52 protein-coding genes (2 of these 52 only partly in view) are annotated in these 57,671 nt (G+C 61.8%); 16 read left to right on the forward strand and 36 right to left on the reverse strand.

Translation table 11 applies throughout. The features are described from left to right. The 16 genes from ACK4FH_RS13810 to fabD all read right to left on the reverse strand — a co-directional run. Nucleotides 1-706: the 5' portion of a methyltransferase domain-containing protein gene (locus tag ACK4FH_RS13810; protein ID WP_409814719.1), read on the reverse strand. The gene continues 446 nt to the left of window position 1, outside the view; only the first 706 of its 1,152 coding nucleotides appear in the window; the start codon lies at nt 704-706; its stop codon lies beyond the left edge, outside the window. Nucleotides 707-712: 6 nt separating this feature from the next. Then, complete coding sequence (locus tag ACK4FH_RS13815; protein WP_409814722.1) at nt 713-1,546, reverse strand: phytanoyl-CoA dioxygenase family protein; 834 nt, start codon at nt 1,544-1,546, stop codon at nt 713-715. An 8-nt stretch (nt 1,547-1,554) separates the two neighbouring features. After that, entirely contained in the window at nt 1,555-2,268 is a 714-nt protein-coding gene (locus ACK4FH_RS13820) for a WbqC family protein (protein ID WP_409814725.1), read from the reverse strand. Next, nucleotides 2,265-2,798 carry a GNAT family N-acetyltransferase gene (locus tag ACK4FH_RS13825; RefSeq protein ID WP_409814728.1) on the reverse strand — a complete coding sequence of 178 codons (534 nt, stop codon included), beginning with the start codon at nt 2,796-2,798 and terminating at the stop codon, nt 2,265-2,267. Before ACK4FH_RS13825 ends, ACK4FH_RS13820 begins: the two co-directional genes overlap by 4 nt. After that, the gene (locus tag ACK4FH_RS13830; RefSeq protein WP_409814731.1) at nt 2,783-3,535 is read right to left on the reverse strand and encodes a cephalosporin hydroxylase family protein; all 753 of its coding nucleotides are present in this window, start codon (nt 3,533-3,535) and stop codon (nt 2,783-2,785) included. Before ACK4FH_RS13830 ends, ACK4FH_RS13825 begins: the two co-directional genes overlap by 16 nt. A gap of 62 nt (nt 3,536-3,597) precedes the next feature. Further along, complete coding sequence (locus ACK4FH_RS13835) at nt 3,598-4,824, reverse strand: methyltransferase domain-containing protein (protein WP_409814732.1); 1,227 nt, start codon at nt 4,822-4,824, stop codon at nt 3,598-3,600. After that, the gene (locus tag ACK4FH_RS13840; RefSeq protein WP_409814734.1) at nt 4,821-5,384 is read right to left on the reverse strand and encodes a dTDP-4-dehydrorhamnose 3,5-epimerase family protein; all 564 of its coding nucleotides are present in this window, start codon (nt 5,382-5,384) and stop codon (nt 4,821-4,823) included. Before ACK4FH_RS13840 ends, ACK4FH_RS13835 begins: the two co-directional genes overlap by 4 nt. Continuing rightward, complete coding sequence (gene rfbG / locus ACK4FH_RS13845; protein ID WP_409814737.1) at nt 5,384-6,463, reverse strand: CDP-glucose 4,6-dehydratase; 1,080 nt, start codon at nt 6,461-6,463, stop codon at nt 5,384-5,386. The genes ACK4FH_RS13840 and rfbG overlap by 1 nt, the downstream gene beginning before the upstream one ends. A 1-nt stretch (nt 6,464) precedes the next feature. Then, nucleotides 6,465-7,244, reverse strand: coding sequence for a glucose-1-phosphate cytidylyltransferase (gene rfbF / locus ACK4FH_RS13850; protein ID WP_409814739.1), 780 nt, complete (start codon nt 7,242-7,244; stop codon nt 6,465-6,467). Between the two features lie 22 nt (nt 7,245-7,266). Then, complete coding sequence (gmk, locus tag ACK4FH_RS13855; RefSeq protein WP_409814741.1) at nt 7,267-7,905, reverse strand: guanylate kinase; 639 nt, start codon at nt 7,903-7,905, stop codon at nt 7,267-7,269. Between the two features lie 4 nt (nt 7,906-7,909). Continuing rightward, nucleotides 7,910-8,800, reverse strand: coding sequence for a YicC/YloC family endoribonuclease (locus ACK4FH_RS13860; RefSeq protein WP_409814744.1), 891 nt, complete (start codon nt 8,798-8,800; stop codon nt 7,910-7,912). Between the two features lie 92 nt (nt 8,801-8,892). Further along, nucleotides 8,893-9,978, reverse strand: a complete 1,086-nt coding sequence (mltG, locus tag ACK4FH_RS13865; protein WP_409814745.1) for an endolytic transglycosylase MltG — start codon at nt 9,976-9,978, stop codon at nt 8,893-8,895. Continuing rightward, nucleotides 9,975-11,231, reverse strand: coding sequence for a beta-ketoacyl-ACP synthase II (fabF, locus tag ACK4FH_RS13870; protein ID WP_409814747.1), 1,257 nt, complete (start codon nt 11,229-11,231; stop codon nt 9,975-9,977). The genes mltG and fabF overlap by 4 nt, the downstream gene beginning before the upstream one ends. A 110-nt stretch (nt 11,232-11,341) precedes the next feature. Then, on the reverse strand, nt 11,342-11,581 hold the full coding sequence (locus ACK4FH_RS13875) for an acyl carrier protein (protein ID WP_012112293.1): 240 nt from the start codon (nt 11,579-11,581) through the stop codon (nt 11,342-11,344). 257 nt (nt 11,582-11,838) lie between these two features. Then, nucleotides 11,839-12,576, reverse strand: a complete 738-nt coding sequence (gene fabG, locus ACK4FH_RS13880) for a 3-oxoacyl-[acyl-carrier-protein] reductase (RefSeq protein WP_409814749.1) — start codon at nt 12,574-12,576, stop codon at nt 11,839-11,841. Between the two features lie 15 nt (nt 12,577-12,591). Beyond that, nucleotides 12,592-13,533, reverse strand: a complete 942-nt coding sequence (gene fabD, locus ACK4FH_RS13885) for an ACP S-malonyltransferase (RefSeq protein WP_409814752.1) — start codon at nt 13,531-13,533, stop codon at nt 12,592-12,594. A 345-nt stretch (nt 13,534-13,878) separates the two neighbouring features. Between fabD and rpsF the strand changes: the two genes are divergently transcribed. The 4 genes from rpsF (at nt 13,879) to ACK4FH_RS13905 (ending at nt 16,665) form a co-directional block, all read left to right on the forward strand. Then, nucleotides 13,879-14,337, forward strand: a complete 459-nt coding sequence (rpsF, locus tag ACK4FH_RS13890) for a 30S ribosomal protein S6 (RefSeq protein ID WP_409814753.1) — start codon at nt 13,879-13,881, stop codon at nt 14,335-14,337. Next, a complete protein-coding gene (gene rpsR / locus ACK4FH_RS13895) occupies nt 14,337-14,582 on the forward strand; it encodes a 30S ribosomal protein S18 (RefSeq protein ID WP_409668189.1) in 246 nt (81 codons plus the stop codon). The genes rpsF and rpsR overlap by 1 nt, the downstream gene beginning before the upstream one ends. 22 nt (nt 14,583-14,604) lie before the next feature. Further along, complete coding sequence (gene rplI, locus ACK4FH_RS13900; RefSeq protein WP_409814756.1) at nt 14,605-15,201, forward strand: 50S ribosomal protein L9; 597 nt, start codon at nt 14,605-14,607, stop codon at nt 15,199-15,201. Nucleotides 15,202-15,417: 216 nt separating this feature from the next. Then, entirely contained in the window at nt 15,418-16,665 is a 1,248-nt protein-coding gene (locus tag ACK4FH_RS13905) for a class I SAM-dependent methyltransferase (protein WP_409815326.1), read from the forward strand. 18 nt (nt 16,666-16,683) lie between these two features. Here ACK4FH_RS13905 and ACK4FH_RS13910 read toward each other — a convergent pair whose 3' ends face one another. Beyond that, on the reverse strand, nt 16,684-17,067 hold the full coding sequence (locus tag ACK4FH_RS13910; RefSeq protein WP_409814759.1) for a DoxX family protein: 384 nt from the start codon (nt 17,065-17,067) through the stop codon (nt 16,684-16,686). 303 nt (nt 17,068-17,370) lie between these two features. Between ACK4FH_RS13910 and ACK4FH_RS13915 the strand changes: the two genes are divergently transcribed. Beyond that, nucleotides 17,371-18,858: a replicative DNA helicase gene (locus ACK4FH_RS13915; protein ID WP_409814762.1), complete on the forward strand. Its 1,488-nt coding sequence runs from the start codon at nt 17,371-17,373 to the stop codon at nt 18,856-18,858. Nucleotides 18,859-19,016: 158 nt separating this feature from the next. Here the strand turns inward: ACK4FH_RS13915 and ACK4FH_RS13920 are convergent, their stop codons facing one another. After that, nucleotides 19,017-21,074 (reverse strand): sensor histidine kinase, encoded by a 2,058-nt coding sequence (locus ACK4FH_RS13920; protein ID WP_409814765.1) that lies wholly within the window; start codon nt 21,072-21,074, stop codon nt 19,017-19,019. 261 nt (nt 21,075-21,335) lie between these two features. Between ACK4FH_RS13920 and alr the strand changes: the two genes are divergently transcribed. From alr to ACK4FH_RS13960, 8 genes are all read left to right on the forward strand, one after another. After that, nucleotides 21,336-22,499 carry an alanine racemase gene (alr, locus tag ACK4FH_RS13925; RefSeq protein WP_409815328.1) on the forward strand — a complete coding sequence of 388 codons (1,164 nt, stop codon included), beginning with the start codon at nt 21,336-21,338 and terminating at the stop codon, nt 22,497-22,499. Next, nucleotides 22,496-23,269, forward strand: coding sequence for an MlaE family ABC transporter permease (locus ACK4FH_RS13930; protein WP_409814768.1), 774 nt, complete (start codon nt 22,496-22,498; stop codon nt 23,267-23,269). The genes alr and ACK4FH_RS13930 overlap by 4 nt, the downstream gene beginning before the upstream one ends. Before the next feature lie 8 nt (nt 23,270-23,277). Further along, on the forward strand, nt 23,278-24,051 hold the full coding sequence (locus ACK4FH_RS13935; protein WP_409814770.1) for an ABC transporter ATP-binding protein: 774 nt from the start codon (nt 23,278-23,280) through the stop codon (nt 24,049-24,051). 144 nt (nt 24,052-24,195) lie between these two features. Further along, on the forward strand, nt 24,196-25,614 hold the full coding sequence (gene radA, locus ACK4FH_RS13940; RefSeq protein ID WP_409814772.1) for a DNA repair protein RadA: 1,419 nt from the start codon (nt 24,196-24,198) through the stop codon (nt 25,612-25,614). Nucleotides 25,615-25,644: 30 nt separating this feature from the next. Then, complete coding sequence (locus ACK4FH_RS13945) at nt 25,645-26,316, forward strand: CvpA family protein (RefSeq protein WP_409814775.1); 672 nt, start codon at nt 25,645-25,647, stop codon at nt 26,314-26,316. A 27-nt stretch (nt 26,317-26,343) separates the two neighbouring features. Further along, complete coding sequence (gene purF / locus ACK4FH_RS13950) at nt 26,344-27,891, forward strand: amidophosphoribosyltransferase (RefSeq protein ID WP_409814778.1); 1,548 nt, start codon at nt 26,344-26,346, stop codon at nt 27,889-27,891. 24 nt (nt 27,892-27,915) lie between these two features. After that, nucleotides 27,916-28,644, forward strand: a complete 729-nt coding sequence (locus tag ACK4FH_RS13955) for an SDR family NAD(P)-dependent oxidoreductase (protein ID WP_409814781.1) — start codon at nt 27,916-27,918, stop codon at nt 28,642-28,644. Nucleotides 28,645-28,694: 50 nt separating this feature from the next. Then, nucleotides 28,695-29,834, forward strand: coding sequence for an HPP family protein (locus ACK4FH_RS13960; protein ID WP_409814784.1), 1,140 nt, complete (start codon nt 28,695-28,697; stop codon nt 29,832-29,834). Between the two features lie 12 nt (nt 29,835-29,846). Here the strand turns inward: ACK4FH_RS13960 and der are convergent, their stop codons facing one another. From der to ACK4FH_RS14005, 9 genes are all read right to left on the reverse strand, one after another. Beyond that, entirely contained in the window at nt 29,847-31,265 is a 1,419-nt protein-coding gene (der, locus tag ACK4FH_RS13965; RefSeq protein WP_409814787.1) for a ribosome biogenesis GTPase Der, read from the reverse strand. A 59-nt stretch (nt 31,266-31,324) separates the two neighbouring features. Further along, a complete protein-coding gene (locus tag ACK4FH_RS13970) occupies nt 31,325-32,659 on the reverse strand; it encodes a PQQ-binding-like beta-propeller repeat protein (protein ID WP_409814790.1) in 1,335 nt (444 codons plus the stop codon). 36 nt (nt 32,660-32,695) lie between these two features. Next, entirely contained in the window at nt 32,696-33,439 is a 744-nt protein-coding gene (locus tag ACK4FH_RS13975) for a tetratricopeptide repeat protein (protein WP_409814793.1), read from the reverse strand. Nucleotides 33,440-33,580: 141 nt separating this feature from the next. Continuing rightward, on the reverse strand, nt 33,581-34,405 hold the full coding sequence (gene panB / locus ACK4FH_RS13980; RefSeq protein WP_409814796.1) for a 3-methyl-2-oxobutanoate hydroxymethyltransferase: 825 nt from the start codon (nt 34,403-34,405) through the stop codon (nt 33,581-33,583). 183 nt (nt 34,406-34,588) lie between these two features. Further along, a complete protein-coding gene (locus tag ACK4FH_RS13985) occupies nt 34,589-35,491 on the reverse strand; it encodes a hypothetical protein (RefSeq protein ID WP_409814798.1) in 903 nt (300 codons plus the stop codon). A gap of 92 nt (nt 35,492-35,583) precedes the next feature. Beyond that, a complete protein-coding gene (locus ACK4FH_RS13990; RefSeq protein WP_409814801.1) occupies nt 35,584-36,351 on the reverse strand; it encodes a hypothetical protein in 768 nt (255 codons plus the stop codon). Then, the gene (locus ACK4FH_RS13995) at nt 36,348-36,881 is read right to left on the reverse strand and encodes a tetratricopeptide repeat protein (protein ID WP_409814804.1); all 534 of its coding nucleotides are present in this window, start codon (nt 36,879-36,881) and stop codon (nt 36,348-36,350) included. The genes ACK4FH_RS13990 and ACK4FH_RS13995 overlap by 4 nt, the downstream gene beginning before the upstream one ends. 21 nt (nt 36,882-36,902) lie before the next feature. Then, the gene (locus tag ACK4FH_RS14000) at nt 36,903-37,346 is read right to left on the reverse strand and encodes a nuclear transport factor 2 family protein (protein ID WP_409814807.1); all 444 of its coding nucleotides are present in this window, start codon (nt 37,344-37,346) and stop codon (nt 36,903-36,905) included. Further along, entirely contained in the window at nt 37,346-38,614 is a 1,269-nt protein-coding gene (locus ACK4FH_RS14005; protein ID WP_409814810.1) for a cytochrome P450, read from the reverse strand. The genes ACK4FH_RS14000 and ACK4FH_RS14005 overlap by 1 nt, the downstream gene beginning before the upstream one ends. Nucleotides 38,615-38,786: 172 nt before the next feature. On the opposite strand from ACK4FH_RS14005, the gene ACK4FH_RS14010 reads away from it, so the two are divergent. Together ACK4FH_RS14010 and ACK4FH_RS14015 are read left to right on the forward strand one after the other, a co-directional pair. Continuing rightward, nucleotides 38,787-39,302: a MarR family winged helix-turn-helix transcriptional regulator gene (locus ACK4FH_RS14010; protein WP_409814813.1), complete on the forward strand. Its 516-nt coding sequence runs from the start codon at nt 38,787-38,789 to the stop codon at nt 39,300-39,302. Between the two features lie 81 nt (nt 39,303-39,383). Continuing rightward, complete coding sequence (locus tag ACK4FH_RS14015; RefSeq protein ID WP_409814815.1) at nt 39,384-40,406, forward strand: aspartate-semialdehyde dehydrogenase; 1,023 nt, start codon at nt 39,384-39,386, stop codon at nt 40,404-40,406. On the opposite strand, the gene ACK4FH_RS14020 is transcribed toward ACK4FH_RS14015, so the two are convergent. The 3 genes from ACK4FH_RS14020 to ACK4FH_RS14030 are packed head-to-tail and all read right to left on the reverse strand — an operon-like array spanning nt 40,407 to nt 42,130. After that, on the reverse strand, nt 40,407-40,805 hold the full coding sequence (locus ACK4FH_RS14020) for a hypothetical protein (RefSeq protein ID WP_409814817.1): 399 nt from the start codon (nt 40,803-40,805) through the stop codon (nt 40,407-40,409). It lies immediately after the preceding gene. A 15-nt stretch (nt 40,806-40,820) separates the two neighbouring features. Then, nucleotides 40,821-41,585 (reverse strand): VOC family protein, encoded by a 765-nt coding sequence (locus ACK4FH_RS14025; protein ID WP_409814819.1) that lies wholly within the window; start codon nt 41,583-41,585, stop codon nt 40,821-40,823. Further along, nucleotides 41,582-42,130 (reverse strand): SRPBCC family protein, encoded by a 549-nt coding sequence (locus tag ACK4FH_RS14030; protein ID WP_409814821.1) that lies wholly within the window; start codon nt 42,128-42,130, stop codon nt 41,582-41,584. Before ACK4FH_RS14030 ends, ACK4FH_RS14025 begins: the two co-directional genes overlap by 4 nt. Nucleotides 42,131-42,375: 245 nt before the next feature. Here ACK4FH_RS14030 and ilvD point away from each other — a divergent pair, with 245 nt between their 5' ends. After that, nucleotides 42,376-44,238, forward strand: coding sequence for a dihydroxy-acid dehydratase (ilvD, locus tag ACK4FH_RS14035; protein WP_409815331.1), 1,863 nt, complete (start codon nt 42,376-42,378; stop codon nt 44,236-44,238). 80 nt (nt 44,239-44,318) lie between these two features. Here ilvD and ACK4FH_RS14040 read toward each other — a convergent pair whose 3' ends face one another. The 6 genes from ACK4FH_RS14040 to ACK4FH_RS14065 form a co-directional block, all read right to left on the reverse strand. Then, nucleotides 44,319-45,020 (reverse strand): VIT family protein, encoded by a 702-nt coding sequence (locus ACK4FH_RS14040; RefSeq protein ID WP_409814824.1) that lies wholly within the window; start codon nt 45,018-45,020, stop codon nt 44,319-44,321. Nucleotides 45,021-45,388: 368 nt separating this feature from the next. Further along, nucleotides 45,389-46,945, reverse strand: coding sequence for an argonaute/piwi family protein (locus tag ACK4FH_RS14045; protein WP_409814827.1), 1,557 nt, complete (start codon nt 46,943-46,945; stop codon nt 45,389-45,391). After that, nucleotides 46,942-48,321, reverse strand: a complete 1,380-nt coding sequence (locus ACK4FH_RS14050) for a toll/interleukin-1 receptor domain-containing protein (RefSeq protein WP_409814830.1) — start codon at nt 48,319-48,321, stop codon at nt 46,942-46,944. The genes ACK4FH_RS14045 and ACK4FH_RS14050 overlap by 4 nt, the downstream gene beginning before the upstream one ends. Next, the gene (locus tag ACK4FH_RS14055; RefSeq protein WP_409814833.1) at nt 48,322-51,618 is read right to left on the reverse strand and encodes a DUF499 domain-containing protein; all 3,297 of its coding nucleotides are present in this window, start codon (nt 51,616-51,618) and stop codon (nt 48,322-48,324) included. 14 nt (nt 51,619-51,632) lie between these two features. After that, nucleotides 51,633-54,500 (reverse strand): DUF1156 domain-containing protein, encoded by a 2,868-nt coding sequence (locus ACK4FH_RS14060; protein ID WP_409814835.1) that lies wholly within the window; start codon nt 54,498-54,500, stop codon nt 51,633-51,635. Beyond that, on the reverse strand, nt 54,484-57,671 hold the 3' portion of the coding sequence (locus tag ACK4FH_RS14065; protein WP_409814839.1) for a sacsin N-terminal ATP-binding-like domain-containing protein. 1,072 nt of this gene lie beyond the right edge of the window; the window shows 3,188 of its 4,260 coding nt (coding positions 1,073-4,260); its start codon lies beyond the right edge, outside the window; the stop codon is at nt 54,484-54,486. Before ACK4FH_RS14065 ends, ACK4FH_RS14060 begins: the two co-directional genes overlap by 17 nt.

The raw sequence follows: 57,671 nt of genomic DNA on the forward strand, positions 1-57,671 counted from the left end.
CGATCCGTTCGATTTTCATACCTGCCCGATCAAGCGCAACAGGGAGCGAAGTCTGGGTGAAGTGGTTCAGATGGTCGACAACAATCATGTCGGCCGGGTTCCCCAGCACATCGGGAACGGAAAAGAAGAAGCGGCCGGTCGGCGAGAGAAGTCGCGCAATGTCCGAGAAAATTTCTACCGGCTCGCGAACATGCTCGAGAACGAAATGGGCCGTTATGAGGTCGAAGCGGCCATTCCACCCCGCCGGAGCGGAATAGGTAGACTGTTGTTCCTTGGGGACCCATTCCTGCCAATAGGAACGGTAATCCTCGCTGACATCGAACACATGCGGCGAAATGTCGGGGCGCCGCTCGCGCAGACGGAAAAGCGATTTTGCCTTCGCCGCCCCATAGTCGAGCACGGCGGCCCCTTTGGGGAGATCGACGAAATCGAGGATCAGCCCCGCCTGATACTGCGTCCGGTAGACCGGCACGCCGTCCACAACATCGTAGAGCTGATCGGCATCCTCTGACGTCAGCGATATCTGATATTCGGTGTCATAGAATTTCTGCACGTCAGGAAGATCGGCGGACTGCATGTGCCCGCACGCGGAGCAGATGTAGACGCGCGTGTCGACCTCAAGAATGGTCGACAGCGATGTAATCGCGGGTGCCGGATAGTGGTAAACGAGGTCGCATTTTTCCGCCCCGCAAGCACAGCATTTCATCTAATTTCAATCCGACTTTTTCAATCCCGGCATAATATCCGAGAATTTCACGCCTGCAGCAAAAGATCCTCGCCAGGCGATGCGGATGCCCGTGGGTTCCGCGAAATTGAAATATCTGAACTGCATCGACCAGCGCGGCCGGTCCGAGCGGTTTTCCCCCGACTGGTGCAGGGTCAGAAAATCCATCAAAAGCAGATCGCCGGGCTTTGTAAGCGGTGCGCACCTGACATAGGGGGAAAGCCGTTTTTCTTCCTCGTCAAGCCGAAGCCCATAGGCGCCCTGCCGGGCGCCGTCGCCGCTTTCGTTGAAAACCGGGACGATGCCTTCCTTATGGGATCCGGCCGCAATCTCTACCGGTCCCATTTCCGGCTGAACAGGCAGAAGCGTGGACCAGAAGACGATGCCGTCCAGACTGCGCAGCTGAGCGGGAAATTCCTGGTGCCACGGTGCCCGGAAAGTATGCTCCCGGGGATTGTCGATCCTTATGCCGTAACCTCCCGCAGCGAGGCCGGGGACGGAGCCCGACCGCAACCTCTCGAATACCGCTTCATTGCGGCGATCGGCAACAAGCCTCATGAAGCCGGGGATTTGTTTGACGGCGTCGTAGACTTCGCCACCGATGCCGCGATCCTTACCGATCAGGGACATGTAGCCGCCGGTCATCGCCTCGAGCGGCGTCTCGCAGGCTACTTTCAGCCCATGCCTTCTGGCGGACAATTCCACGACCCGGCGGATTCCCTCCTGGATCGGAGCAATCTCGCTTTCGAAGTCGTAGAAATCCGGGAGAAGAACAAACCCGTCATTCTCAAAGGAGGCAACAGCGCCCGCGCTCAGTTCCATTTTGACGTCTAGCTCCTCGCTTCGAGAAACTGCCGCCACCCCACCGTGCGGGGGAGGAGACGGTCAGCCGCGCCTTTCCCTTCGGCGGCGATCAGGTCGAGTATGGTCACGTATGGAGAAACGAAAGACTCGCCGCTCCCCCAAGGGGTCTTGCTGTACTCCATGTATTCAACACCAACACCTTCCCGCTCGAAAGCCTCATGGTCCATATAGGCTGCGGCACCATGTCCCGTGATGTACTCCGTGCCGCCGACCGCTTTCACCAGATCAAGCACCCGCTGCCATGACGACCCTGTTACCCCCATTTCACTGGAGCGCAGGACACGCGCCGGCGAAATGCCGATATAGGATGCCGGCAAGGCGGCGGACTGGATAAGGCAATTCAAGAGCGACGCCTCGCCGGTCGCCATGTCAAATATTTCAAGCGCTGCGGTCCTGGCCGAGAGGCGGGAAAGGCTTTGGCGCAACATCTCGCGGTGGGATGCGATCCAGGCGTTTCCTGCCGGGCGCAACTCGGCAATGGACGTCAGAGTACCCTTGCCCTCCAGCGGAATGGACATCCACTTGCGTTGCCCATTGATGTTCACCTGAATCCGGTTCGTGAAAGAACCCTTGGAGAACTGCGCGTCATCCAGCCAGATGTAGACATCCGCGAGCATCATCTGCTCGAAAAAGCCCGGCCAGGGAAAATACATCGGCTGCGAAATGACAACGCGTGTCACGCTTGGCGTTCCTCAAGGAAAATTTCCATGAGAAGTACGTCGTGCCAACTTGTACCGTTGAAGTAGTGTTCTCGGCGCACGCCAACTTCATTGAAGCCCAGAGACCTGTAAAGCTGTATGGCCCGATCATTTTCATACATTACCTCCAACTCTACCTTGCGGAGGCCCATCGTTTCCTTCGCATAGTCGAGCAGAAGTGTGACAGCTTGGCGCCCTACTCCACGCCCTTGCACAGCCCGGGAAATCGCAATGCCCAGAGCTCCGTGACGGCCCTTCCCATGCACATTAGTCAATTGGACGAACCCGAGGCATTTGTCAGTCTCAATGTCTGCAACCACAAAGAAAGCCCCCTTTGGATCGCTAGTCCGCCGCTCAAGCCAATGATCGAGATCGATTGAGGTTTCTGTATCTGGATAAGCGAGAAGAAGGTGCTGGAGCGCGGTATCGCGCCGCATACTGCCCAGCTCCACCTTGTCGCCGGCACCGGGCGCCCGCAGCTTTACATCGAACCTCGTTACTCCCGGACGCATTTGAGATATCCCCCGGGAGAGGATGAAACCACAAGCTTGCCATTCACGACGGGATCGACTTCGAAACGATCGGTTTCCCGGAGATAATCGTTCAGTGCCGCAAGCGGTTCGTTACCTTTGAACCAAAGCTTTGAACGTTTCCGCGGTGCATTCGCCTCATCAACATGGCCGACGAGCGTATCTGCGACAACGAGATAACACCCTTTCGTAACAAGAGGCGCATATGCCCGGAGTTCGGACAGTACGTGGTCGCGCGAATGGTCTGAATCCAGAATAACCATCACGGAGGCGCCCTCCGGAATATTTGCCGCCACCTGAGCCACAATTCGTGGGTCGCTAGACGGCCCTTCAATCATCGTCACACGCCTAGACATAGGATGAGATTCGATCGACTCTCGATTGTGAGCACGAATATCGATATCTACGCCTATGACCTGTCCTTTTCCAATCAACTCGAGAATAGACGCCATAAAGAGCACCGACCCGCCGCGTGCAATTCCCGTCTCTATGATTATGTCGGGCTTTGTAGACCAGATGACTTCCTGGGTCGCCATGACATCGGCAGGCATTTGAATGATCGGAACGCCTAGCCACGTCCAAAGGTAGCTGTAGTCGAAACGATCAAGATCGGAAACGAGTTCAAGAGATCTGCTGAATACGAACTTGTCTTGTCCGAGTGCAACTGATTGCTGGACTCGGTTTTCCTCGAATTCCTTACGGTCATCTTTGACGGACATAATCTATCTTTCCTGATCTTGCGCGTGGTCGCGCCAAAATATGCCAGACCGAAAGCCTGCTGTCAGTTAACCCTCAACTCCGGCACCGCCATCACGAATTTCGCGCCCCATTGCCTCGCGTGGGAAAGCTGGCTCTGCACTTCCTCGCTGATATTCCACGGCAGGATCACGATGATATCGGGGCGGTCCGCATCCAAATGGCCGGGCGCGACGATCGGGATGCGGCTGCCGGGCATGAAGCGGCCCTGCTTTGCGGTGGCCTTGTCCACCACGTAAGGGATGAGGTCGGGCCTTGTGCCTGCGAAATTCATCAGCGTGTTGCCCTTCGCGGCCGCGCCATAGGCGGCGACTTTCAGTCCCTTGCGCTTTGCATCGATCAGGAATGCGGTGAAATCATCTTTCACCTTTTCCGCGCGCTTCTGAAAACCCGCATAGAGGGCCTCGCCCTCCACGCCCGCGCGGCGCTCGGCTTCAAGGAGTGCGGCGAGGCGTGTGGTCTTTTCCCGGCTGCCCGTATCCGCGCGCTGCGCGAAGGCGCGCAGGCTTCCGCCATGGGTCGGCAGTTCCTCGACGTCGAAAAGCGCAAGGCCGTTCTTCTCGAAGACGCGGGCAACGGCGCTGAGCGAGAGATAGGAATAATGTTCGTGATAGATCGTGTCGAACTGGTTTTCGGCAACGAGCTTCAGGAGATGCGGGAACTCGAAGGTGGACACGCCTTCCGGCTTCAGCAGCGTTGCGAAGCCTGCAACGAAGTCGTTGATGTCCGGCACATGGGCGAGGACATTGTTTGCGGCGGTGAGATCGGCTTGTCTGCCCGCCGCCGCTAGCCGCATCGCAAGCTCCTTGCCGAAGAAGCTCTGTTCGATCTCGATGCCCTTGTCGCGCGCCGCCGCCGCTGTGCTCGCCGTCGGCTCGACGCCATAACAGGGCACGCCCGCCTGCTTCACATATTGGAGGAGATAGCCGTCATTCGCCGCGACCTCCACCACCATGCTTTGCGGCCCGACACCGAAGCGGGCGGTCATCTCGCTCACATATTTCTGCGAATGGGCAAGCCAACCGGCGGAGGTGGAGCTGAAATAGGCATAGTCATGCGCGAAGAGCTCCTCTCGACCCGCATGGTCTTCCGTCTGGACGAGCCAGCAGGCGGTGCAAACGAGCACGCGCAGCGGATACCAGGTCTCGGGCGCGGTGAGGCCTTCATGCGTGAGATAGGCATTCGAGGGCGGTGCGGAGCCGAGATCGGCAAAGACAAGCTCAAGCGGCGTTCCGCAGTGACGGCACTTCACGTCTCGTTCCCTCCTGCCATCGCGCTGAAATCGCGAAAGCTCATGTCCCGCTCCGACCTTTCGGCGATCAGGAGCGGCCATTCCACGCCGATCGCGGGATCATCGGCGCGCACACCGTCTTCAGCAGCGGGTGCATAGGCCGCTGAGTGGATATAGAACATTTCCACATCGTCCGTCATCGTCTGAAATCCATGCGCAAAGCCGGGCGGGATCAGAAGGCTCGCGCCATTCTCGCCGGTCAGATATTCGCCATGCCAGCGTCCGAATGTGGGCGATCCTGGCCGGAGGTCGATTGCGACATCGAAGACCTCGCCTCGCAGGCAACTCACGAGCTTTGCTTCCTCATGCGGCGGGTGCTGGTAGTGCATTCCGCGCACCGTGCCGCGCTTAGCCGTGAGCGTTCGGTTGATCTGGGCGACCGTCCAGAGCCAGCCGGCCTCGCTCAATTCTTCGTTACAGAACATGCGTTCGAGCCAGCCGCGATGGTCGCCCATGCGTTTGCGCTTGAGCAGAACGAGGCCGTCGAGAGGCGTGTGCGCTATGTCGAAGCGGCCGGTCATCAGGCGCCCTTCCCGTGCAGCGCTTCAAAGGCAGCAATCTGGCTGAAGGTGGCCTCGCGCATGTCGGCTCCTACGTTCAACGCGCGATACCATTCGGCCAGCCACGCGACACATGGCTCACCCGCCAGCCGGTCTTTCCAGCCGAGGCAGGCGCGCGCCCTCCGGCTGTCGATTTCCAGCGCCATCATCTCGTGGGGGCCCGTGTCATTTGCGGGCTCCCAGCCGCCGCCACCGAGCGCCGACTGGACTGCTTCTGCGAGGGCGGCAACGGTAACGGGCGCTGCATCGGGCGGCGGGCCGAAATTCAGTGCCGCAGGCAGATCTGCCCGCTCGGAAAGACCACGGGCATAGGCGAAATAGCCGGAAAGACAATCCAGGACGTGCTGCCACGGCCGTGCGGCGGAAGGATTGCGCAGGACGAGCGGCTCCCCTTTTCGAAGGGCCCGCCAGATATCGGGCACCAGCCGGTCTTCCGAAAAATCGCCGCCGCCGATGACATTGCCGCCGCGCGCCGTTGCGACACGCACACCCGCCTCCGCAAAGAACGAACGCGCATAGGATGAGGTGACGATTTCGGCGGCCGCCTTCGACGCGGAATAGGGATCGTGGCCGCCAAGCGGATCTTCCTCGCGGAAGGAGACGCCCTGCTCTGCATTCTCATAGACCTTGTCCGTCGTCACGACGAGGACGGCGCGGAGCGCCTCTCGCCCTCTCAGCGCCTCAAGCAGGTTCACGGTGCCCATGACATTGGTTGCGAAAGTGTCGACAGGCGCTGCATAGGAGCGGCGCACCAACGGTTGCGCCGCCATGTGAATGACGATTTCCGGGTCCGCCGCATCAATGGCCGCGCGCAAGGCGGCCACATCGCGCAGATCGCCGATATGGGAACGAACCGAATTTTCTATGGCAGCGAGCGCGAAGAGGTTGGGCTCCGTCTCGGGCGCCAGCGCAAAGCCTGTCACCTCGGCGCCCATGCGCGAAAGCCAGAGCGATGCCCATGCCCCCTTGAAACCTGTGTGGCCCGTCAGTAACACGCGCCTGCCCACCCAGAAAGCCTTATCGAGGCCATCGATCGCCACGCTATTTCCCCCATAGCTTCCAGGGCGCCCCGCCGGCCCCCCATAGCTCTTCGAGATGGTTCTTGTCGCGCAGCGTATCCATAGGCTGCCAGAACCCGTTATGAGCAAAGCTCATCAACTCGCCGTCATTTGCGAGGCTCGTCAGAGGCTCGCCTTCGAATGGCATTGCATCGCCATCTATCCGGTCCAGCACGGATGGTTCGAGTGCGAAAAACCCGCCATTGATCCAGGCATTGTCACCCGGCGGCTTTTCAATGAAACGCTGCACCTTGTCGCCCGTCAATTCGAGCGCGCCATAGCGGCCGGGGGGGACCACACGTGTCAGCGTGGCGGCCTTGCCGTGGCTTCTATGGAAGGCGAGCAGCGCACCGATGTCGACGTCGGCAACGCCGTCGCCATAGGTCATGAAAAAGGTTTCGCCGGGATTGAGATAGTCACGGACTCGCTTGATGCGGCCGCCAGTCATGGTTTCCGCGCCCGTGTCGACAAGAGTGATGCACCAGTCTTCGCTCGTATTCTGATGGTAGACAATCTCGCCTGAGCGCGGGTTTATGGTCACATCCGACGAGTGAAGCGCATAGTTCGCGAAATATTCCTTGATCATGTAGCCGCGATAGCCAAGGCAGATCACGAAATCGGTGAACCCGAAATGGGTGTAGATCTTCATGATGTGCCAGAGGATCGGCCTGCCGCCAATCTCGATCATCGGCTTCGGGCGGAGCTGGCTCTCCTCCGATATGCGTGTGCCAAGCCCGCCGGCCAGCAATACGACCTTTGTCATGTGCCTTCCCCCAAGGTCCTGGCTACAGCGCTTCGCGCAACTGCTTCACGAAGTTGGACAGACCCGTGAGGCGGCGGCGCTTCAGCCGCTCGGCGCGCAGCACCGACTGCAACTCCATGAAGGCCTTGTCGATATTCTCGTTGATGATGATGTAGTCATATTCCTGATAGTGGCTGATCTCGTCGGAAGCCTTCGCCATGCGCGCGGCTACGACATCCGCCGGGTCCTGGGCGCGCTTCTCGAGGCGCTTTTCAAGATCCTGCGCCGAAGGCGGCAGGATGAAGACCTTCACGAGATCCTCCTGCGCCGTTTCATCGAGCTGCTGCGTTCCCTGCCAGTCGATGTCGAACAGCACATCGCGGCCGTGCGCCAGTGCATCCTCGACGGGTTTTCGTGGCGTACCGTAATAATTGCCGAATACCTTGGCGTGTTCGAGGAACTCGCCATTGTTGCGCATGATGCCGAAATCTTCCGTGCTCAGAAAGAAATAGTCCTTGCCGTCCACCTCGCCCGGCCGCGGCTTTCGTGTGGTGGCGGAGACGGACATGTCTATCTCGCTGTCGCTTTCGAGCAGGCGGCGGGAAAGCGTGGTCTTGCCGGCGCCGGACGGCGAGGACAGCACCAGCATGAGGCCGCGACGGTGAATTTCGATTCCGGTCATGCAGTCATTCCACGTTCTGAATTTGCTCGCGGAACTGGTCGATAACCGTCTTCAGATCAAGCCCGATACGTGTGAGGCTCACATCTGCGGCCTTTGAGCAAAGTGTGTTCGCTTCGCGGTTGAACTCCTGCGTCAGGAAATCGAAGCGGCGGCCGACCGGTTCCTCAGATTCCAGCAGGTCGCGCGCCTGTGCAACATGGGCCATAAGACGATCGAGTTCTTCGCGGATGTCGGCCTTGGTCGCGAGCATGGAGACTTCCTGGGCCAGCCGGTCTTCTGACAGGGCGGGCGAAGCGCCGAGAAGTTCATTTACCTGAGCCATAAGCCGGGCCTTGAGCGCCTCGGGCGTGGCCGCCGGGCAGGCAGCCGCATCGGCGGTCAACTTTTCAATCAGACCGATCTGGTTGCGCAAAACAGCCTCGAGCTTTGCGCCTTCATCGGCACGGGCGCGGGCGAGCGCAGTGACGGCTTCGGCAAAGGAAGAAACCAGCGCTTCCTCGAAAGCCGCCCGCTCTTCGTCCGTTTCCTCGATATCCTCCGCGTTCTCCAGCACGCCCTTGAGCGCGAGGATGCCTTCTGGCCTTGGCGGAGCGGTTTCCATCGTGCGCCGCAACTCACCCACCGCATCGACCACTACCCGCAGCGCCTCGCGGTTGACGCGAAGGGGCGATGCTTCCGCCGCGCGGTCCATCGTCAGGGTAATCTGGCAATTGCCGCGCCGAAGCTGCCGCGCAAGTTCGGCGCGCAGGCGGGCATCGAGCCGGTCGAGGCCAGAAGGCAGGCGGAAGCGCGCATCGAGCCCCTTGCCGTTGACGCTCCGCAGCTCCCAGTGCCAACGGGCGGCGCCAGAGGCCCCTTCCACGCGGGCAAAACCTGTCATGCTGTTGAGCGGCATCGAACCTCCCCGGAATCATGAACTTTCCGGGCGACTATAGCAGCCTCGCCCCAGCGGTTCGCCATTACCGTATGCCGGAATTCCAATCAGGGTTACCGGGCGCCCTGGCGGCGCTCAATCTCGCGCCATTCGCGGACCCGGGCCTGATGTTCGCTGAGGGTGCGGGAGAAGGCGTGGCCCCCGGTTCCATCGGCCACAAAATAATACTCGTCGGTCTCGGGCGGGTTGAGAACCGCCTCGATGGAGGCCCGGCCCGGATTGCAGATCGGCGTCGGGGGCAACCCGTCAATGTGATAGGTGTTGTAGGGCGTGACCCGGTCGAGCTCGCTGCGGCGGATCGGCCGGCCAAGCGCCCCTTTGCCGCCGACGAGCCCATAGATGATCGTCGGGTCCGATTGCAGCCGCATTGGCGCTTTCAGCCGGTTCACGAAGACGGCTGCCACGCGCGGCCTTTCAGAGGCGACGCCCGTTTCCTTCTCGACGATTGAGGCAAGGATGATCGCCTCCTCGCGCGTCTTGAATGGCAGATCGTCCGCCCGGCTGTCCCATAGCTCGTCCATCACGCGGGTTGCGGCAGCTTTCATGTCGGCGACGATCTGCGCCCGCGTCATGCCGCGGATAAAGCTGTAGGTCTCGGGCAGCAGGGAGCCCTCCGGCGGCGTCTCGGGCATATCGCCCACGAGCACAGGGTGCGCCTCGACAAGCTGCATCGCCTGCAGGCTGGTGAGGCCTTCAGGGATTGTTATCCGGTGGAGGATCGAGCGGCCTTCCCGCAGGATGCGCATGACCGACGCCATGCTTGCATGGGCAGGAATTTCATATTCTCCCGCCTTCAGCGAGCGCTCCGCGCGATTGAAACGAACGCCCGCGAGAAAGACATTCGCGTTGGAGATGACCCCTTCGCGTTCGAGCCGCGCCGCAATGGCGCGCACGCCCATGCCCTGTTCGAGCATGATGATTTCAGCCTCGTCATGCGGGCCTTCCGTCTCGAAGAGATATTTGCCGTAGAGAAAGGTGCCGCCCGCCGCAAGCACGGCGCCAAGCGGCAGAGCGATGAGCGCGATCAGAAGAAAACGGACAATGCGGCCACGGCGCTTGCCTGGCTTCACATCGGCGGTATCGCCGCCGCTTTCCGCACCATTGTCAGGCGCTTGCGGTTTGTTTTCCGCGCCCGTCAACCATCGACCTTTTTCATGATGAGAGACGCATTCGTGCCGCCGAAGCCGAAGGAATTGCTGAGCGCGAAATTCACTTCCTTGTCGCGCGCCTTAAGCGGCACGAGATCGATGGGCGACTCAATCTCTGGATTATCCAGATTGAGCGTCGGCGGAATCTTGCTGTCGCGGATCGCGAGCATGCAAAAGATCGCCTCGACAGCGCCGGCGGCTCCGAGCAGATGACCGATCGAGGATTTTGTCGAAGACATCGAGACCTTTTCCGCGGCATTGCCGAGAAGCCGGGTCACCGCGCCAAGCTCGATCGTATCGGCCATCGTCGATGTGCCATGCGCATTCACATAATCGAGATCGGAAGCAGAGATTCCTGCCCGCTTCAGTGCTGCCTGCATGGAGCGGAAACCGCCATTGCCATCTTCCGGCGGCGCGGTGATGTGGTAGGCGTCGCCCGAGAGGCCATAGCCGGCGATTTCGGCGTAGATTTTCGCGCCGCGCGCCTTGGCGTGTTCATATTCCTCGAGGACGACGATGCCCGCACCTTCGCCCATGACGAATCCATCGCGGTCCTTGTCATAGGGGCGGGACGCCTTTTCCGGCGTGTCGTTCCAGTTGGTCGAGAGCGCGCGGCACGCAGCGAAGCCCGCAATGCCGATACGGCAGATCGCCGACTCGGCACCGCCCGCCACCATGACATCCGCATCGTCGAGCGCGATCAGACGCGCCGCGTCTCCAATGGCGTGGGCGCCGGTCGAACAGGCGGTGACAACCGAATGGTTAGGGCCTTTAAGCCCATGTTCGATCGACACATAACCCGAAGCGAGATTGATGAGACGGCCGGTGATAAAGAAGGGGCTGACGCGGCGCGGGCCCTTTTCATGGAGAATGAGCGCGGTTTCGGCAATGCCCTCAAGGCCGCCGATGCCCGAGCCGATCATCGTGCCGGTGCGGCACTGTTCCTCTTCGGTCGTGGGGTGCCAGCCTGCATCGTCAAGCGCCTGTTTGGCTGCGGCGACGGCGAAGACGATGAAATCGTCTACGCGCTTCGATTCCTTGGGGTCCATCCAGTCGTCGGGATTGAATGCCCCTTCGCCTTCACGTGGAACCGGCATGGCAATCTTGCAGGGAAGATCGGAAACATCGAATTTCTCGATTTTCCGCGCACCGGATTCGCCGTTCAGAACCCGCTTCCAAGTGGTTTCGACGCCGCATCCGAGCGGCGACACCATACCCAAACCCGTGACGACGACGCGTCTCATGCCGATGCTCACTCCCACCTCAAACCGGAGACCGGGCGGTATCCGGAAAGTCATCCAGAGACAGAAGGCCGGAGAGATTCATCCCTCCGGCCTCGCTGCAGGTCAGTCGATCAGGACTTGGCGTTCGCTTTGACGAACTCGATCGCGTCCTTCACCGTGAGAATCTTCTCGGCCGCATCGTCCGGAATTTCCACGCCGAATTCTTCTTCGAACGCCATGACCAGTTCGACGTTGTCGAGGCTGTCTGCGCCCAGGTCATCGATGAAGCTGGCGTTCTCGGTGACCTTGTCCGCGTCGACGCCCAGATGTTCGACGACGATCTTTTTCAAGCGTTCAGCGATATCACTCATTTTAAGTCCTCAGATCTTTGTTGGACCGGCCTCGCACATCCCGCTGCTCGCATTCAAGGCATCGAGGAATGGATGTGATCGAATTCGGTGGAAAGAATGCCCCTCTTCTGGCCCATTTCAAGGCAGGACCGCAAGCCAAATCGAGGGCTTAGGTAACACACTTTTCGGCCCTGTGCCAGCAAAGGGAATAGGGTGTTTTTCACCTCTATATTCCTGAAATTGCTGACATTTCCAATACCGGAAAAGGGCACCATGGCTCAGATCATGGCCATGCCGCCATTCACGTGCAAAGTCTGGCCCGTGACATAGGCCGCCTCTTCGCTGGCCAGATAGACCGCCGCCGCCGCGATCTCGGCGGCTTCGCCAAGCCGTCCGGCGGGAATCGTCGCCATGATGCGGCCCTGCTGATCCTCGTTGAGCGCATCCGTCATGGCAGAGCGAATGAAGCCCGGCGCAATGCAGTTGGCCGTAATGTTGCGGCTTGCCACTTCCTGGGCGAGCGACTTCGTCATGCCGATCATGCCGGCCTTTGAGGCTGCATAATTGCCCTGCCCCGGATTGCCCATCACGCCGACGACGGAAGTAATGCCGATGATGCGGCCCCAGCGGCGCTTCATCATGCCGCGCAGAACACCGCGGGAGAGGCGGAATGCGGCAGTAAGGTTGACGCGGATGACCTCGTCCCACTCCTCGTCCTTCATGCGCATGAAGAGATTGTCGCGGGTGAGGCCGGCATTGTTGATGAGGATATCGAGGCTGCCCATCGCATCCTCGGCCTGCTTCGGCAGGGCGTCGACGGCGGCGGCGTCCGACAGGTTGCAGGGCAGGACATGGGTACGCTGCCCGAGTTCCGCCGCCAGCGCTTCTAGCGCCTCCTTGCGGGTACCGGAAAGCGCAACGGTTGCGCCCTGACCATGCAGCGCACGGGCAATATCAGAGCCGATGCCGCCCGATGCGCCCGTTACCAGCACGCATTTACCTGTGAGATCGAACATTGCGGCTCCTTCGTGTCAGACGGTCTTGAGAAAGGCTTCAAGATCGGAGGGGGTGCCCACCGCATGAAGTTCAGGTTCCTTGGCTATGCGCTTCACCATGCCGGAGAGCGCCTTGCCGGCCCCGATTTCAGCGAAGACGGTGATGCCTTCGGCTTCCATGTAAAGAACGCTTTCGCGCCAGCGGACCATGCCCGTCACCTGCTTGACCAGCAGGTCGCGGATGGTTGCCGGATCGGCGACGCGCGAGGCGGTGACATTCGCGACCAGCGGCAAAGACGGCGCCTTGAGATCGACGGCGGCGAGCGCTTCGGCCATTTCGTCGGCCGCAGGCTGCATCAGCTCGCAATGGAAAGGCGCGCTGACGGGCAGAAGCATGCTGCGCTTCGCGCCCTTGGTCTTGGCAATCTCGATGGCGCGCTCGACGGCGGCTTTCTTGCCGGAGACGACGACCTGGCCGCCGCCATTGTCGTTTGCGGCAGCACAAACCTCGCCCTGTGCCGCTTCGGCGGCGACTTCCGCCGCCTGCTCGAAGTCGAGACCGAGAAGGGCTGCCATCGCGCCCTCGCCCACGGGCACGGCGCGCTGCATGGCCTGGCCGCGGCGCTTCAGGAGGCGGGCCGTATCGGCAATAGTGAAGGTGCCGGCGGCGGCAAGAGCGGAATATTCGCCAAGCGAGTGGCCGGCGACAAAGGCCGCCTTGCCGGCGAGGCGGAAACCGCCTTCCCTTTCGAGGGTGCGGACGACCGCAAGGCTCACCGCCATGATCGCCGGCTGGGCGTTCTCGGTGAGGGTCAGGTCTTCCTGCGGGCCTTCCCACATCAGTTTCGACAGGTTCTGGCCGAGCGCCTCATTGACCTCGTCGAAGACCTCGCGAGCGGAGCCGAAGGCCTCCGCCAGTTCGCGGCCCATGCCGACCGATTGCGACCCCTGTCCGGGAAAAATGAAGGCCCGCGTCATCCCCGCTCCCTGCTGGTCCCGAAGGCCTGCGATTTTCGAGGCTTTCCGGGCTTTTTTGTGGCCGGGCCGACGCCCGTTCATTGGGCCAAAGTGATACCCCGCGACCCGATTGAGTCAAGCCGACGCAGCCGCCTTAAATACCTTGCCATGCCCCGGATATTCCGTATATTGCCGCCCTTCCGAAGGCCTTGGTTGGAGGCTGAACGGGACACCATGCCTTTCGCGGCATGGCAGGACGAAAGTCCGGGTTCCGGTGTCTCCGCTTCTTTGGTGGTCCTTTCGAGCCTTTTTGAGGGCTCAAAGGGGGCTTTGCGCCGGGGCCGGATACAAAAAGGAAAGGCTCACATGGCTCTCTACGAGCATGTCTTTATTGCGCGGCAGGACGTGTCGCAGCAGCAGGTCGAGGCGCTCACCGAGCAGTTTTCGACCGTCATCAAGGAAAATGGCGGCCAGATTGGCAAGTCCGAATATTGGGGTCTTCGCAACCTTGCCTTCAAGGTGAAGAAGAACCGCAAGGGCCACTATCAGCTTCTGAACATCGATGCGCCCCATGCCGCCGTGGCGGAAATGGAACGCCAGATGGGCATCAGCGACGACATTCTCCGCTTCATCACGGTTCGCGTCGAAGAACACGAAACCGAGCCGTCGGCGATGCTGCAGAACCGCGGCGATCGCGGCGAGCGCCGCGGCGGCGACCGCTTCGGCGACCGCGGAGACCGCGGAGACCGTGGCGACCGTGGCAGCCGTTTTGGCGACCGCCCGCGCCGTGACCGCGACGAGAACACCGATGGAGGCGACGAATAATGAGCAGCTCAGCACAGCCCGCGCGCCGGCCCTTCTTCCGCCGCCGCAAGACCTGCCCGTTCTCCGGCGCCAACGCCCCGAAGATCGACTACAAGGATGTGAAGCTCCTGCAGCGCTACATTTCCGAGCGCGGCAAGATCGTTCCGTCCCGTATCACGGCCGTTTCGGCCAAGAAGCAGCGTGAACTCGCCCGTGCCATCAAGCGCGCGCGGTTCCTTGCGCTCCTTCCTTATGTCATCAGCTAAGGCCCGGAAAGGAGACTGAACGATGCAAGTCGTACTTCTGGAACGGGTGGAAAAACTCGGCCAAATGGGCGATGTCGTCAAAGTGAAAGACGGCTTCGCGCGCAACTTCCTGCTGCCGCAGAAGAAGGCGCTCCGGGCCACCAAGTCGAACATCGAGCGCTTCGAAAGCCAGCGTTCGCAGCTCGAGGCGCGCAACCTCGAACTCAAGAAGGAAGCCGAGCAGGTTCACGCCAAGGTGAACGGCCAGTCCTTCGTGGTGCTGCGTCAGGCGGGCGAGACCGGCATCCTTTACGGATCGGTCAGCACGCGCGATATCGCGAATGCCATGACCGATGGCGGCTTCACGGCTGCACGTAACCAGGTGGTGCTCGACAAGCCGATCAAGACGATCGGCCTGCATGAAATCCGCGTGGTGCTGCACCCGGAAGTGTCTGCCATGATCTCGATCAATGTGGCACGCACGGCCGAAGAGGCAGAGCGGCAGGCGGCGGGTGAAGATCTCACCCAGCGCCGCGACGAAGAAGAGGAAGCCCATGAGGCTGCCGAATTCTTCGAGTCCGAAGAGCTTGCCCCGCATGACGAGGAAGAAGCTCCCGCCGAAGAAGAGGCAAAGGACTGATCCGCTTCGGGTCATAAAAAATTCAAAGGGCGCCCACTGGGCGCCCTTTTTGCTGGAACCCACCCAAAGCGATTCGCGTTCCCCTTGCAACGGGCGGTCTAATCTCCTTAGATGAATTCCAGAAAGCCTGTTCGTGCGGCCTCCCCCCACCGCGAAAACGGCAGCGTTGGTCCGCGCGAGAATCTGACATTCACCCTCGATACGGAGGTGGTTGCGATGATTTTCAATGCGCTTCTTGCAAAGATCATCAAGCGTGGTTCGCTGACGGTGGTTGCGCCGAACGGGCAGTCATGCCAATTCGGCGACGGCTCAGGCCACCCCGTCACCATTCGTCTTCATGACGGAACAGCGGCTTACGAGATCGGCCTCAATCCTTACCTCAAGCTTGGCGAAGCCTATATGGATGGCAGGCTGACGGTCGACCCGCCGGCGACGATCTATGAATTTCTCGACTTGCTGACATCGAATCTGGGCACCAGATTCGCCGGGCCCTTCTTCGAGGCCTATGGCGCGCTCAGGCGGATGAAGCGGCGGTTCGACCAGCACAATCCGGTCGGCAAGGCACAGAAGAACGTTGCCCACCATTATGACCTCGATGGCGGCATCTACGACCTCTTCCTCGACAGGGACAAACAATATTCCTGTGCCTATTTCCAGCATCCGGACATGACGCTGGAGGAAGCCCAGCTCGCCAAGAAACGCCACATCGCGGCAAAGCTGAGGATCGAACCCGGCATGAGGGTGCTCGACATCGGCTGCGGCTGGGGCGGCATGGCACTGACGCTGGCGGAGGAAACGGGCGCAGAAGTCGTCGGCGTCACGCTGTCTCAGGAACAGCTCAAGGTGGCGCAGCGGCGCGCGCAAGAACGCGGGCTTTCAGACCAGGTCGAATTCCGCCTGCAGGACTACCGGACGGTGAAGGAAAGTTTCGACCGCATCGTCTCGGTCGGCATGTTCGAACATGTTGGCGTCGGCCATTTCGCGGAATATTTCCGCGGCGTGGACCATCTGCTCACACATGACGGCGTGGCGCTGATCCACACGATCGGGCGGCTGGACGGGCCAGGTGCAACCAATCCCTGGATCGCGAAATACATCTTCCCCGGCGGCTACATCCCGGCGCTCAGCGAAATGTCGGCATCGGTGGAGCGCTCTGGCCTATTCATGACCGATGTCGAAGTTCTTCGGCTCCATTATGCCGAAACGCTGCGCGAATGGCGCCGCCGCTTCATGGAACGGCGGGACACGGCGGCGCGCATCTATGACGAAAGGTTCTGCCGAATGTGGGAGTTCTATCTCGCCGGCTCGGAAACCTCGTTCCGCAACGAGGGCATGGTGATCTTCCAGATGCAGATCGCCAAGAAGATCGATGCCCTGCCGATGACCCGGGACTACATGCTGGACGGTGAGCGCCGGCTCAACGAGCAGGCGGCGCCGCAGCAAAGGCTCCTGGCGGGAGACTGAGCCGCGGCGCGCGATGCGTCAGGCCTTGCCGCGCTTGGCGTCGAGGCTGTAGGCGCCTGCGCCGAAGGCGTAGACATAGAGGAAGCCGCCCGCCAGCGCCAAGTTCTTCAGGAAGGACGGGTCCGACAGGCTCGGATGGAAGATTACCGCGGTCGCCACGCAGAAGGCGGCAAAGGCAAGCGCAACAAGCCGTGCCTGAAAGCCGATCAGCAGCAGGATGCCGCCGCCGAGCTCAAGCAGCACGGTCAGCACATAGACGATCTGCGGCAGCGGCAGACCCTTCGACTCGATGAAGCCGATGGTGCCTTCCGCGCCCATCGCCTTGTTGAAACCTGCAAGGATGAAAAGGGCCGCAAGCAGGACGCGGCCGACCAGCGTGACGATATCGGATGACAGGTTCATATGGGTTCCTCCCCCCGGGTGATTCCGGCTATTCGAGCATATGACGGGGGGAGCGGGGATAAAATGGCGGCAAAGGTTTTAAGGCGGCGCGACCGGATAGACGTCCCCTCCCCCACACAGAGCGAATCCCGCTAAATTCGTATTCATCCACAGGCTCCCCCGCGGAAAAACCAACCCGATTCAATGGCTTGCCGGATTTATGCCGATTTATGCACAGGGCCTGAACAAGAAATCTGTGGGTGAGCAATGGAAGAGCCGGATTCGCGGGCTCAATCGCCCGCTGCTTCGGCTAGAAACGACGCCATGGAAAACGCACAACACGCCTATTCGACAGACGACGAAGCCGCAACGCAGTACCGGGTGCCGCCGCACAACATAGATGCGGAGCAGGCGCTGCTCGGCGCGATCCTCGTCAACAACGAATCCTATGACCGGGTGGCGGGCTTCCTCGAGCCGCAACACTTCTTCGATGCCGTACACGGACGAATTTACGAAGCTGCAGCGAAGCTCATCACGGGCGGGCACCTCGCCTCGCCGGTGACGCTCAAGAATTTCTTCGAGCGCGATGCGGCGCTGGCCGAAATTGGCGGGCCTGCCTATCTCGCGCGGCTTGCGGGCGCGGCCACGACGATCATCAACACGGAAGAATATGGCCGCACGATCTACAACCTCGCCGTGCGCCGCGAACTCATCAATGTCAGCACCGACATTCACAACCGCGCCTATGACGCGCCAGTGGATGACACGCCGGGACAGCAGATTCTCGATGCGGAACAGGCGCTCTATCAGCTTGCCGAAAGCGGCAAGTATGAAGGCGGTTTCCAGAGCTTTCACGAGTCGCTGAAAGTCGCCATCGACATGGCGGCGGAAGCCTACAAGCGCGATGGCGGGCTTTCCGGCATCTCGACCGGGCTTCGCGATCTCGACCACCGGCTCGGCGGCTTGCAGCCTTCCGACCTCGTCATCCTTGCGGGGCGCCCGTCGATGGGCAAGACCGCGCTTGCGACCAACATCGCCTTCAGTGCGGCGAAAGCCTACAAGGCAGAGCACCACGCGGACGGCACGGTAGAGACGAAGGACGGCGCGATCGTGGGCTTTTTCTCGCTCGAAATGTCGGCGGAACAATTGGCGACGCGATTGCTCGCCGAACAATCGGGCGTGCCGTCGGAGCGTATCCGCCGCGGCAATATTCACGAGGACGAATTTCACCAGCTGGTCGAAGCTTCGCGCGAGCTGCAAAGCATTCCGCTCTATATCGACGATACGGGCGGCCTCACTATCGGTACGCTGGCGGCGCGGGCAAGGCGGCTGAAGCGGCAGCGCGGGCTCGGGCTTCTCGTGATCGACTATCTGCAATTGCTCGCAGGCAGCGGCAAGAGCGGCGACAACCGTGTGCAGGAAGTGACGCAGATCACGACGGGTCTGAAGGCGCTCGCCAAGGAACTCAATGTGCCCATCCTCGCGCTGTCGCAGCTATCGCGCCAGGTTGAAAGCCGCGACGACAAGCGGCCGCAGCTGTCGGACCTGCGCGAATCCGGCTCGATCGAGCAGGACGCCGACGTGGTCATGTTCGTGTTCCGCGAGGAATATTACGTGTCGCGGCGCGAGCCGACGGAAGGCACGCCGGAGCATCTGCAGTGGCAGGAGGAAATGGAGCGCGTCCACGGGCTGGCCGAATGCATCATCGGCAAGCAGCGCCATGGGCCCACCGGCACGGTGAAGCTGCAGTTCCAGGCGGATGTAACAAGGTTCTCCGACCTCGACCAGGTGCATACAGGGGATTTCGAGTGAAGACCTGGTTCACTCGAGGCGGCAATCCACGAACAATACCAACCGTTTGCCCAGTAGCTGCGTCGCGCGCGATCAGCCTCTGCCCGGATAAAACTTCCATGCGAGAAATAACGGCTTTGGTGCGGCATTCCAGAATGCCGAAAAACCGCTGACGATCGTCAGACGGAGGCTGCTTGCAAGGCGGGCTCGGCAGCGAGGCAACGGCTTGCCGGGAGCGTCACAGTCACCGTCGTGCCCAGGCCCGGTTCGCTTTCAATCTCGAAGCGTCCGCCATGCTGGGCGGTCAGCGCCTGGACGATCGACAACCCGAGGCCGAGGCCTTCATATTTGCGGCTGAACTGATCCTCGATCTGGCCGAAGCGGGCAAGTGCCTTCGGTATGTCCTCCGGCGCTATGCCGATGCCGGTATCCGCGACGGCGATGGAATAGCCGAACGGGCCCGCATCGAGCCTTATGTCGACCGTGCCTCCCTCGACGTTGAACTTGATTGCGTTGCCGACAAGGTTCGTGACGATCTGGCGGATCTTGCGCTCGTCGGCGAGGATGCCCGGCAAATGGCGCGGCGCATCGAGCGAACAGGTGACGCCTGCTTTGCCGGCCTGCACGGCAGTTGCGTCGAGCACCTGACGCGCCACTGCCTCGACGCGGAGTTCCTGTTCGCAGAGCGTGTCGGTGCCGGACTCGACCCGGGAAATGTCGAGGATGTCGCTGACAAGATCGAGCAGATGGGCACCGCTCTGATTGATGTCCTTCGCGTAGTCGGCATATTTGCTGTGGCCCAGCGGTCCGAATATTTCGAGCTTCATGGTTTCGGAGAAACCGATGATCGCGTTCAGCGGCGTGCGCAGCTCATGGCTCATGGTGGCGAGGAATTCCGATTTCGCCTGAGAAGCCTGTTCGGCAAGAAGCAATGCGTGCGAAAGATCCGCGGCGCGCGCTTCCAGATCGGTATTGGCGTCGAGGAGATTGCGATGAAGCGCATCGCGCTCGCTTTCGACGCGGCGGTATTTCAGCACGAATGCACGGATATGCATCGTGGTGACGAAGATGACGAGCAGATTTGCAAGCTCCATCGACGAGCCAATGATCTTCATGCTCGAAAGAAATTCGTAGGTGAAATAGGCGAGCGCCGCGAGGAGAACGACAAGCGCGTCGCGGCGCGCCGCCTTTTCCATCAGCAGCGTGTGAAGAATGGTGACGCCGACCGAGCAGGCGATGAAGGCCCAGAGAATCTGGAACGGCTCGCGCAGCAGCGTGATCGTACCCGGCGCCATGAAGGGTGCTGCAAACAGTGCGAAGGCGCAGAACAGCGCGGAGACGGCATAGATCAGCTTGTCGATCCAAAGCACCTTGCCGTCGCGGAAAAGATAGCAGATGAAGGCGTAGTAGGCAGGCGCGATCAGGAAAAGGGAGAGATACTCGAGGTCGTATTTTCGTGCTTCGGGGAAATTAGGCAAATAGTCCCAGATGAGATTGCTCACGAGGAACACGCGAAGCGCGGACGCTGCCGAAAGCGAGGCGAATATGATATGGCCGCCCGGATTTCTGGTGGAACGGCCGACGACGACGGCGGCAACGGCGACGAGCAGAAGGACGAGTGCAAGTGCCGTCGGCAGAGCGCTTGCGCGGCGCTGCATTGAATCCATCTTCTGCAGATGGCCAACGGTGGGCACATCGACAATGCCGCCCTGCTTGTGAACATAATTGGCAAGCTGCACGACGAGCCTGAAATTGCGCAAATCATGCGGCAGGGCGATCACGGGCGCAGTCGGGTTGATGGCGACAATGCGCTCCGCTTCCGCCGGGTCGCCGTTTTGATGCAGGAGCCGGACTTCCACCTTTCCGTCTGGGCCAGTCGATACGGCATGGATGGCGTAGACCGATCGGGTGGTCCCCATCGAAAGCGCGAGGAATTGAGACGTGGCCGGAAGCGCAAGATCGATGCAATAGGTTGCGATGCCGTGCCCGGTCGCGACGTCCGCGGTCAGGGCCGGACCCCAGATATCGGGCAGGGAAACGGCTTCCGCCGCAAGGCCTGGATATGAATGCCGGCAGGTGGTGGCAAAGCGATCGGCCTGCACGATGGCGTCGCGATAGACGGTCCAGCCATTGGTAAGAGAGAGCTTTCCCGTCTTGGCCAGCTGGACAGAGATGGCGCCCGCCCCCGCATCGCGGGACATGGCCGGTCCCGAGGCGGCGATGAGTATCACCGTCACAATGATGATCAGGGCGAATATTTGAAAAATCCGCCGCTGGCCGCTCGAGTTCCAATACATTAGCGGTCTGCTCCAATCGCAGCTGGAGTATGGAAAAAGATCGTTAAGGAGTTCTCTAGAGTCGGATGATCCGGCTCCCGGCCGGGGTTAACCAAAACGGGAGCCGCGCGGTTCCCCCCGCAGCACGATCCGTTATGATCTCGTACGCCTTACGAGATTTGACCAGCGAGCATCATCATCGACACTCAATCAGACATCGCCATCGCGGGGGGCACCCTCACCGTCGATCTTGGCGCCGTGGCGTCCAATTACGGGATATTGCAAGGAGCAGCGCCCGTTGCCGAGGTGGCAGCGGTCGTGAAGGCAGATGCCTATGGTACGGGGATGGGCCCTGTCGCCCGGCGGCTGGCGGCCGCCGGATGCCGCACCTTCTTCGTCGCCGATGCGCGCGAGGGCGCTTCGCTCCGAAGGGCTCTGGAGACAGTGTTGCCAGCGGCGGTCATCTATGTGCTGAACGGCCTCTATCCCGGCGCTGTGCCGCAATATGCGGCGGCGGGCCTCCGGCCAGTCGTCGCCTCGCGGGCCGAACTTGCGGAATGGTCGGAAGCTGGCGCCCCCCTGCCCGCCGCTCTCCATTTCGACACAGGCATGAACCGGCTCGGCATGAGCGAGGCGGATGCGGCGCAGATCGCTGAGGACAAGGCGCTGACGGCGGGCATGGAAATTCCGCTCATCATCAGCCATCTCGCGTGTGCGGACGATGCGGACCATCCGCATAACGCGCGGCAACTTGAGCGTTTCCGGGCGATCATGGCGCGGCTCCGCCCTTCCTTTCCGCAGGCGAAGGCGAGCCTCGCCAATTCGGGCGGGATTTGGCTCGGGCCCGGCTATCATTTCGACATGGTGCGGCCGGGGGTGAGCCTTTATGGCGGCAATCCCTTCACGGGCCGGGAAAACCCCTTCCGCCCCGTGGTAACGGCACTGGCGCGGGTGCTCGCCGTGCGAGAGGTCGAAGCGGGCGACACGGCGGGTTACGCTGCCACCTGGACGGCCCCAGGGCCGGCGCGGATCGCGGTGCTGGCGGCGGGCTATGCCGATGGCTATTTCCGGGCGCTTTCTTCCGGCATGAGGGCCGGAAATGAGCCCGAATCGGGCGGTTCCGTCTACATTGGGGGCGGTTTTGCGCCGGTTGCGGGCCGCGTTTCGATGGACATGGCGATGGTGGATATAAGTCACCTGCCTGAAGGCGCGGTGAAGCGCGGCGACATGGCGGAGCTGATCGGCCCGCATATGAGTGTGGACGAGGTGGGGCTTCGGGCCGGCACGCTTGGTTATGAAATTCTGACGGCACTGGGCGCGAGATATATGCGGCGTTATATCGAGGACTGCAAAGAGACAGAGCCAGATAGCGGGGGAAAGGCGTGAACGTATTTGCGATTATCGGGCGGGCTGTGCTTTCCACGCTCGCCGAAATTGGCGCACTTTCGCGTTTCACCTGGAACGCGGTCAGCCATATCATCCGACCGCCCTTCTTCTGGCGGCTGATTGCGCAGCAAATGATGCGTATTGGCTATTTTTCGCTGCCGGTCGTGGCGCTTACCGCCTTTTTCACCGGCGGCGCGCTGGCACTGCAAATCTACTACGGCGGCAATTCGCTGAATTCGGAATCGATCGTCGCGACCATCGTTGCGCTCGGCATCACACGGGAACTCGGGCCGGTGCTAGGCGGGCTGATGGTGGCAGGCCGCGTTTCGGCGGCGATCGCGGCGGAGCTGGGTACGATGCGCGTGACCGAGCAAATCGACGCGCTGACCACGCTTTCGACGAACCCCTACAAATATCTCGTGGTACCGCGCGTGGTGGCGGCGGTGCTGACGCTCCCTGCCCTTGTCTTCATTGCCGACATCATCGGCATCATGGGCGGTTTCGTGGTGGGCACGCAGTCGCTCGACTTCAATCCCGGCGTCTATATCAAGAACACGGCGGACTTCCTGAAGTATGACGACGTGGTGTCGGGCCTCATCAAGGCGGCCGTGTTCGGCTTTATCATCGCCATCATGGGCTGCTTCCACGGCTTCAACTCGAAGGGCGGCGCGCAGGGCGTGGGCCGCGCGACGACCAATGCCGTGGTGACAGCCTCCATCCTGATCCTTGCGGCGAACTACGTCATGACGTCGCTTCTGTTTGCGAATTGAGGACGGACATGAGCGAGGCAAAAATCGAACTCAGGAACGTCTGCAAGCGCTTCGGCAAGAAGGTCGTTCTGGACGGCATCAACCTGACCGTGCCGAAGGGCGAGTCCCTTGTCGTGATCGGCGGATCGGGCACCGGCAAGTCGGTGATGATCAAGTGTGTGCTCGGCATCATCAGGCCTGACAGCGGCGAAATTCTTGTTGACGGCAAGAATGTGCTGAAGATGGATACCGGAGAGCGCGAGAAGACATTGCGCAAGTTCGGCATGCTGTTTCAGGGCGCGGCGCTGTTCGACAGCCTGTCCGTCTGGGAGAATGTCGCTTTCGGGCTCATTCAGGGCCGCAAGGTGCAGCGCAAAAAGGCGAAGGACATCGCCATCGAGAAGCTCGCCAAGGTGGGGCTCGGCGCGGAAGTTGGCGAACTTTATCCGGCGGAGCTATCGGGCGGCATGCAGAAGCGCGTGGGCCTTGCCCGGGCCATTGCGACGGAACCGGAAATCATTTTCTTCGACGAGCCGACGACGGGCCTAGACCCGATCATGGCGGATGTCATCAACGAACTGATCGTCAACAGCGTGAAGGAACTTGGCGCGACGACGCTTTCGATCACGCATGACATGGCGAGTGTGCGCAAGATCGCCGACCGCGTCGCCATGATCTACAAGGGCAAGATCATCTGGTCCGGCACACGCGCGGAGGTCGATGCGAGCGGAAACGAATATGTGGATCAGTTCATTCACGGCCGCGCGGAAGGGCCGATCCAGATGGAAGTGCTGAAGCCCTAGTCCCATGATCTGTCTCCCCCGGACTTGATCCGGGGTCCAGAGCAGCAAGCACGGCGCAAGCGGCCCCTGGATTGCCGGCCTCCTTAAAGTTCAAAGGAGGGCCCGGCAATGACGGGTTTATTTTCGGAGAGATGTCAGAGTCCAATGGCCCGCCCTTCCCGCACATTCGTCTGCCAGTCCTGCGGCGCGGTCACGCCCCGCTGGGCGGGGCGCTGCGAGAGCTGCGGCGAGTGGAACACGATCGTCGAGGAGGCGGGCACGGCGGGTGGCATCGGCGCCGGACCGTCGGCGAAGGCGCTGAAGGGCAAGGGCCGCAAGATCGAACTCGTGTCGATGAGCGGCGAGAGCGCGGAGCCACCACGCTATGTGACGGGGCTTGGCGAGTTCGACCGCGTGACGGGCGGCGGGCTTGTGCCGGGATCGGCGCTGCTCATCGGCGGCGATCCGGGCATCGGCAAGTCGACGCTGCTGCTGCAGGTGATGGCGGCGCTCGCCGGCCGGGGACATTCGGTCGTCTATATTTCGGGCGAAGAAGCGATTGCGCAGGTCAGGATGCGGGCGCGCAGGCTCGGCCTCGCCGATGCTCCGGTCGAGCTAGGCGCTGAGACGAACCTCAAGGACATTATCGGCACGCTTGAAAGCAGCAAGGCGCCGGACGCGGTCGTGATCGACTCGATCCAGACCATGTGGACGGATACGCTGGACTCGGCGCCCGGCACGGTGGCGCAGGTGCGGGCCTCGGCGCAGGAGCTGGTGCGCTTCGCCAAGAAGACCAACACTGCGATCATACTCGTCGGGCATGTGACGAAGGAAGGCCAGATAGCCGGGCCGCGCGTCGTGGAACACATGGTCGATGCGGTGATCTATTTCGAGGGCGAGCGCGGGCATCAGTTCCGCATCCTGCGCGCGGTGAAAAACCGCTTCGGCCCGGCAAACGAGATCGGCGTGTTCGAGATGGGCGAAAAGGGGCTGGCGGAAGTGCCGAACCCCTCTGCCCTGTTCCTGGGCGAGCGCGACGGGGGGACGAGCGGCTCCGCCGTATTCGCCGGCATCGAGGGAACACGGCCGGTGCTTGTGGAAATCCAGGCGCTGACGGCGCAGAGCACGCTCGGCACGCCGCGCCGGGCGGTCGTCGGCTGGGACAGCGGGCGGCTTTCGATGGTGCTGGCGGTGCTCGAAGCGCGCTGCGGGCTGTCGCTTGCCGGGCAGGATGTTTACCTCAACGTCGCGGGCGGCCTCAGAATCAATGAACCGGCAGCAGATCTTGCGGTGGCTGCGGCGCTGATCTCTTCGATAACGGGGACGCCCCTGCCCCCGGACTGCGTCATTTTCGGCGAAATCAGCCTTTCCGGCGCGATCCGGCCCGTGAGCCAGATGGATGCGCGGCTGAAAGAGGCAGAAAAGCTGGGGTTTTCGCGGGCGATCCTGCCCGCGGGGGTGGCCCGGACAAGGGGCTCGGCGGCACTCTCGTTCACGGAAATTTCGGACCTTGCGGGATTAATAGCCCGTCTCGCGGCCGGCGAAGGCCGGGCCGGGGGGGCCAAGCGGAAGGCCGATCTGTGATAGGCTGAAGCAAGCTTTCAGGAGATTGACGTGACCCTGTTCGACATCATCGTGATCGGCGTTTTGCTCGTTTCGAGCATGCTGGCGATGCTGCGCGGCTTCACCAATGAAGTCCTGTCGATTCTCGCCTGGGTGGTGGGTGCCCTTGCGGCGCTGTGGCTGTTTCCCTATCTGACGCCTGTGCTGGCCGAAGTGATCTCGCCGGCCTGGCTCGCGGCTGCGGCGGCGGCCATCGGTATTTTCATTGCGGGTTACCTGGTGACCGCAGCGCTGACTTCGCGCTGGTCGGGCTCGCTGATGGAGATTCACGACCGGGCGGGCATGCTCGACCGGACGCTCGGCTTCATTTTCGGTCTGGCGCGCGGGCTCCTGATCGTGACGATCGCCTATCTGTTTTTTGCCTGGCTTGTGCCGAACCCGAAAGACCAGCCGGACTGGATCAGGAACGCCAAGACGCGGACCGTGGTGGAAGATACGGCGGCTTTCCTGTTCTCGCTGGCGCCCCAGGACAGCGGCTCGAGCACAAGCCGCAGCACGGCGCCGGTTCAAAGCGAGCCGCCGCGTCAGCAGGCCGCACCGGCCCCCGCAGAACCGGCCCGTCCGGCCCCGGATTCGGGCGCTGACAGAGGTAATGGAGCGGGGTATAACCCGTCCGAACGGAGGGGGCTCGACCGCTTGTTCGAGAACACGACCGGGGAGTAGATGCCTGATTATTCCGGAGTTTCAGGAATGCAAGACCAGACGCAGCTCGACCTCCCCCTTGCGGCTTTCGAGCCGAAATCTGCCCGAAAACCGGACCCTTCCCCACTCTCACTGACCGATGACGACCTTCACGGCGACAAGCTGCGCGAGGAATGCGGCGTTTTCGGCATTTTCGGCCATCCCGACTCGGCGGCCCTGACGGCGCTTGGCCTGCACGCGCTTCAGCACCGAGGCCAGGAGGCGGCCGGCATCGTCGCCTATGATGGCGAGCATTTTCATTCGGAGCGGCGGCTTGGTCTTGTCGGCGATCATTTCTCGTCGGCCAAGATGATCGACCGGCTGAAGGGCGACATGGCGGTCGGTCATGTGCGCTATTCGACGACCGGCGAGACGATCCTGCGCAATGTGCAGCCGCTCTTTGCCGACCTTTGGGGCGGCGGCTTCGCGGTGGCGCATAACGGCAATCTGACCAACGCCATCACGCTCAGGAACGAGCTGGTGCGCGACGGCGCGATTTTCCAGTCCACCTCTGACACGGAAACCATCCTGCAGCTCGTGGCGCGGAGCCGGAAGCCGCGCGTGATGGAGCGTTTCGTGGATGCGCTGTCGCAGATCCAGGGCGCCTATGCGCTGGTTGCGCTGACCAACAAGAAGCTCATCGGCGCGCGCGATGCGCTCGGCATCCGCCCTCTCATCCTTGGCAAACTCGCGGGTGCGCCGATCTTCTGCTCGGAGACGGTGGCACTCGACATTATCGGCGCGGAATTCGTGCGCGAGGTGGAACCCGGCGAAATTGTGCAATGCACGCGCGAGAATGGCGAGATCAAGATCGAGTCGCTGCGCCCGTTCCCTGTGCAGAATGTGCGTCCCTGCGTGTTCGAATATATCTATTTCGCACGGCCTGACAGCGTCGTCGGCGGCAAGAGCGTCTATAACGTCCGCAAGCGGCTTGGTCAGGAACTCGCGCGCGAATCCGCCGTCGATGCGGATGTCGTGATCCCTGTGCCGGATTCAGGCGTGCCGGCGGCGATAGGCTATGCGGCGGAGTCGGGTGTGCCCTTCGAACTTGGCATCATCCGCAACCACTATGTGGGACGCACCTTCATCGAGCCGACACAGCATATCCGCCAGCTTGGCGTGAAGCTGAAGCATAATGCGAACCGCGCCATCGTCGAAGGCAAACGGATCATACTTGTGGACGACAGCGTGGTGCGCGGCACCACCTCCATCAAGATCGTGAAGATGATGTATGAGGCCGGCGCGACGGAAGTGCATATGCGGATTGCGAGCCCGCCGATCACGCATTCCGATTTCTACGGCATCGATACGCCGGAGCGCGAGCAGTTGCTTGCCGCAAATTACGACCTCGAGGGGATGCGCGCCTATATCGGCGTCGACAGCCTTGCTTTCATTTCGGTGGACGGGCTCTACAGGGCGATGGGCTTCAACCATCGCGACAATGAGAACCCGCAGCTTACCGACCATTGTTTCACCGGCGACTATCCGACGCCGCTCACCGACCGGGATGGCGAACAACGCACGAGGCAGCTCTCGCTGCTGGCGGAAATTGCCTGACCCTTTCAAGAACCGGAACTCGATATGACGGGACGTTTGCAGGACCGCGTTGCGGTCATAACCGGCGCATCGCGCGGCATTGGACGCGCGGTGGCGCTCGGCATGGCGGCGGAAGGCGCGCATGTCATTCTCGTGGCGCGCACTGTGGGCGGGCTTGAGGAAGTCGATGACGAGATCAGGAAGGTGGGCGGCAAGGCGACGCTGGTGCCGTTCGACCTGACCGATTTCGCGGCAATCGACCGGCTTGGCGCGACGATTTTCGAACGCTGGGGCAAACTCGACATTCTGGTCGGCAATGCCGGGCTTCTCGGCACGCTGACTCCGATGTCGCATATGGACCCGAAAGACTGGGACAAGACGCTCGCCGTCAACGTCACCGCGAACTACCGGCTGATCCGCTCTTTCGAGCCGCTGCTGCGGCGCTCGGATGCGGGGCGCGCGATCTTTGTGACGTCCGGCGCGGCGCACAAGTGCAAGCCCTTCTGGGGCGGCTATTCCATCACCAAGGCGGCGCTCGACGCGATGATGAAAACATGGGCGGCGGAAATCGAGAAGACGCAGATCCGCGTCAATTCGATCAGCCCCGGCCCGACGCGCACCGCGATGCGCAAGAAGGCCATGCCGGGCGAAGACCCCACGGCGCTGACAAAGCCGGCCGAACTCGTACCGCTTTTCATAGAACTCGCGCTGCCTTCCTGCACGCGGCATGGCGAAATCGTGGAATATCAGAAGGTCAAGGTGAAGAGCGCCTGAGGGCGCGGAGGACTGACCCCCTCGCGCCAATCGGTCCCGCCATGAACCCAATGCGCCTGCAGAACTTTCTGCCCCATCTTGCGCCTGTAAGCGGGCGAGAAAGACTGCGCGCATCCATCGGCGTGCTGCTTGGTGTGCTGCTGACAGGCGCCGTATCGGCTGTAGCACTGGGCATGGGAACCGGACTGCCGCTCCTCATTGCGCCGATGGGCGCGTCCGCGATACTCCTGTTCGCGGTTTCGACCAGCCCCTTCTCCCAGCCCTGGGCCGTGATCGGTGGAAACATAATTTCCGCGGCGATCGGCGTTGCCTGTTCGGACCTCGTTCCCTATCCGGTGCTTGCCTGTGCCATTGCGGCGGGCCTTGCCATAGCGACGATGATGGCGCTGCGATGCCTCCATCCTCCAAGCGGAGCCGTTGCGATGACGGCGGTTATCGGCGGTACGCAGATCGATGCTCTCGGCTACTGGTTCGTGTTGTGGCCGGTCGCGCTGGATTCGATCGCGATCGTCGCCGTTGCCCTTGCCTACAACAACCTCACAGGCAAGCCCTACCCGCATCGCCCTGCCGAGGCAAAGGACCGGGCGACGGCAGATGTGCCGCCGCTTGCGCGGCTCGGCGTGACGGCGCAAGACCTTGCCGAAATTCTCAAGGCCCATGACCAGGTTGTGCCGGTCGATCCCGGCGATATCGAGAATTTGCTTCTGGAGGCGGGAATGCTCGCCTTCGAGCGGCGCTCCGGCGGAATCAGCTGCGGCGCTGCCATGTCACGCGATGTAGCGACAGTGACACCGGATACGCCGCTCGATGAGGCCCTTGTGCTGCTGCGCAAGCACAGCATCAAGGCGCTGCCGGTTGTGGACAGCGAGCGGCGCGTGATCGGGATTCTGACGCAGACCGATCTCGTGGACCGGGCCGCCTCGCTGCGCGCGGGGCTTCAGGCAGGCTTCGGCGCGCTGGTCCGCCGGAATGGCGGCGGCGCGGTGGCGGGCGACATCATGAGTGCGCCGGTGCTGACCGCGACGCCGGACCTGCCGCTCGGCCGCCTCATTCCGATCATGAGCGATGCGGGGCACCACCACCTGCCGGTGGTGGACGAGGAAGGCAAGCTTGCGGGGATCGTCACGCAGACGGATGTGATCGCCGCGCTTTTCGCGGCGGAGCAACGGAGCGCTCAACTCAGCGCGTGATGCCTGAGGCTCTCAGTCCCGCTTCTTCTTTCCGGCATAGGGGTTCTTGCCCTTGCGCATGAAAAGGCGGATGGGGACGCCAGGCAGATCGAAACTCTCGCGCAACCCATTCACCAGATAGCGGCGATAGGAGGTCGGCACCTCGTCGGCGCGGCTTGAAAAGACCGCGAAAGTGGGCGGGCGCGACTTCACCTGCGACATGAATTTCAGATTGACCGGGCGGCCCTTGGCGGCTGGCGGCTGATGGCGCGAGACGGCTTCTTCCAGCCAGCGATTAAGCCGCGCGGTCGGCACGCGCGCGTTCCAGAGCGTGTGGATGCGCTCGATCGCGGGCATGAGCTTTTCCGTACCCTTGCCCGTCAGCGCCGAAAGCTGGACGATGGGCACGCCCCTGATCTGCGGCAGCAGGCGCTCCAGCTCTTCCTTCAGAACGCGGAGAACCTCCTGCGGATTCTCCACCGTGTCCCATTTGTTGACACCGATGATGAGGCCGCGGCCTTCCTGCTCGACAAGATCGGCGATGTGAAGATCCTGCCGTTCGAAGGGCTGCGTCGCATCGAGCAGAACGACAACGACTTCGGCGAAGCGGACGGCGCGGAGCGTATCGGCGACCGAAAGTTTTTCGAGCTTTTCGGTCACGCGGGCCCGGCGGCGCATACCGGCCGTGTCCCAGAGCTTGATGCGGCGGCCGCGCCATTGCCACTCGATGCCGATGCTGTCGCGGGTGATACCAGCCTCGGGGCCGGTGAGCATCCGGTCTTCACCGAGAAGCTGGTTCACGAGGGTGGATTTGCCGACATTCGGGCGCCCGACAAAGGCGATACGGAGCGGCGCTTCGAGGTCCGGCTCGTAGGGCGCATCGGGATCGAATGAAGAATCCTCATCGCCATCTGCCAGGGCATCTTCAAGCGCCTGTTCGGCATCGTTTTCCTCGAGCCCGCGGGCGAACTCCGCCAGTGCATCGTAGAGATCGCTCAGGCCCTCGCCATGTTCGGCCGAAAGCGGCAGAGGCGCGCCAAGACCAAGCTCGTAGGCTTCCATGCGGCCCGCCTGACCGGCACCACCTTCGCATTTGTTGGCAGCTAGGATGACAGGCGTCGGCGACTTGCGCAGCAGCTGAGCAAAACGCTTGTCGAGAGGCGTGACGCCCGCGCGCGCATCCATGAGGAAGAGGCAGACATCGGCCTCGGCGATGGCGAGATCGGTCTGGCGGCGCATGCGCGCTTCGAGACTGTCACCCACGCCTTCTTCAAGACCGGCAGTGTCGACCACGGTGAAGATGAGGTCGCCAAGCTGCGCCTCGCCTTCGCGCCGGTCGCGCGTGACGCCGGGCGTGTCGTCGACAAGCGCCAGCTTCCGCCCCACGAGGCGGTTGAACAGCGTCGACTTGCCGACATTCGGCCGGCCGACAATGGCGACCTTGAAAGACAATGTGTGCGGCCCTTTTTCTGCCGTTTCTGGACGGGCGGCCAACCCGCCTGCCTGCTCCGTTATTTCAGCGCGGTCAGGCGGGCGTTGTCCGTCAGAACATAGACCGTTTCATTCGCCACGACAGGCGCGACAAGCGCGCCTGATGGAATGGCAAGATTGCCCAGGACTTCGCCGGTCGGGGCGGAAATCATTACCGAGTCGCCGCGCGAGGATACGAGCACGAGCCGCTCGCTCACAAGCACCGGCCCTGACCACTCGACGGGATCGGTGCGCTTGTCGGGATTGCGCCAGCGCTGCAGCGGCGTGATCCATCGGATACGTCCGTCGCGGCGCGAAACGGCGATCACTTCCTGCGTGGAGGTGACGAGGTAGATGAAATCGCCCGCGACCCAAGGCGTCTGCACACCGCCGATTTCGCGCGTCCAGACGCGTTCACCCGTGCGCAGGTCGATCGAGACCATGCGGCCCGAATGGCTGATGGCGAATACGCGGTCACGGTCGACGACCGGACGGCCCGCAATGTCGTTCAGCGCGCTCAGCGAGGTGATGGAGCCGGTGCGCGTCAGCGAGTCGGTCCAGACCGGCGTACCGTTTTCGACACGAAGCGCCACCAGTTCGCCCGAGGAATAGGGCACGATGACAGTGGACCCGGCAACCGCAGGGCTCGACGTGGCCAAAATGCCCGCGCTTTCGACGATGCCGCGGTGACGCCAGACGACATCGCCCGTTTCCTGGGACAGTGCGATGGTCTGATTGTCCGAGGTAATGGCGAAGACGCGGCCGCCGCTCGCCGTTGGAGCGGAACGGAAAGGATCGCCGATGGCCTGTGTCCAGGCGATATTTCCGCTGGCGGCTTCAACGCCATGAACCTCGCCGTAGCCCGTCGCCACGAACAGCCGTCCATTTTCATAGGCGACGCCGCCGCCACGACCGGAGCTGGCATTCTCGCCTTTCGGCACCAGATTGACGTCCCACAGCTTGCGGCCCGAGGACTGCTCGAAGGCGCCGAGGCGTGTGCGCGCGTCGAGAACATAGATGCGGCCATCTGCGACGATGGGTGCGGCAAGGAGCTGGGCGACTCGGTCCGAGCCGCTGCCGGCGCTGACCGACCATATCTGACGGAGCGGACCGGGCGCGGAGAGATGGCCGTTTGCATTGGTCGGATTGCCGCCAGGCTGGGGCCAGCTTTCATTCACACGCGCGTCCGGCAGCAGCACGAGGTCGCCCGCGATGCCGGCATCAACTTCAAGTTGAGCGCCAAGTTCCATCACGGAAAGGCGTTCGCCGGGCAGCACTGTCCGATCGTCGGAAGTGAAGATCCCCGTCACCGTGTCGCAGCCTGCGAGGCTCGCCGCTGCGAGCGAGAGAAGCGCGATGCGGAGAATACGTGTCATGCCTTTTGCCTCAGCCGGGTTCTTTTTCACTTTAGCCTACTCCGTCTCAGCCGGTGCTTCGGCTTCATCCGCCGGTTCAGCGGCGGTCTCTTCAGCCGGAGCTGCATCCGTCACCGGGGCCACCTCACGCGGAAGATGCGGTGCAGCGAGCGCCTGAATCACATGCGAGCGATCGCGCAGGCCCGCGGGCGTGTCCTGATCAGCAATGATGAGCTTCGCATTCGCATCCGCTTCGGCCCATTTGCCTTCACGGATGGCGGCAAGGGCGATCAGCTCGCGCGCGTTCGAGCGCCAGGGCGAAGCCTCCCGGTTGATCGGCGCGACGCGCGCGCGCATGTCGTCGAGGCTCAATGTATCGACAAGCAGCAGGCCGGCCTTCACCGTCGCCATGCCGCGCACGATCTGCGGCGCACGCCCGTCATTTGCGACGGCTTCATAGGCCGCGAGGGCGCCTTCGCTGTCGCCTGCGGCGAGCAGCCTGTCCGCTTGGGCAAGACGCGCCATGATCCGGTAGCCACCGCTGGCCCTGTCCGCGAATTCGTCGAAGGCGGCCGCGGATTCGGCAGGGTCCATGTTCGCCATCTCTACCACCAGCGCCTCATAGGCAGCGGAGGCTTCGACTGTTTTCGAATGGGACCAGGCACGCCAGCCGACAATGGCGGCGACGATGAGGACTATGGAGACGGCGGCGCCGATCACATAGATCCCGTATTTTTCCCAGAGTTTGGAGAATTGTTCGCGGCGAAGGTCTTCTTCGACTTCGCGAAAGAGATCGGTCACAAGAATACTCCGCGGAGAATGCTTCAATAGGCGCAAGAGGAAGCGCCCGGCGCCTGCCCCCTGCAGGCCGCGTAAAATAGCCCGGCCAAGGGCCAATGGCAAACAGCAGTGCGGGGCCCGAAGGCCCCGCAAGGGATTGAGCTATTTTGCCTTTTTCATGCTGTAGGTGTGTTCGGCGGCCGGGAAGCTGCGCTCGCGCACGGCGCGGGCATAGGCTTCCGCCGCACCCGCGATCTGCGCGCCAAGGGTCGCAAATTCGCGGACGAATTTCGGCGGCTTGGGCGAGAGGCCCAGCATGTCTTCCAGCACGAGAATCTGACCGTCGCAATGGGCCGAGGCGCCGATGCCGATGGTCGGAATGTCGATCTGGCGGGTGATACGGGCGGCAAGCGGCTCGGCCACGCCCTCGACCACGACGGAGAAGGCACCCGCTTCGGAAACTGCGCGGGCATCGGCCTCGATGGCGGCCCATTCGCTCTCCTCGCGGCCCTGCGCCTTGAAGCCGCCCATGACCTGCACGCTTTGGGGCGTTAGGCCGATATGGGCCATGACGGGGATGCCGCGATCCACCAGATAGCGGATGGTGGGCGCAAGGCGCGCGCCGCCTTCCATCTTCACGGCGGTGCAGCCCGTCTCCTTGATGACGCGGCATGCATTGCGGAAGGCGATTTCGGGGCTTTCCTCATAGGAGCCGAAGGGCATGTCGACCACGACAAGGGCGCGCTCTGTGCCGCGGACCACGGCGGCGCCATGCGCAATCATCATGTCGAGGGTGACGCCGAGCGTCGTCTCCATGCCGTACATGACCATGCCGAGGCTGTCGCCGACGAGCAGGAAATCGACGTAAGGATCGACATAGCGCGCGGTATGCGCGTGATAGGCGGTGAGCGAGACGATGGGCTCTGCTCCCTTGCGGGCGCGGAGTTCCGGCACGGTGATACGCTTGATCTTCGGCTGCACGGACATTCGGATCTTCCCTTGCAGGTGACGCGCCTTACTCAGCCCCATATATGGGGCTCTGCGCGGGGTTTTGCGACTACGGCCGGATGCCGCTTCGAAAAGGGCATACAAAACAAGCCCTTAGGTCCCTCCCGGCACCTTTCCCGATCCTTCTGGGCGGACCCTACAAAAAAGTGCGGCAAAGCGCAATCAGAGGCCGGGGCTGGGCTCCGCCGCGGTCGCCTCGCCCTCATGCCCGCCCGGCAGGCCGACGATCTCGCGATAGGCGACCGAGAGCATGGTGATCTGCGACATGAGAAAATAGAAATAGGCAGCAAGGCCCACGACCGCAGCGAGAACCGTTGTCACAATGCCTCCCCCAAGCATGGCCGAGACAAGGCCGACCACGACGGCAACCACGATTACGGCCAACGCAAATACAATGCCGATCAGAATCGCATAGCCAACCATGCGCCAGGTGTTGCCGGCGGACGCGGAGAAGGCAGCAAAGACCTTGCCCGAACCGCCGACAGCGGCATCGGGAAGTGCCAGCATCAGACGCAGGAAAATGCCAAGCACAACGAGGTACCCCACGATTATCGCAATGCCCCCTGCCATGATGACGAAGCCGGCAGCGCCAGAGTCCCCACCCGACAAACCGGCGAGACCAAAGATGGCCGCCACAATGACACCGCCAACGACGATCATTGCGATGTAAAGCACCATCGTCTTGATGAAGGACCAGATGTAGCGAAAGTCCTCGCGCCGCAGCAGTGCCCCGGACTGTTCACCCATCAGCACGAAACGGTGCCATCGAACCGCGGCAACCGCACTCGCCAGAAACATGAGAAGGATCGAAGCGAAATAGGCTGGTCCCACGGCGCGCTGATCGACGGCTTCCATCGCCGCGGCGATCTCCTCTGGAGAGGCGCCCGATTGCACCAGCGCGAAAAGATCGCCGAAACCAGCTTCGCCATAGGCCCAGATATAAACACCGAGGCCGACAGCAATAAGGATGACAGCTGGCCATGCGGCAAAGACAAGCTGGAAATAATGGCGCGTGACGCCCGAAAATACTTCGCCTACGGAACGAAAGACCGGAAGTTTGCGCATTGTGCCCCCAATAAGAATCAGTCGGCACCCCGTGCCGCAACGAGGCGTTTACCCTAGCCGCTCGAACGCCGTCCGCCAACGGATAATGCGGATCAGAATGTCGGGTCGATATGCGGCTCGGTTTCGCGGGGAACGCTTCCGGGCGGGCCGACAAGCTCGCGATAGGCGATCGACAGCACAGCGATATTCACGACGGCGAAGAAAACATAGACAAAGGCAGCAATCGCGACTGCAGCAATCTGCATCGCTCCGCCGCCCGCCATGAGCGATCCGGCCAGACTGGAGAGGAGCAGGATCGGCACGGCAACCGCGAACATGACCGCAAGGAGGCGCCAGAAGTTTCCTCGCGTGCGCTCCAGAACGAGGCGCGGGTCCACCGGGTCGCCGATGGCGACGGCGGGCAGCAGGAGTGTCAGGCGGACAAAGAAATAAACCGCGATTGCGACGAGGAAGAGGCCGAACAGCGCGAGCAGCGCGCCGGACGGCGTTTCCTGCAGTTGCGCCGCAGCAAGTGAGAGCGCCGCGCCGGGGATGAACAGCAGGATGAGGAATATCGAGACGAGCAGGAAGATCGCCTCGCGGCGGCCGAAGCTGAAATGAATTGGGCCCGTAGGTTCATCGCCCAGCAGGATGAAGCGGTGCCAGGTAACAGCGATGACCGGCCAGAGGAATAAGCTCGCAATTTCGAGCACAAGTGCCAGAAAGAATTGCGTCTCGACGTCGACGAAGACGCGCGCAATGGAGAAGACGAGATAGAGCGCGACCGGAAACCAGATCAGGCGCACCATGTCGCCAAGATTGCGCCAGGCGCCGCCATAGGCCTCGGTGATCGTGGAGACGACATCGAGACGGGTGGTCATTGCGCGGCCTCGCCAAAGGCCTTGCTGCGATAGACCTCGTTCTGCGGATCGAGGCCGAGCGCCGTCATGTAGTATCGGCGGGCAACATCCTGATTGCCGAGCGCCTCTGCCAGCGCACCGCGCACATACCAGGCTCCTGCGCTATCGGGGTTGAGCGCGATCGCCTTTTCGATGTCGGCCAGCGCGGGGGCGATATCGCCCTTCTCCCGATATGCGTTGGCGCGGTTCTGATAGAGAAGTGCATCGTCCGGCACGATGGCGAGGGCGCGCGTGTAATCCTCGATGGCGCGGTCATGCTCGCCAGTGGATTTGAGCGCGACGCCGCGATTGAGCAGCGCCGTGACGAGATCGTCGTCGGAGAGCTCGCCGGAGTCGATCGCGCGGGTGCAATAGTCGATGGCCGAGCGGTAATCGCCGGTGGCAAACTGCGCATAGCAGATATTGTTGTCGCCGATGGCATCGGCGCCCGCGGTGGAAACCCCGCCCGCGAGCGCCAGAGCCAGCATCAGCAGTCCCGATTTTCTCGTCATATCCCGTTCCGCTCCCTGCAATCAGAGCGACGAGACTACTCCTTCATCGGCCTGCGAGAAAGCTGCAACGGCTATCGCCGTATTCATGAAGTCGCGGAAGCGAATCCACTGGGCATCCTTCATGGTGATGACATGGACAAAATCGGAGTCGATGGGCCGGCCCGTGGAGCGGGCCGTCAGGTTCAAATGCCCGGTCACGATGACCTTGTCCCTGTCGGCGATGAACTCCTCGGCGTCAAACTGGTGGACATCGACCGAGGAGAGCACCCGCTCGAAGAAGCGGCGGCATTTGTCATGGCCGCGATAGATCCCGGCATAGGGGATGACCGGCGTGCCATAGAACTCGATCACGGCATCCGGGTGCAGGAATTCCATAATCGCGGGTATATCCTGCGCACCGAAGGCATGAAACAGCGCCTTTGTGACGGCAATGTTTCGGTCCTGTTCGGAGACTCTTGCTTTCATCACGCGGCTCCTTTCCGGCGGCGGGTAAAACGAAGGGTGAGGCTGTCGAGGCCATGGTTCAGCAGGCTGGCGCGCTGCTGCACCGGGGCATCGCGCCCAAGGCAAACATCGTCCATGCAGCCGACAATTGCCGCGATGAGCGCCCGGCCCTCCATGCGCGCGAGCGCCGAGCCCAGGCAATGATGGATGCCGACGCCGAAGGTGAGCTGCCTGTTGAGGTTTGGCCGCGCGATGTCGAATTTCGACGGATCGGGGAACACAGCCGGATCGTGATTGGCAGCGGCGAAGAAAAGCGCCACCCAGTCGCCTTCGCGGATCAGCCTGCCGCCGATTTCCACATTCTGCGTGGCGATGCGGAAGAGGCGCTGAGGCGGGCCGCTATGGCGCAGGCTCTCGTCGATGAAAGCGTCGATGAGAGAGGGATCGGCGGCGAGCCTTGCCCTGATCTCCGGCATGGTGGCGAGATTGTAGAGAAGATTGCCGAGAAGGAAGGTCGTCGTTTCCGAGCCCGCCACGACAAGCGTAATGCAGAAGCGGATGATTTCGTCGAGGGTGAGCTGTTCGCCATCGACTTCCGCTTTCAGGAGCGCGGTGATGAGCGAATCCGGCACCGGATCGCCCTTTTCCAGCGCGCCGTAGAGACGCTCGATCGTGGCGGTGAAGTACTGGACCAGCTCCATATTGCTCGCCTCGCGCTCTTCAGGCGCAAGATCGGCGGAGAGCATGAAGGCGGTCGCCCAGCGGCGGAACTTTTCCACCACGTCGTCTGGAAGCCCAAGAAGGCCGACCATGATGCGGGCGGGAATGCGCGCGGCGAGCGCATCCATCACCTCGACCTCGCCATCGCCGAGCCGCGAGAGCATATCGTTCACGATCTCGCCGACCCAAGGCTCCAGCGCCTCGACGCGGCGGCGCGAGAAAGCCATGTTCACGATGCCGCGCAGCCGGTCATGCTCCGGGTTGTCGTGATTCACCAGCATGAGGGTGGGCGCGGAAGACTGCTCCTGCAGCGGGTCGCGCGAGGAAAAGACCCTGTGGTCACGGGCGGCGGCGGAGACATGCGCGTAGTCAAGCAGCACCCAGGCCGTTACCGGCTCATCCGCATCCGGCACCGTGCCCGGCGGGTAGTCGCGATAGCCCCAGGCCGGGCAGTGCGGCCTCAACTTCTCATAAAGCGCGTAGGGCGATGCGATTGTGTCGCCCTTCGGCAAGGCTTCGACAAGCGCCGCAACCTCGCGGTTCGCGCCCGAGACGACGGAATTCTGCATGAGGTTCCCCCCTCCTCTCTCGACTGTCCTTTTTGCGTCTCCTCCCGAGACAATATTATTCATTTCATAAATTATTTCGTTTGTAAATGATTTTAACGATGATGAAACCGGGCGCGAAGCCTAAACTCCGGCGGGAATCGGCCAGCGCCCGAGAGGCGCAGAGGAGGCGGCGTTGAGTTCAAGGAAAACGGGCGGACGGACGCCCCGAGAGACATCGGCCATTCCGGCGGCGGCGCTGCGCTTTCTCGAATATTATTACCCGATCCACTACAAGGCGGGGATCGGCGTCGAGGATGCGCTGCGCGGCGGCTCGCTGAACCGGCATCAGGTCGCCATGCTCTGGCTCATTCACTCCGAGGGTACGGAGGGCCGGGAGATGGACCGCAAGGCCATCGAACGCTCGCTCGAAACCTGGTTCGAAATCTCGGGCGCAGCGATAACCAAGGCGCTCAGAGCGATGGCGCAGCCGCCGCTGGACCTTGTGCGGCTTGTCGAAAACCCGAAATCCGGCAGGGAAAAGATCGTCGTTCTGACGCCCAAGGGCGAAGTCCATATGAAGAAGATGATCGCGGGCGGCGAGGCCTATGTGCAGCGGATCATCGACCATATGTCGGACGAGGAAATCGAGCAGGGGCTTCATTTCTTCAAGCGGATTTCCGAGATCGTGGAAGGGTTCCGGGAAGAGTGAACCCGCGACGCCCGGTCCCCTTGCGGGGGCCCCTTGGCGCTGTTATAGGCACGGCGCTGATTTAGGCCCGGAGTATCCGACATGAATGCCAATCCCGTCGTCGCCATTGCGGGCGCGACCGGCGCCGTGGGCGTCGAAATGATCCGCTGCCTCGAGGAACGCAACTTCCCGGTGAAAGAGCTGAAGCTCCTCGCCTCCGCACGCTCGGCCGGCAAGACCATGAAATTCCGGGGCAAGGACATTCTCGTCGAGGAACTGACGGAAGAGAGCTTCAAGGGCGTCGATATCGCCTTTTTCTCGGCGGGCGGTGGCATTTCCAGGAAGTTCGTGAAGGCCGTGATGGATGCCGGCGCGGTGATGATCGACAATTCGTCGGCCTTCCGCATGGACCCCGACACGCCGCTGGTGATCCCCGAGATCAACCCGGAAGCGGCACTCACCCACAAGGGTGTGATCGCCAATCCGAATTGCTCGACGATCATCGCCATCACACCGCTCTGGCCGATCCACAAGGTCAATCGCGTGAAGCGCATCGTGGCCGCGACCTATCAGGCGGCGTCGGGCGCGGGCGCGGCGGCGATGGAAGAACTCGAGCAGGCGACGCGCGCCTTTCTTGCGAACGAGCCCTTCGAGCAGAAGATCATTCCGCACCCCTATCCCTTCAACGTGTTCAGCCACAATTCCAGCGTGGACCCGGAAACGGGCTACAACGAGGAAGAGCTGAAGATGGTGAAGGAGACGAAGAAGATCTTCGGCGATCCCGATATTCGCGTGACGGCCACATGCGTGCGTGTGCCCGTTCTGCGCGCGCATTCGGAGGCGCTCGATATCGAATGCGAAAAGCCGATCACGCCGCAAGAGGTGCGCGAAATTCTCGCAGGTGCGCCGGGCGTGAAGATCGTCGACGACCGGGCGGAAAACTATTTCCCGATGCCCAAGGATGCGTCCGGCCAGGACGATATTCTGGTCGGCCGCATCCGGCAGGATATTTCGGACCCGTCGGGCCGCTCGATCGCGATGTTCGTCGCGGGCGACCAGCTTCTCAAGGGCGCGGCACTGAACGCCGTGCAGATCGGCGAAATCCTCGTCCGCGCGGCGAAATAACTATCGTTGCCGCGCGGCGAGCTTGCCTCCTGCCCATGAGAGCGGGAGCGAGACGGCGATCAGCGCCAGCGGATACCAGGGCGGGCTCATCTCCCACATGGCGATGGCGCCGAGCGTGCTGAGCACCACGCCGATGGCGCCAAGCACAAGCGCATGGGCAACCGGCGCGCGCGGCGCGAGCCGCCCCGCAATGTAGCCGCCAGCGACGCCATAGAGACAGCGATAGGCGAAGGCGAGGATGAGAAGCCCCGTGTCCGTCATAGGCTGATCCCAGGACGGATAGACGCCGAGCGTGTGGAAAAGCTGGTCGGTGCCAAGGGACAGCACGAAGATCGCGACGAGGCCCGCAAGGACCGCGCCGATGCTCATGCCTATCCGGCGGGGTGCGTGGTTCGTCATGACAGCTATCCCCGCTCAGTTCCGCGCACCGACAAGGGCGAAGGATGCGCCCAGCGGATCAAGCCCCATAACGATCCAGCCATCGCCCGGCACCTGATGCGGACCCATGAGAACGGTGCCGCCCTTCTCGCCGATGCGCGTAACAGCGGCGTCGATATCGTCGACGCAGAAATAAAAGTTCCAGACCGGCGACGGCACTTCGGCGGGCTTGCGCATCATGGCACCTACAGCCTCGCCGCCTGCGGCGAAGAGCTGATAGATGCCCATTTCGCCCATATCCATCGCCTGACCCTTCGTCCAGCCGAAGAGACCGGAATAGAAAGCGAAGGTGGTATCGACCTCGCCGCCATACAGTTCGTGCCAGCCCGTCGTGCCCGGTGTGCCTATCGGCGGCAGGTTCATCGGCCCGCCCTCGCCTTTGAATATGATGAAAGCGGCGCCAGCGGGATCCGCCACGACGGCAAAACGCAGGATGCCCGGAATGTCCTCCGGCGCGCGCAGCACGACGCCGCCTGCATTTGCGACACGGGCGGCATAGAGGTCCACATCATCGACGCCGATATAGCCGATCCAGCCAGGCTTCATCCGGTCGCATTGATCGGGCGGAATGGACATCATGCCGCCGACGCCCGCATCCCCGATAAGAAAACGCGTGTAGGGCTCAGGGCTGTCATCGACGGATTCGAGCTTCCAGCCGATGACATGCGAATAGAAGTCGCCTGAGGCGGCGGTATCCGTCGTCATCAATTCGTACCAGAGGAATGTGTTTGGCGCTGTCATTGTGCAAGCTCCCTCTCGGCTTCGGCTTTCAGACCCGCGAGACCCGTTTCGAAATCGGCACCGACCATCTTGTCCATGTCGAAGAAGAGATGGAAAACCCTGGCGATGAGGCCGGACTTGCCTTCCATTGCCCATGTGACGCGGGTGGCATTGCCCTCCGGGACAAATGTGAAGATGGCCGTGTGGTCTGCCTGCATCGGCGCGCGGAAATGAAGCGCGATGACGAGGCGCGAGGGGGCTTCCGCTTCCAGGATTTCCATGCTGCCGCTACCGATGCTGCGGTCGCCATCCCACTCATAGACGGCGCCGGCCCCCTTTTCCGCCCCGCTATAGATACGGGCCATTTCAGGATCGCGCGTCTCATAAGGCGACCAGCGAAGCCAGAGGCGAAAATCCTCGACCAGCGGATAGATGCGTTCGGGCGATGCGTCGACGAGCACGCTGCGCTCGACACGGAAATGATCAGGCTTGCGGCTGGCGAGCGCCAGCAGCGCGACGACGAGCAGGACGAGCACGAGGCCCGCATAGAGAAAGAATTTCAGCACGAGACACCTGTAACCGGAGAAAGGAAATATAAGTTGATATCAACATAAATAACCGATGTCAAAGCGGAATCGGCGCCGCAAGCGCGCCAGTGCCATTAACCCGATACCGAATGTGGCTACATGCCCTCTTCAATCCCGCGGCCTGAAAGGCTATGTCCTTGGCGAGTATTCGACGCGCCGGGGGAGAAAGTTTATTCTCCCTGATGCCGGATCGACCGGCGCAAGCACTGAAGGACGGGATCATTATGGGCACTTACCGCTCACGCACAACGACGCATGGCCGCAACATGGCCGGCGCCCGCGGCCTGTGGCGCGCCACGGGCATGAAGGATGGCGATTTCGGGAAGCCTATCATCGCGGTGGTAAATTCCTTCACGCAATTCGTGCCGGGGCATGTGCATCTGAAGGATCTTGGCCAGCTTGTCGCGCGCGAAATCGAGAAGGCAGGCGGCGTTGCCAAGGAGTTCAACACGATCGCCGTCGATGACGGGATCGCGATGGGCCATGACGGCATGCTCTATTCGCTGCCCTCGCGCGAGATCATCGCGGATTCCGTGGAATACATGGTCAATGCGCATTGCGCGGACGCGATGGTCTGTATCTCGAATTGCGACAAGATTACACCGGGCATGCTGAATGCGGCGATGCGGCTCAACATACCGGCGATCTTCGTGTCCGGCGGGCCGATGGAAGCCGGCAAGGTGGTGCTGCGCGATGAGACAAAGGCACTCGACCTCGTGGATGCAATGGTCGCGGCGGCGGACGACTCCTATACGGACGAGGAAGTGCAGACCATCGAACGCTCGGCCTGCCCGACCTGCGGTTCGTGCTCAGGCATGTTCACCGCGAACTCGATGAACTGTCTGACCGAAGCACTCGGCCTCAGCCTGCCGGGCAATGGCTCGACGCTGGCGACCCATGCGGCGCGCGAGCAGCTTTTCCTCGAAGCCGGGCGGCGGATCGTCGGGCTTGCAAAGCGATATTACGAGCAGGACGACCAGTCGGTGCTGCCGCGCAATGTCGCCTCGAAGCAAGCCTTCGAGAACGCCATGTCGCTCGACATTGCGATGGGCGGCTCGACCAACACGGTGCTGCACATCCTTGCGGCGGCGCATGAAGGCGGGATCGACTTCACCATGAGCGATATCGACCGTCTGTCGCGGCGTGTGCCGGTGCTCTGCAAGGTCGCGCCTTCGAAGGCCGATGTTCACATGGAAGATGTGCACCGGGCAGGCGGCATCATGTCGATCCTCGGCGAACTGGACCGGGGTGGGCTGCTCCACGCCGGGCTGCCGACCGTTCATGCGCCGACGATTGGCGGTGCACTCAATGAGTGGGACATCAAGCGGAGCACGGCGAGCGAGGCGGCGAAGGCGCTTTTCCTTGCCGCGCCCGGCGGCGTGCCGACGCAGACGGCCTTCAGCCAGAACCGGAAATGGGAAAGCCTCGATACCGACCGCAAGGGTGGCGTGATCCGCAGTGTCGAACACGCCTTCTCGAAGGATGGCGGCCTTGCCGTGCTTTATGGCAATATCGCTCTCGATGGCTGCATCGTGAAGACGGCTGGCGTCGACGAGAGCATTCTGAAGTTCGAGGGACCGGCCCGCGTTTTCGAGAGCCAGGACGATGCGGTGAGCGCGATCCTGACCAATCGCGTGAAGGCGGGCGATGTCGTCGTCATCCGCTACGAGGGACCGCGCGGCGGGCCGGGCATGCAGGAAATGCTCTACCCGACCTCGTATCTGAAATCGAAGGGCCTCGGCGCGAAATGTGCGCTTGTGACCGACGGACGCTTCTCGGGCGGCACATCGGGCCTTTCCATCGGCCATGCCTCGCCGGAAGCGGCGGAAGGCGGCGCCATCGGCCTTGTGCGCGAGGGCGACATGATCGAGATCGACGTGCCGGGACGCGGCATCCATCTCAAGGTGAGCGACGAAGAACTTGCCGCGCGCCGCGCCGAGCAGGACGCCAAGGGCTGGAAACCGGCAAAGCCGCGCAAGCGCGCCGTCTCCACCGCGCTCAAAACCTATGCCGCCTTCGTGACCAGCGCCGCCAAGGGCGCGGTGCGCGACAAGGACGCCATCGACAAGGCGTCAGGGCTGCACTGACGGCATTTGGGATTTGGAAAAGCAAAACGGCAGGGGAGACCCTGCCGTTTCTTTTTTGCGCAATGCGCGGGCCCGGATGTTCAGATAACCGTGCCGAACAGGGCACCGATAGCAGCCGTCGCCGCCATGGCAAGCGCGCCCCAGAAGGTGACACGCGCAGCCGCCTTCCAGACATTGGCGCCGCCAGCGCGTGCACCAACCACACCGAGCGCCGCAAGAAATGCAAGCGAAGCCAGAGAGACGCCCTCCACGAGAAAGGCCATAGGGAGGATCGATGCCATTGCGAGCGGCAGCGCAGCGCCCGCGGAAAATGTTGAGGCCGACACGAATGCTGCCTGAATGGGACGGGCGGCGCTGATTTCGGTGATCCCGAGCTCGTCGCGCGCATGGGCCGCGAGCGCATCCTTCGCCATCAACTGATCGGCAACCTGATATGCAAGCTCGGGCGTGAGACCGCGCGCAACATAGATGTTCGCAAGCTCTTCCCGCTCGAAGGCTGGCTGAGTCTCAAGTTCCCCGCGCTCACGCGCGAGATCGGCGGCCTCGGTATCGGATTGGGAGCTAACCGAGACATATTCGCCTGCCGCCATCGACATGGCGCCTGCAACGAGACCGGCTGTGCCTGCAATCAGAACACCGGACTGCGTGGCGGAAGCGGCAGCGACACCCACGATGAGGCTTGCGGTCGACACGATGCCGTCATTCGCGCCAAGAACGGCAGCGCGCAACCAGCCGACACGGGATACGAGGTGACTTTCACGGTGACTGAGATTGCGTGGCATGACCTTGTCCCCAAAGACGGGTTAGACGCTTACGCAAGTGCCAGACCTGGGCTCACTCCCACTCGATTGTCTGAGTCCCCCATAAGTGTTTGAAAAATCGATGGTAAGTACCCGATCTGACGGTCATTCTCCGACTGTGAGGCCGTCAAAATGCTACGCTTTTGATTTCATTGAGAAAACTGCCAGAAAAAATATTTTCGCGGTTCCGGCATCTATCGAGGTCAATCGCCCCACAGACCCGTTTTCTTGCCTGCCCAGCGTAACTCCGGCGGCCGCCCAAAAATACCGTCAGTTCTCCATAGCAGGACTCAGTCTTCGGATCGAGTAGCCCGGGAACGGTAAAGGTGGCCAGCGCACGTCCGACGCCCCTAAACGTAGAACTTGAACGGCTGTCGCTCTGCTCCCGTAGCGCTGCCCATAGTTAGCACTTCGCCGACCTTGTCCGCGAAACGAATGGTGACCGGCAACCCGTCGCTGAAATTGCAGGCGTTGTAATTGATTTTCGTGAGACCCAGTATGTCTGCCAGCACCGTCTCGATAGAAGGATAGTCACCGCTCGCGCGGAGCACTGTCACGAACAACGGGTTCGGCGTCTCGGGACCGATATAGGTATCGATACGTGGCGCATACCCTGTGGTCCAAAGATAAGCGTCTTTGTCTCCGAGCTGGATCGCCGTGCCGCGCAGGCACGGATAATCGCCATCGCGGAAGAGCTTGGTCTCGCCATGAGTCGATTGGATACGCACGCCTACGATATTGGTGCCGTCGGGCGCGGCTTTGCTAAAGGCCTCCCATTCCGCGTCGTTGAACTTGGTTCGCCCGTGAATGAACAGCTCTTTTGGATAAGTTCCGAAGCGTTGCTTGTAGGTATCCAGAACCGTCTTGATCAGGTTTTCGGCCGCCAGATCGCTGAGGTGAAACTCTCTGTTTTCAGTCTGCCACGGCCCGTTCGCCCCGCGAAAGACGACCCCGTCTCCTTCGCTCAGGAACATCTGCGCCGCACAGCAGGCGTGATTGTCAGCGTGATTGGGAAGGAGCTTAAACACCAAGCCGACGTAGCAGACGCCTGGCCGCATACGGGCGATCTTCCACGGGGGTTCCGCCTGCGTTTTGTAGAACAGGCCTGTGGCCAGATTCCAAGCGACGGTGGCGGAATCCTGAGTGCCACGTTTCGGATATCCTGCCTTGTTCACGAACTCTTCAGGGGCAAGGGTTGTCTCGCGAATAAGCTGAGATGTCATGCCCAGCTTCAAAAGCTTCGCTTTGACCTGCCGGTGGAAGTCGGGAATGTCATCGAACACTGCTTCAAGCGTGTCATCAATAACACCGGCCAGTAGCGGAAGGTCGACGCGCCCTTTCTGGCGCCGGGACAATTCCCCCTTGAGAAGCTCGATCTTACGGCGCTGACCCGCAACTGGGCGGCAGGTTTCGAAGACAATTTCCGGCACAACGAAGATCCAAACGTCTACCGTCCGCTCCTCATTTTTCGCGTGGCGTTCAATAGGGTCGATGAACAGCTTAGTTGTGGTGGCCACCGCCTCGTGATGGTTCTCGATCGCAATCGCAGCACGGATATCCGCAGGATCAATCTCGCATTTAATCATAGCGCCGGGATTGGCGCGGATGCCGAAGGCTTCCTCGAGACCAGGAAAATCAGAAAGATGAAGCCGGAACTCTTTGTCGCGCTGACCCCGAGGCGGAATTGCGACGGGATTGCTGATTGCATCGAGCCAGCGGCACAGGAGGTCTAGGCCATGTTTTGTACCAACCGCACCTATCGTAATCTGCGGACGATCAGGCTTTGACGCAGGCCCGTAAAGCGTAAGGCCGTCCTTCGGGTGATCCGAAGCCTGCCCGTGCCCAAACCCCAGTGGTGGTTCCGGAATGTAGAGAACCGGAACGGATTTCTCGGAAAATTCGATCAAGCGTCCTCCTCCTCGAAGTGGCCGCCTAACGTTGTGGGATCGGCTTCTTCCGCATCCTCGCCCAGTCTGTTGGTCTGGCGCGCGGTCACAGGTGCTGTGAACTGGATCGGCATCGCATCGAGAGTGATGCTGCCGCCCGAGCCGACGGCAAGGTCGACATACGGACTGTCGCCAGCCAACAGCTCCATGAAGGCCATCACACGCCCATGCCAAGCCTTGTTCCGCCAAGCTGAACAGATCGAACGTCGAAGGCGAAACTGAGTCTTGGGGTCTGGAATAGCGATCGGCTTGTTGTGCTCGCCGATGTCAGAGAACAGCACACGGCCCTTGAGCCGCATATGAGGGTAAGGGAAGAGGCTGGGAATGACGCTTACACCGTATTCCCAGATCTTCTTGCGGGCGACACCGCGTAGCATTGAATTGCGGCTCTGACCCTGGCGCCCCCATGAGACGCGCTTCTTGAGGCCCAATCTTTTGTCGCCAACGTGAAAGGACAGTCCGCTTGAGAACGAATGTGCAAGAAGCCCTTGGCGGGCGCAATGCTTCTCCCATGCCTGGCGCAAGAGATTCATCATGATCGACCGGGCATCGCGGCTGTCGATCCCCACGTCCGTTGACCCGTTCTCGAGTAGATCGAGAACGTCGAAGTCACGCTCGGCGTGAAACGGCCCCACCCGCTCGAAATGTTCCGTCAGGTCCATTGGGCTGGCGAAAGTCAGGAAGCCGGCGCCGAATTCGGCCATCGGGTATTCGAAGGACGCGCCGAGCTTACGCAGCAACGCCTCATTGGCACGATTGTTAGGCACCAGGTGATTAAGCTTGTCCGGCATCCTTAATATCCGGAGCCAATTGGACGTCAGGACCTCGGGAACCGCCTCGATCTCGACTGCGCGCCGACGCAGATGAGCGTACCATTCGGGCTGAATGATGCCGCCGCCAGCCTTGGGCACATGCTGCCTTTGGAGCGATTTGAGCAAGCTTTCCAGCCCCTTCGCCCATCCGCTCTCGAAGTCGACATACTGCAGGCCGCCGATGCCGAAGAGCTTTTGGAAGGCGCGCATCTTCAACGGAATGATGAAGTTGGGATCCTGGAGTTGTTTCGTCAGGTCTTCCGCGATGGCGATCTCCTCGCGAACACCCTTTCTGGCGAGCGTCTCGTCGCTACAGCACAACAGCATCTTGAACGCACGAGTCTGAAGCGCCGCAGTAAGCTTGCCGCGCCATTCGTCTCCGGCATCAAGATCGAAGATGTCTGCAAAGACGTTGTAGCCGGCGGCTTCGAGCCGCGGCGCGAGCCACAACACGAACTGGTCATCACCAGGCGTCGCCTTGGAAATGAAAATCAGGTCGCGTTCAACAGGCCCGCCCCTGCTCATTTACTCGACCGCCTTGTCGATGAACCCGAGCGTATTGGCGTTTTCTACCAACGTCCGCACCTTCGCCCGGTCGAGCCCCGATGGAACTTCGGCGTCGATCTCTAGCTTCAGCTTCACCGAACTCCCCGGGATCGTCGTGAGCTGCTCGACGATCGCTTCGACAATCTGATGGATTTCGCGGGCTGGTCTTTCCGAAGAGATCATCACGCTGCCGGTGAAGCGAGTTGGCTTCCTCTCAGCAGGTGGAGGCTGGGGCGTACCGCCGTCTGGCTGTGACCCTGTATCCGGCGACTTCTCGCCTGGGCCTTGCGTACCCCCGCCACTACCAGGCTGCACCGGAGCCGGTCGATGGGTCTCGGCCACAGCAGGCTTAACAATGACACTGTCGCTGTCGATCACGACTGCCGCGTTTGCGGCGCGCTCGATGGCAAGGCCGAGATAGATGTCCGACTTCTCGTCCCATCGCTCGGCATAAGCGAAGGGCCCCGGGATCATCCCGCTTACGGAGGCCTGCACGGCCTTGATCAGAACCTCCTGGTTCTTCAGGCGTGGCAGATAGATGTAGCGATTGAGATACTCCCGCAGATCCTTGAGCGAGAGATGCGGCTTGCCGTTCCAGATGTACTTCTGGAGGTCGCGATCGAGGCGCGTCGGGCCCAGTTCCGTGAGCAACCCTTCTTCGGCCACGAGCTTCTTGCTGGCCCGCGCCAGCAGCCCGTCCTGAGCCGGGATCTTGCCCGAGACCCATTCGACATCGGCTTGTGCGCTCTCCTGCGCAGGATAGTGAAGATAGCACCATGCCTCTTTCAGGCGTGTCTTCATCGTCTCGTTTGATTCAGCCAGCTTGGCCTTGGCCAGCGCGCTGTCGCTCTGCGTCAGGTTGAGCCGCTCGGTGTCGCGGACGATCTCGCCCCAGGCGAGTGACGCTCGCACGGCGTCTTTCAGATTGTCGAGCTGGCGGGAATCCGCGGCGATGAAGACCAGCATGTTGCGATAGACGCGCGGCGTGCTGCCACGCTGCATCAGGATGTCCTTGGCTTCGACCAACGCCTCGGAACCCTCGCGGCCATTGTGCGGATGCGCGACGCCAAGCACGACTGCCCGCACGCCTCCAGCTTCGTCCGGCACTTCTGCAGACGAGGCCGGCGCCACCTGCACAGCATCGAAGTGCCCACGATCAGCGAGGCTGTTCACATACTTGCTCAGCTCGGTGTCGATCGTCATCAGGACGAGCGCGGTCTCGATCTGTGCTGCCTTGTCGGCCGCGATGCGGTTGAGGCTCGCCGACATCGAGTACCAGTAGCGCCCGAGATCGGCGTGCATGAACTTGGCCTGGTTGGTCAGCCGCCGCAGCGCGTCGCCGAAGATCGCGGGCCGCTCGCCCGGCTGCACGACGCCGAGGTTGATCTGCTTGTCGTCCAGACCGGTGTTCTGTTGCTGGTGTGTCGGTGCCGTGCCCATGAAGATCGCGCGCGCCACGCGCCGCGTCGCAGAATATCGGTTCAGGTTGGGGGCCGACTGATCGATCTTGTAGGGCGTCGACGCGGTGCCATCCACATCACCGGCGATGATCGACTGCCAGGTCACATCGAGATAGTGAAGCAGCTCTGGCTCAACGCGCGGCGAACTCACCGCAACGCTGCCTGGCATGATCATCACCGACGGGTCGCCGTTCATCCAGAGCTCGTGGATCGCCTGCGCCATCAGGCGCAGCACGCCGCGCGTGCGCTGGAACTTCTCCAGCGAACCCCAGCTCGTATAGAGCTGGTCGAACAGCTCGGGATGGATCGGATAGGCCTTCTCCAGCTTGCGCCGGTAATCCTCGTCGGCGCAGCCCTGCGGGAAGTCGTTGGCGTTTTCGCGATAGAGCTTGGCGAACTGCTTCAGCGTGTTGTCCCGATGATGGAACTTGTCGCCGGAGATCTCCTTGAACAGCCGCCGCCGTACAATCTCATAGCTCTCTTCCTGGCTGGCCGGTCGCCATGAGGATTCGACACGACTGAAGGTCTGTTTGAGACGCGCGAGCGCCTCTTGGCCGCCCTCGCCGCCGACCTCGATCTGCGACGCCGGCAAGGATGCGACCAGCAGTGTTCCGGGGCTCGCCTTGACCGCTTCGGTGAGCGACTGGACGAACGACAGGTTCGCATCGAACGAACCCGACGGCAGCCCTTCGACACGATAAATCTGCCGCAGATAGGCCACCCACTCGTCGATTAGGATCAGGCATGGGGCGTACTTCTTGAAGATCGTCTCGAGCAGGTGCGAGCCTGGCGCGATGCCATTGGCATCATTCTCCGCAACCATGTCGAAAGCTTCGGCGCCGCCGAGCTGCCACGCCAGTTCACCCCAGGTCGTCCGGATCTTGCGACCGCCCTCGGCATTGAGGACGTCCTGCGGCCCGCGTGAGGTGCCAACCAGCACCGCGCGCTTGATGTTCTTGGGCACGGTCAGTTCGTGCTTCTCGAGCAGCTGATCGAGACCCGACAGGTCCTGAACCGGCGTCGGCCCCGCCATGTGGTAGAGGGCCAGCATCGAGTGCGTCTTGCCGCCGCCGAAGTTGGTTTGCAGTTCGACGACCGGATCGCCGCCGCTGCCCGACAGCCGCTTGGCGGCCCCGATCAGCAGCGCACTCAGCCCCTCGGTCAGATAAGTGCGGCTGTAGAACTGGCGCGGGTCGCGATATTCGGCGGGCGCGCTGCCCGAATGCACCTTGGCGAGGTCGGCCGCGAACTCGGCCTGCTGGAATTCGCCGGTGGCGACATCCTGGTGCGGCTCGACCACCTCGCGCCACGGCAGCAAGCCCGCCACTGTCTCAACGGAGATTTCAAGACGCTGGGTCTTGCGCCGCTCCTCATTACGCTGAAGCTCGGTGAACTTCGTCCGCAAGATGGTGTCGCGCATCTTCGAGAGCTGCTCGGCAGTCTCGCCGGCGCTGATCGCCTCCATCAGACGGCGCATGGAATCGAGCGCGCGCTCAGCGTCGTCGTAGGTGAAGGTCTCGTTGTGCGATAGCTTGTTGCGAACGTCGCTCAGCTCGTTCACCCAGGACCGCTCCGCCCGGCCGAGAACGGCGCGGAAGGCGTCGTTCCAGAAGCGGTCCATCGCGTTGAACAGCGCGGCCTGGTCCCAGCCAACCTCGCCGTTGCTGTTCGGGCGCAGGCTGGGCAGCTTTTCCAGCACCTGGACCTGCCAATGCCCCTTCAAGGAGCTTTCCAGCCGCTTCTCGACGAACGGAATGAGGGCTGCGGGCAGCAGCTCCATGCCCTCGAAAACATATTGGCGCGTGCTCTTGGCCACTGTCCCGTTCCCCCTCAGATATCCAGGCGGATCTGACGATCCCCGCCCGTGTCGTGGATTGCTGCTGCCTGCCGCGTCAGCTCCGTCCAGTCGGCGATCAGGGCGTTGTAGGCCGTGGCCTCTTTCGCATCCTTCCGCTTGTTGGCGCTGATGTCGTAGAGGCAGTAGGCAAGGTCCTTCACGGCTTCCGCCTTCGCGTCGATCTTTTTCAGCAGAACAGCAGTCTCGTGCGAGATACCGTCCTTCTCGTACTTGCGAACGAGATGCTGTAGGCATTCCCACACCGTGAGGTGACCGTCGGCTTCGGGCTCCCAATCATCGTCGAGTTCATCGCGTGCCAGGATGCGCACCTTGCCGGCAGCGCTCTCGATTATCCCGGCGTGCTTCACGCTCTCGACTGAGATGCCTCGCGCACGGGCTAGGCTGTCGGCCGTACCGTACTCGCCATTTGCCATGCCATGCTGTTCGAACCAGGTGATCGCGAACCGCGTGTCGCCATCAAACTCGCCCTGGATGCCGCCGAGATATTCGTCGAGCTCGCGGTTGATGAGCTGAAGCGCGGTTTTTACGCTCATTGGACTGTCGTCGGATTCCAGCACAGCCTTGTAGCGCGAAAAGACACCCATGCCGGGGCCGATGGCTGATTGCGGCATGTCAGCCGGAGCAATGTTGGCGGCCTGAAGCTCGGCAATTGCCGGGGGAAGCTCGCGCTTTAGGGCGCGGATGAATTCTGCACGGGTGATGATCTCAGCCGATGCCTCCTTCTTGCGGCATACCAGGACGACTGACGTCGCGAGTGCGTTCGTGCCTACACTAATTGTCCGGCCTGCCCGCTCAGTACGAACAGGCCAAGTGCCGACTACTGAAAGCCCCGATGAAATAACCGCCTCGAGGAAGGTTGCCCAGCCGGTCGACGTTAGACCTTCTTCCGAAACCTCACTCTGCTTAAATGCATAGTAAATCGTCGCAGGCAGTGCATGGTCGAGCTGTGCGGATATGTTATTAAACGCTTCCGTCATGCCGCTCAAAAAGTAGTCTTCAGCTGCACGCCGATTTTTATGGCGATGCGGCATCGCCACCAACTCATCGGTTTTCGGCACTGTGATGGTCGAAAATACCTCCGGGTAAATATCCCCAACAGACCTCTTCAACCATACATAAAAATAATCTGACAGATCAGCATATCCGATATTGTCATAATATGGCGGATCTGTCGAAAGACAGCTTCCTGACGGCAATGCAGCAAATCGTGCATCTGCCTGCTTAATGTTGCCGGCCCCAATGGCAGGAAGCTCGGAAAGTGATTTGACCACCCATTCAACGGCACCACTGAAATTTCCGGTTGAAGAACTGAATACATTACATTCAGCAAAGTCCCACGTCATAGCAATTGCCTGACGCGCAAAGGTAAACCGTATGAACCCACTTGTTGACCAAGTTGCAATTGTGCTCCATGCGTCTGCACACCGATCTATCGCACAAGAAAGATAGACGCGTATGGCGTTGGCGTATTCAACGGGATCCACTGATTCCAAGGAATTTTGATCACCAAGGTCCTTGATGATCTGCGCCTTCAAATCTTTCGCTACATCAACGAATGTTGTGAGGGCCGTCGCCTGACGATCCGTAAAGGCAGCCCCCCACGTTGCCATCCCATACATGGGCAGTCGATCGACCTCATGAGACGGAGTGGTTACCAGCTCTTCCGGTCGCCAGTCTGGCTGCGAGAGGAAGGCAGCTTTCTCAACTTCATCCGTTGGTGAGATAAACACTCGGCCACGCGTACCCTCGACCACTACGGCCATAAGGCGCTGCCCAAGTCCCTTCTTACGCGCCATTTCGCGGATGTAATTGAGTGGCATAGCACTATTGGAGACGAGGCATCGTCCGCCTGTTCTGCTGACGGTGCCTTCCAGCTTGCTTGCGCTGGGTAGCTTTCCTGTCTGAACCCGGAACGAGTAGTTTTTACCACTAACAATCGGTTCGACCCACGCGCTTTCGCTGAGTTGAAAAGATCGAACCAACGGAACTTCTACATTGGAGAAGGCAGGATCAGGACTTGGGACCGTGCGCGCCCAAATCCATGCAACAACGGTTCCTTTGCCGCCGCCATGCTCTTTGGGCATATCTATCGGCTGGTACAAATGCCCAATGCGCTCCAAGGCTTTCTCGCGCAGCCAAGCGCCGTAGTACTTCACATCCTCGGCCAGCCCCTCTGCATTGCGATAGAATGACCGATCCTTGATGCCTGGGTGTATGGGGGGCATGTCCTTGAACTTGGGCGGGATCTCAATCAGCGCCTTGCCAATCATCACGGCTACTGGGTTCAGGTCAGAGCCGTAGGCGGGCAGCCCAAGCCGCTGCGCTTCAAGGGGGATCGACCCGCCGCCAGAAAATGGATCGTATACAGGCGGCAGCACTCCGCCGCAGCTGCGCCGGATTTCAGCGCGCGCGCGCTCCAGCACCTCCTCATTGGTCGAGTTCTCCCAGAGCACCAGCTCTTCGATAATCTCGAACAGGCGCTTGCGTTCGATGTCGGCCGCGCAATCCGCGAGTGTTGGCTCTGGCGTGTCCGGCACATTCCCCTGAGCGTCCACCTTACGCTCGCGCCACGCTTTTAGTCGGACTGCTAGGTCCGCCTCCGCCCGGTGGCGGACTTTCGGATCATCCAACAGCTTGTCTGCATAGCCCGAGGGGTCATCGACGAGCTGCGCGAACAGCACCGCCCGGCACGCCGCCAGCGGCCGCCGCGCCCACCAGAGATGCAGCGTGGACGGATGCCCGTGCCGGATCGACTTCTCCCGCGCCGACGCCGCGTTGATCGCTTCCAGCGGGATGGCGACCTCGATGAGCTTCTTCTTGTACTTATTGGTCGAGGTCATAGACGAGCCTGTATGTTGCGGGGTGAATGGTGATCTCGCCGCCATCGCGCAATGCGCGCAGGCGAGCGCCCGTCATTTCGACGGGTTCACCCTCAGGGTTGACGAGAATGAATGAGTAAGCGTCGGGCTTCTGGTCGAGCAGGCCCCAGACGTCGGCCTCGATCTGAAGCGGTTCACGTTCCAGGCAATGCTCTTTCGGATAGTAATGCCGCTGCACCTCGCCGCCTGCCGAGCGACGCTCCCACGGGAAACGCGCGCCGTTGGCACGGCCGATCCAGCTGCCATCCGAATGGTAGAAGCGATCCTCGCCATCGGGCTTGTAGCCGAGCGCCAACGCGAAGCGGGCGATGACGCTGGGCCGCGCTGGCTTCTGCGGCGGGCGCGGACGGCTGACCGTCTCCGGCTCCAACAACCCGCCATCGGGTTCTTGGTGCGTCGCCTCTGGTTCCGGCGGATTCGTGGGATCCTCGTCCTCGTCCTCGTCCTCGTCCTCGGACAAGTCCTCGTCGATCACCGACCCGGCCTCGCCATCTGCCGACGCCGCCTGCTGAGAGTGCTCGGCCGGCTTATCGACCGCGTTGCCTTCGACAGGGGTAGCCGCAGGCGGAACCTCCACCACAGGCGCGACCGTCGTCTGCTCTGGGCCGAGCGTGAAGTTCTCTTCGAGATAGTCCTTGATGTCCCCGGGCGACCGCTCGAACGCATAAGCCAGCGCGGCGCGAATATCGGCGCTCAGGCCCTTGCCGATCTCTTCCGGCGCGCGCTTGGCAAGCTTCGCCTTCGACAGCGGGCTGACGAACAGCTTGCGGTCCAGCCAGAGAATGTCCGTGAGCCGCGCCGTGCCAGCGGGCACGCCGTCCAGATAAGGGATCACTTCCAGCTTCGGGGCGGCGACCCAGCTTGTCGCCGCGATCGCCGCTGCCACCGTGCGCACGCGCTCGGTCTCGCCAGGGTCGGCCAGTTCGATCCGCGCAAGCTGCGTGCCGAAGGCCGTGAGCCAAGCGCGCCTGTCTTCAAGACCCGGAAACAGGGGCGGCTGGTTGAAGCGCTCCTCGACGAGATCGGACAATGCCTGAAGCGACGAGAATGGCGGATTGCGCACCGTTTCGGCCGAAAGCTGCCGGAAATCGGCTGTCTTGCGCTTCACCCAGTCGTGGAGATGCCCGTAGGTGAACAGGCTCTGCATGCTGAGCCCATAGGCGAGCGCGTCGGTTTCGACCCATTCGCCGGACAGGTTTACCCAATGCCCGCACTCTTCCCAGATGCGGGTCGGGTATCGGGACATGAGTGTCCGCACACGGCGCGCGTCATCAGGCGAGAGCGCCTTGCCCGAGGCAAGCGTACCCAGCCATTGCAGCGTGAGATCAGCAGAGGGCCGTTCGGCGACGCCTACGCGCCGCCACAGGCTGAGATCGAGCACCGAGGCCCGGATCACCGCGGCGCCCGGGACATCCTCCTCGTCACCGGCCAGGAACACCGCGCCCGATGTCACCCAGGTCCCGTCCTGTGCGAGGATCAGCTTCTCTGCCTTGAACGCGTCCTTGATGCTCTGGGCGTCAGGCGTGGAAGCGGCATCGAGCATCTGGTCGAGGCGGCGATACCATTTCTCGACCTCATGGGCCGGCGCCTTGTCCGACTTCGCCAGCGCGCGTAGCCGGTCGAGCAATCGACCTGGCCCGCTCGGCGAGCTGCGGACGCCGAGCAGATCGAGCAGCGGCCGAGTCGTCTCCCGGTCGAGGAGACCGTGCACGAATGGCTCGACATCCATGAGCGATTCCGTCTCCGGCGTCCTCCGGAGCAGATCGGCAGGGACATGGATCATGTCGCGCGTATCGGGAAGGCAGGGCTTCGACCTGAGCTTCAGCAACCAGTCCGCCAGCAGGGGCTCTGACGTCAGCGATCGGGTCGATCCCGTAGTCGCGACCTGGGACAGGCGCGCACTTGATGCACGAGACCAGTAGCTGTCCCGCTGCTCCAAAATTCGCCCGGCGACCTTGGCCCAAATTCGTGGGTCGGACTTCGCCAGCGCCTCCCAGTGCCGCCAGTACTCGGCCGGGACATCCCAGTCCTCGACGACGAACTGGCTCGTCACATAGGGGTGATAGAGCGCTCCGCGCAGACCACGTTTTTTGGCCTCGGCGTCCACCTGCTGGCGCCCATAGACGTTTGTCCGCTTTGCGGTCAGCGGTGCGAAGGTCTGTAGTCCCGAACGGCCGGACGACACCCACCGCAGCCAATCCTCGCGCGAACAGGAGGAGAAGCTGGCCACATAATCGGGGTGCAGGAGCTGCGTCTGCCGTGCAGTCTCCGGCAACAGGGCTTCCAAGGTGCCGTCTTCGTCGTACAGGATCGCTGTGGCGACCTGTCGAAGCTTCCGATCAGCGCAGGCATAGCGAAATGCTTCGCCCGCGGTCGCACCAAGCTTTGCCGCGATCTGGGCCAGTTGCACGCACTCGGCCAGCTTGATGCCGCTTGTTCCAAAGAAGTCGGCAGCGACCCGTTCGATCACCGCGTTGACGTCACTCGTGTCGTCGAGGCCGATTTTCTTGAGCACTGCAAAGGCAGCTTGGGTCGGGTCAGCTCGGCCATCGCCGTCGCCCTTGTCCCGGCGTTGCTCCGCCAGAAAGCGGGTCCAGTTCTGATTGAGGACGATCAGATGCCCCGCGAGAAACTCCCAGTCATCATCCGACTGGAGCAGCTTCTTCTCCCCGAGCCGCACCACCTCAGACGCCGAATACAGCACTTCATTGCCCTGGACAGGAACGATGCGGAGTCGCTCCGGTTGATGGCTCTGCCATCCCGTCACCTCGGGCGCGATGTAAGTCCAAAGGTTCAGCAGATGCCGCCATGTGGACGGCCGAGGCAGGTGGCTCGTGCGAAGGCGCGCGAGAAGATCGCTCTTCGAAAACTCCTCGACCAGGTTCCAGTGAACCAGCTTGGTCCGGTCGGAGGCCGAGACATGCCGACACAAGGCGGGGCGCGACTTCTCATCCAAGAGAGCCATCGCCTGCTCCGCTGGCCAGATATCGAAGATCGGCAGCGGGATCACGATCGCCGCGTCGGCGGCAACCAGCCTGCCCTCATCGGTCAGCAGGATCGGCCGGTCCTCGACCGCGTCCGCGAACGCCAGCTCGACGATGCCAGCGCAAGAGCCCTCAAGCGTGCTGGCCT

Source organism: Parvibaculum sp. (genome assembly GCF_046297875.1).
GTDB lineage: Bacteria > Pseudomonadota > Alphaproteobacteria > Parvibaculales > Parvibaculaceae > Parvibaculum.

What these genes read in the sequence shown, in the direction of transcription:
- radA (WP_409814772.1), top strand. Translation starts at nt 24,196, where the DNA reads ATGGCCCGCCCTTCCCGCACATTCGTCTGCCAGTCCTGCGGCGCGGTC.
- panB (WP_409814796.1), bottom strand. Translation starts at nt 34,405, where the DNA reads ATGTCCGTGCAGCCGAAGATCAAGCGTATCACCGTGCCGGAACTCCGC.
- ACK4FH_RS14060 (WP_409814835.1), bottom strand. Translation starts at nt 54,500, where the DNA reads ATGACCTCGACCAATAAGTACAAGAAGAAGCTCATCGAGGTCGCCATC.
- ACK4FH_RS13830 (WP_409814731.1), bottom strand. Translation starts at nt 3,535, where the DNA reads ATGTCCGTCAAAGATGACCGTAAGGAATTCGAGGAAAACCGAGTCCAG.
- ACK4FH_RS14020 (WP_409814817.1), bottom strand. Translation starts at nt 40,805, where the DNA reads ATGACGAACCACGCACCCCGCCGGATAGGCATGAGCATCGGCGCGGTC.
- ACK4FH_RS14015 (WP_409814815.1), top strand. Translation starts at nt 39,384, where the DNA reads ATGAATGCCAATCCCGTCGTCGCCATTGCGGGCGCGACCGGCGCCGTG.
- ilvD (WP_409815331.1), top strand. Translation starts at nt 42,376, where the DNA reads ATGGGCACTTACCGCTCACGCACAACGACGCATGGCCGCAACATGGCC.
- ACK4FH_RS13990 (WP_409814801.1), bottom strand. Translation starts at nt 36,351, where the DNA reads ATGACCACCCGTCTCGATGTCGTCTCCACGATCACCGAGGCCTATGGC.
- ACK4FH_RS13910 (WP_409814759.1), bottom strand. Translation starts at nt 17,067, where the DNA reads ATGAACCTGTCATCCGATATCGTCACGCTGGTCGGCCGCGTCCTGCTT.
- ACK4FH_RS13915 (WP_409814762.1), top strand. Translation starts at nt 17,371, where the DNA reads ATGGAAAACGCACAACACGCCTATTCGACAGACGACGAAGCCGCAACG.
- purF (WP_409814778.1), top strand. Translation starts at nt 26,344, where the DNA reads ATGCAAGACCAGACGCAGCTCGACCTCCCCCTTGCGGCTTTCGAGCCG.
- ACK4FH_RS13970 (WP_409814790.1), bottom strand. Translation starts at nt 32,659, where the DNA reads ATGACACGTATTCTCCGCATCGCGCTTCTCTCGCTCGCAGCGGCGAGC.
- ACK4FH_RS13985 (WP_409814798.1), bottom strand. Translation starts at nt 35,491, where the DNA reads ATGCGCAAACTTCCGGTCTTTCGTTCCGTAGGCGAAGTATTTTCGGGC.
- ACK4FH_RS13935 (WP_409814770.1), top strand. Translation starts at nt 23,278, where the DNA reads ATGAGCGAGGCAAAAATCGAACTCAGGAACGTCTGCAAGCGCTTCGGC.
- ACK4FH_RS13840 (WP_409814734.1), bottom strand. Translation starts at nt 5,384, where the DNA reads ATGACCGGCCGCTTCGACATAGCGCACACGCCTCTCGACGGCCTCGTT.
- ACK4FH_RS14000 (WP_409814807.1), bottom strand. Translation starts at nt 37,346, where the DNA reads ATGAAAGCAAGAGTCTCCGAACAGGACCGAAACATTGCCGTCACAAAG.
- ACK4FH_RS13995 (WP_409814804.1), bottom strand. Translation starts at nt 36,881, where the DNA reads ATGACGAGAAAATCGGGACTGCTGATGCTGGCTCTGGCGCTCGCGGGC.
- ACK4FH_RS14040 (WP_409814824.1), bottom strand. Translation starts at nt 45,020, where the DNA reads ATGCCACGCAATCTCAGTCACCGTGAAAGTCACCTCGTATCCCGTGTC.
- ACK4FH_RS13955 (WP_409814781.1), top strand. Translation starts at nt 27,916, where the DNA reads ATGACGGGACGTTTGCAGGACCGCGTTGCGGTCATAACCGGCGCATCG.
- ACK4FH_RS13875 (WP_012112293.1), bottom strand. Translation starts at nt 11,581, where the DNA reads ATGAGTGATATCGCTGAACGCTTGAAAAAGATCGTCGTCGAACATCTG.
- ACK4FH_RS13960 (WP_409814784.1), top strand. Translation starts at nt 28,695, where the DNA reads ATGCGCCTGCAGAACTTTCTGCCCCATCTTGCGCCTGTAAGCGGGCGA.
- ACK4FH_RS14050 (WP_409814830.1), bottom strand. Translation starts at nt 48,321, where the DNA reads ATGAGCAGGGGCGGGCCTGTTGAACGCGACCTGATTTTCATTTCCAAG.
- rpsR (WP_409668189.1), top strand. Translation starts at nt 14,337, where the DNA reads ATGAGCAGCTCAGCACAGCCCGCGCGCCGGCCCTTCTTCCGCCGCCGC.
- gmk (WP_409814741.1), bottom strand. Translation starts at nt 7,905, where the DNA reads ATGACCGGAATCGAAATTCACCGTCGCGGCCTCATGCTGGTGCTGTCC.
- ACK4FH_RS13905 (WP_409815326.1), top strand. Translation starts at nt 15,418, where the DNA reads ATGATTTTCAATGCGCTTCTTGCAAAGATCATCAAGCGTGGTTCGCTG.
- rfbF (WP_409814739.1), bottom strand. Translation starts at nt 7,244, where the DNA reads ATGACAAAGGTCGTATTGCTGGCCGGCGGGCTTGGCACACGCATATCG.
- rpsF (WP_409814753.1), top strand. Translation starts at nt 13,879, where the DNA reads ATGGCTCTCTACGAGCATGTCTTTATTGCGCGGCAGGACGTGTCGCAG.
- rplI (WP_409814756.1), top strand. Translation starts at nt 14,605, where the DNA reads ATGCAAGTCGTACTTCTGGAACGGGTGGAAAAACTCGGCCAAATGGGC.
- ACK4FH_RS14005 (WP_409814810.1), bottom strand. Translation starts at nt 38,614, where the DNA reads ATGCAGAATTCCGTCGTCTCGGGCGCGAACCGCGAGGTTGCGGCGCTT.
- ACK4FH_RS14025 (WP_409814819.1), bottom strand. Translation starts at nt 41,585, where the DNA reads ATGACAGCGCCAAACACATTCCTCTGGTACGAATTGATGACGACGGAT.
- ACK4FH_RS13825 (WP_409814728.1), bottom strand. Translation starts at nt 2,798, where the DNA reads ATGCGTCCGGGAGTAACGAGGTTCGATGTAAAGCTGCGGGCGCCCGGT.
- fabD (WP_409814752.1), bottom strand. Translation starts at nt 13,533, where the DNA reads ATGACGCGGGCCTTCATTTTTCCCGGACAGGGGTCGCAATCGGTCGGC.
- ACK4FH_RS13815 (WP_409814722.1), bottom strand. Translation starts at nt 1,546, where the DNA reads ATGGAACTGAGCGCGGGCGCTGTTGCCTCCTTTGAGAATGACGGGTTT.
- ACK4FH_RS13860 (WP_409814744.1), bottom strand. Translation starts at nt 8,800, where the DNA reads ATGCCGCTCAACAGCATGACAGGTTTTGCCCGCGTGGAAGGGGCCTCT.
- fabG (WP_409814749.1), bottom strand. Translation starts at nt 12,576, where the DNA reads ATGTTCGATCTCACAGGTAAATGCGTGCTGGTAACGGGCGCATCGGGC.
- fabF (WP_409814747.1), bottom strand. Translation starts at nt 11,231, where the DNA reads ATGAGACGCGTCGTCGTCACGGGTTTGGGTATGGTGTCGCCGCTCGGA.